Here is a 57,327-nt window from a genome sequence, read left to right on the forward strand (position 1 = left end):
TCCCGACAAGGAAGCCGCACAGGCATGGATTGCAGCCAACCCTGATACGGTCAACTCCTGGCTCCACGGCTGAATTGTCGTGTAACGGCAGAGGAGACGGGGTCATCCCGTCTCATTCGCCGGATTGAATCAGAATTTTTTCTTCCGGTCCATGCAGGCGTTGAGGATCATCTCAACCCCATTGAGCATCCCCTCAATGCCTGCAAGGGGCGGGCTTCCAAGGATCACCCTCCCCCTCTGTGGAGGGGTGATACCAACGAATGCCGCACAGGGCTGCATCTGATGCTCGTAGCTTGATCCGAGGATCAGAGTATACTCATCAGACGAGAGGGCATCTGCGATTGCGGCATAGTCTGTTACAGCAATGCCTGATGAGTCATTTCTTGGAAGGATGAGTGAGGAGCCGGCTCCAAGATACGTTCTCAGGATATCATCAAAGAACGAAGCGTATCCCGCCTGTGCGGCAATGGCGGCAACCGGGGGATCATGCCGCCTCAGGTATTTCTCACATGCGGCGATGGCACGCTCCTCAGCCAGTCTGCATTCATCCAGGAGAGGGGAGGGATCTGCACCCGGTACCCTCTCTGCGACCTGCATGATCGTATCGCTGCATGCTGATATACCGAGGAGTGACCCGGAGTCCTCGCCGATGATCGCGGGATAATCGGGATTGACCGTTACCGTCAGCGGGGCTGCATGGGAGATCGCCTCGATATGATCAGCTGCGACAACGGTGCCGACGGGAATACCTGCACGTGCAAGCATTCTCCCTGCCTCATGCAGATTACCCCGCCAGAAGGGATCAAGAAGGCAGACACCCCCGATATTCACCCCATCTGCAGTTATCGCCGCCTCGCTCATCAGTGCCTCTCCGGCGATACGATAGCCGGACTCGACCCCGCCAAGAAATCCTGGTGCGTCAACGAAGAGGGCAGAGTAGCCGTCAAGATACGGGGCGAGATCCTCACCCATCAGGGCCGGAACACAGGAGTTGACGACCGCGACCCGCCCGCCCCTTTTTGATACATCCGAAACGACTGAGCGCAGCCGCTCCCCGGTTCCAAAGACGACCTCGTCATGAAGGATGAACGATCCATAGAGGGGGGTTCTGATGAGGGATTTCGGATAATAATAACAGCCACTCGACCCATGGATCACAACAGATATCCCGGTATAGCCGGCGAGGAATGCGACAGCCCCTGTCAGGGCACATGGCCAGATGGGATTAATACATTCAGGCACGCGAGATGCACCTCCGCCAGCTTTGAAGCATCCGCCGGATACCGGTGGTTCCAACGGGTGGATCAAACGGGAGCGGGATGGGGATCCCCGGTTCTTCCTCCACCATCCCGATTGAGTTCATGACAGTGCGGGCAGCCCCCAGCACACCGGGATCTGCCAGAGAAGTATTAATCGAGACCGGGATCCCTCTGAGATCAGAAAATGACGCCACAAGATCCTCCTGCATCCCTTCTTCATCCCGGATGGCGGCATATGAATCGATCCCGGTGACCTCACCTGCCTGCCGAAGGAACCGGAGACTCCCTTCCAGCCCGATGGGAAAACCAGAGATGATGCCCGTTCCAAAGCGGGAAGATAGTGCAGATCCTATCGGATACAGTGAGGGATCACGCAGGATAGCATAACGGGCTGAACTGATCCGGGAACAGTCATTCGCAGGCATCCTCCTGACGAACCTGAGGCCGGAGTCGATCTCGAGGAGAGAGAGGAGGCGGGAAACCTCAGCATAGTTCTCTTCCGCCTCATATTCAAGATTCTTCTCACCGACGATCATCATACTGTCATCCGGGGAGGAGATATCAGGAGAGGAGAGATCCATCAGACGCATAAGGGCGTTGTGTATGCCATCAGAGAAGCCGCCACCAAGAAACCCGGATCCTGGAATATGAACAACCGGAATCCCCCGTCTCTCCCTGCAGACAGCAGCCGTATCATCACCGATTGTATCTGCAATGCAGGTGGAGATGACACAGATGAGGGAGGGATTGTAGGATTCGGCTGAACGGATCGCCTGCATCAATGCCCCTTCACCACCGAAGATCACCTCCTCTTCGCTGACATTGCTTGATACAAGGAGGGGTATATCAGAGCAGTCGTTCTCGGCCAGTGACGCATGGAGAAGGGAGGCGTTATGATGGGTGCAGCCGGCCGGGCCATGTATCACCGTGACGGCATCCTGCAGAAAACAGGTGACGGAGAGGGCACCGGTTAGTGTGCACCCTTCATTCCTTGAGATATCGGTATGCGAGTGATTCAAGATCATCCATCGAGAGTGGTGTTGGAATAGTGAATGTCGTATTTTGAAGAATGATATCAGCAGAGCGCCGGTACACCTCTGCCTGAGAGGATTCCGGGGCATATTCGACGACAGTCTTCTTGTTCAGCTCGGCCTGCTGGACCGTCGGGGATCGCGGGATGAACGTAATCATCCGGGATCCGATACGTTGAGCAAATTCACTGACGAGATCCTCCTCATCGGGAATATTTTTGCCATTACCGATCACGCCGCCAAGACGGACACTGCTCCGCTTATTGGCGCTGAGGCGGGCGATTGCCTTTGCGATATTATTTGCCGCATAGAGGGACATCAGCTCGCCTGATGTGACAAGATATATCTCCTCTGCATAGCCCTCTCTCATCGGCATTGCAAATCCACCGCAGACAACATCACCAAGGACATCATAGACGATGAGATCCCCTTTCAGTGCTCCGAGCTTCTCAAGGAGCTGGAAGGTTGCAATAATCCCCCTGCCAGCACAGCCGATTCCCGGCTCAGGCCCTCCGGCCTCGACGCATCGGACACCCCTGTATCCGGGAAAGATGATATCCTGGACAGTGACGTCCTTCTGCTTTTCGCGTATCACATCAAGGACCGTTGGGATGATACGCCCGTTCATCAGCATCCGGGTGCTGTCATGTTTTGGATCACACCCAATCTGCAGGAGATCCAGCCCTTTATCCGCCCATGCAGCCGAGAGATTCGCCGAGGTCGTCGATTTCCCGATACCGCCCTTCCCATAGAGGGCAATCTGTCTCATTACAGAAGAGGTTGGGTCTAAAAGAGTATAGAACTTGTGATAACTCCACCATGATTGTCAAGGTCACGCCCGGTCAAAGCCTTTCAGAAGGCCCATCACGAGGACGATGACCGGGATCACCTCAAGCCGCCCGATCCACATCAGGAGAATGAAGAAGATCTTTGAGATTGCCGACATATCAGCCGAAACATGGCCGGTACTGATCCCGTTATTGCAGGCAGCGGTGATGACATCGAAGATGACATGGCTTGTATCGTATCCCGGACCTTCGAAGAGGAGGATACAGATTGTGCTGAAGAATATGATGATGAAGTAGAGGACGATGATCAGCATATTCTTTGAGACCTCATACTCAGCGACCATCTTCGGTATGCTCCGCCCATCATGCCGGAACGGAATAATCGCACGTCCGGAGATGAAGATGCGGCGGAACCACCAGATGAGCCCCTCATAACAGATCACCACGCGCTCAAGTTTCAGCCCGCCGGCAGTGCTCCCCGCCGCCCCCCCGATGACCATCAGTGCCGAGAGGAAGAGGATGGTTGCACTCGGCCATAACGCCGGGTTGGTATTCTGAAATCCGGTCGTTGTTGCAGCCGATACGGTCATAAAGAGACCATAACGGATGGCATCAGAGGCAGCAAGGCCACTTTGATAGATGAGATCAAGCGTGATGAAGAGAAGACCACAGCCAATGATGGCAAGGAGCAGGGCTGCCTGCCGCTCCCGGAAGAAGGTAAAGATTTTCTTTGAATAGAGGGAGAAATAAATCTTGAACGGAAGGGCGCCTGCAATCATGATCGGGATGAGGAGGAGCTCCATCAGATAGTTATCATACTGTGCGATGCCTGCATCATACATCGTGAATCCGCCTGTCGCGATTGCGACAAGTCCAAGATTCAGCGCATCCCAGGGACCCACACCCGAAATGAGCACCAGCCCGATTCCGGCGAGTGTCAGAACGATATAAATCTTCCACATAAATATGCCGGTATCAACGACACTCGGGAGAAAAGACTCGGATCGTGCCTCAGACCGGTACATACCCCTCTGAACAAGGCCTGAGCGGTTGACCATTGCGATGGTGAAGGCAACGATCCCGATACCCCCCATCCATTGCATAAAGGATCGCCAGAAGAGGAGGGTCTTTGGGAGATCATCAAGTCCGGTGATCATCGTCAGGCCTGTCGTCGTCCACCCTGACATCGCCTCAAAGACGCAATCAAGATAAGGCATTCCTGTTCCGAAATAGAAAGGAAGTGCCCCGATTAATGAAGCAAAAAGCCAGACAACTGCCACAGAGCTGAGAGAGACCGAAAGGCGTGCCTGTTTATTCGAGGGGGGTGCATTCCTGAGGAGACTGCCGGTGAGGAAGAAGATGATGGGGACGACCGCCATCGCCACAAGAACATCCCATTCACGAAAATACCATGTGATCAGGAGCGGGGCCGAAGAGGCAAACCCCATAAACTGGAGGATGCCCCCGAGATCACGGGCGATGACCAGGAAGTGCTCCCATCGATCCATTGTATCAGATAGTACGGGCGAGCGTAAATAGATTGACCGGTCAGAGCGGCTCTCCTATGAGAGAGCATCGCCTGCAGATGATACGCCACGCGATGAGCAGGGCAACCACGTTCGTTGGGGTGATCGTTCTCCCCGGGAAGAAGGGGAGGGCGCAGATTGTCGTCTGCTCCTCGATGCTCTCCTCAAGTGAACGGGCAAAGCCGAATGGGAGATACCCATCAAGGGTCAGGGAGGAGAGCCGGCGATCATCGAGCAGCACCTCACCCGATCCGATGCTGAAAGGACCGTCTGCACACGGGAGAATGCGTGCGAGATCAAGGGTAAACGGAACAGCAGGGACACAACCAACCGGGATGGTCTGAAGGAGAGAGACCCTGTAGAGAGAAGGGTCATCTGGGAAAGCGCAGCTGCTCTCCTCTATCCTGATGATCATATCTGCGTATTTCCGTTGGAAAGCAATGTACTGTTCAAAATCAGGCTTTCTCTCTTCAATTTCTGCAAGGACCTCCTCACGGCGGTACCCCCGATCCCCGACATCACGTCTGACCTTCCATGCAAATTTGACATCATCATCGGGATCAACATAGATCGAGATATCAATCAATGACCGCAGCTCCTCATTGAAGAGGGGATGCAGCCCTTCGATGATAATGATGCTTCGGGGAGCAAAAGGAACCTCCGGGTCGAAAGTTCCTGTCTCATGGTTGTAGACAGGCTTGGATATCGCCCTTCCTGATCGGAGGGTGGCAAGATCAGAGGCGAGACGGTCGAAGCGGTTGGCATCCGGATGGAGCGGGGTGATCCTCTTCTCTGCACGCTCCTGCCGATCATATCTGTGATAGTCATCAAGGGTGATCGTCCCGACAACCGAGGGCCCAAGAATAACCCGGATGAGATCGGTAAATGTCGTCTTTCCGGAACCGCTGTCTCCCGCAACCCCGATGATGAGTGGGGTGGTCGATTTGGCTATCGCGGTATGGTACTCTTCAGGCGTCATAGATGATAGTTGATCCCTTGATTATTGAGCCTTTTCGCATCAGAACCATTGATCAAGGCTCTTCTGCCCGGATGATGAGCGGGAGGGGGCAATCCGATCCATTACTCCTGAGATGCGATCAGCAGAGAAGCCATACTCTTCGATCAACATCTCCCTCACAGCATCCGGATTAGGAGGTCGCCAGTCCGGCCGATAGTCTCTGTTGATCGGGGGGGAGAGGAAGAATTCCCGGACGGGATCGGGATCAAATGCCAGATCCTTCTCCCTGAGCACCTCATCGAACCGTCCTTCACGTACAATCTTCTCGGCTTTCTTCGGGCCTATCCCATAGATGCCATCGTTGAAATCCGTTCCGACGAGGATAGCGATATCAATCAGCATCTCCCGGGTCATCGAAAGGCCGTTGAGGAGTTCCGGGAGATAGATCCGCTCAGGAGAGATCGTCTGCTGCTTCCCCCGTATTCGCCGCTTCCCGGAGACGGTCAGGTTTCTGATAAGAACCGATGCTCCAAAGAGAAGGGAGTCATAGTCCTGTGAGACCGAGTAGGTAGCCACCCCGGATTCGATGAGCGCCGCGGACTGAGCCTCACCTTCAGAGGGTGCCTCCATCCAGGGGATGCCCAGCGCATCAAGAAGCCGCTGACTGCTCCCGATGATCGCATGATCGATCCGGGATGATACCATTGCCGCACGGTACGCAGCCTCGGTGTCACCCCGTCTCAGGGCATCCTCCCAGTTCGCCTGGCCGGCTTCACGCACCTCGCGCCTCCCGGATATGGTCTTCTCCTTGAGATCCGGTGGAGCACCATCGTAGATATAGACAGGCCTGATCTCCCTCTCAAGGAAATGAGCGGTCCGGAAGAGGATGCCCGAGAGATGGGAGGTGACCCTCCCCTCGGTATCCTTCAGCGGTGTTCCATCAGGCTGGCGAATGATCGATATAAACTGATACAGTGCATTGTGCGCATCAATTGCTGCCACTCCTTTCAGTTCTTCCCATCCGACAGGATGGCGGTACCCTTCAAGGAGGGGGCGGATAGGTACTCCCATATCTATTCGTTAGCGGTACCGTCGGTTCATACCATCGACGATGACGCCAAGCTGTTCAATAATTCTTTCATGCTTCCGGTTCAGGCTTGAAGAGATCTCCTCAAGATTTACCCGCATCATCCTTTCACGGGAGATGATACTCTCTTCTAACCTGCGTATCTTTATCCCGAGTGAGAAGAAGAGACCTCCCAGCGAGAGCATCATCAGTGTTGCTGCGACTGCGATGGTAACATCATGCCAGAGCCGGATGACGAGCATCAGTGTCGAAATGACCAGCACGACGATGAGGATACCATCCCAGAGAGAATCACGAGCGTCCATGTTTTACCATAAGAAGAACCAATATAATTAAGCTACCTATCCGGAGCAGACTCTTATGGATCAGCGAAATCTACCCGCCATCATCGGCATGCCGATCATCCTCCTCGCCGTCATCATCGGCGGAGTACTTCTTGCAGCTCCTGTTGAGGGGGCAGGATTAACAGCATTTGAGGATCCCGATTCAATGGCAAACCCCTTCATCTTCCTTGCCATCCTTCTGACATTCACCGCCATTCTCCTTCTCCTCATCCGCGCGGCAAAACAGAATATCATCAGCCTGATCATCGGTGGCGCAATCTTCCTCACCTATATCTATGTCTATTCTGCGATACTCCACCACTTTTTCGGAGATGATATCATCACCATACCCGGTGCCATCCTCTTTGCCGGAGTTTCAATCGGGCTTCTGTACAGGTTCCCCCGATGGTATGTTATCGATGCTCTCGGCATAGTTCTTGCCTCAGGTGTCGCGGCAATCTTTGGTGCCTCACTTGCGATCATGCCGGTTATCATACTGCTTACAGCCCTTGCCATCTATGATGCAATCTCTGTCTACCGGACAAAGCACATGATCACCCTTGCCGAAGGGGTGATGGAGCAGAAGATGCCGATCCTGTTTATTATACCAAAGGATCGACATTTCACCGGCACATATGAGAAGATCTCCTCCACACCTGAAAGAGAAGGGACAAAGAAAGAGAGGAGTACATTTCTTATGGGGATGGGAGATGCGATCATGCCGGCAATTCTTGTCGTATCTGCATTCACCTTTCTTGAAAGCCCGGTTCCGGCGATTGCAGCTGCCGCCGGAACCTTCGTCGGCCTCTTCGTCCTCCTGAGAATGGTCTTTTCTGGAAAACCACAGGCAGGTCTTCCCCCATTAAACGCAGGGGTTATTCTTGGTTTTCTGGCAGGGTGTATGCTGGTGTCGGAGTGGTCGTGGGTGTTCGCTCTTTGAGAGCGGCCTCCAGAACCTCCTCCACCCCCTCTCCTGTCACTGTTGATATTCAGAACCCCTTCATACCGTGCCAGATCCAACCTGTTGGCAACGACGATGCGGAAACCTTGGCCAACCCCCTCATCTCTTCCAGAAGCAGTTCCTGTGTCTCAAGCTCATACCCGCAATAGGCACGTGCATCGACGATAAAGATGATGAGATCTGCGACATAGATCAGGGCGTTTCATGCCTGCCGCTCGATCCGGCCCCTCTTGACCCGCCCGGCGGTATCGAGGATACCGGGTGTGTCAATGAACTGTATCCTCTCACGGCGGGTCACCTGACGGTGGCCGACGACAACCTCTTTTGTGGTAAACGGATATGATGCCACCTCGGGTTTCGCAGTTGAGACGAGTCGTATGAACGAGCTCTTCCCAACATTCGGATATCCGGTGAGACGACCGGAAGTTTCCGGAGGATGTTGCGTGCATCAAAAAAGAGGGGTTATCGTAGGTTTTCTGGCAGGGTGTATTCTGGTATCGGAGTGGTCGAGGGTGTTCGCTCTTTAAGAGCGGCCTCCAGAACCTCCTCCACCCCCTCTCCTGTCACTGTCGACATATTGAGAACCCCTTCAACTTCATAGCGGGCTAAATCCGACTTGTTGGCGACAACAATGATCGGAACCTTTGCCAGCTCCCTGACCTCTTCAAGGAGCAGTTCCTGTGTCTCAAGATCATACCCGCAATGGGCACTTGCATCAATGATAAAGACGATGAGATCTGCGACATAGATCAGGGCGTTTAATGCCTGCCGCTCGATCCGGTTCCTCTCGACCCGTCCGCCGGTATCCAGGATGCCGGGTGTGTCAATGAACTGAATCCTCTCCCGCCGGGTCACCTGGCGGTGGCCGACGACGACGCCTTTTGTGGTGAACGGATATGATGCCACCTCCGGGGTCGCAGTTGAGACGAGCCTGATGAAAGAACTCTTCCCAACATTCGGATACCCTGCGATGACGACGGTAAACTCATCAGGGGAGACGACCGGAAGTTTTCGGAGGATGTTGCGTGCATCATTCAAAAATCTCAGATCCTTATCGATCTGGTGAACCATCGAGGCGATCCGTGCCACAGCCTGTTTCCGTGCAGCAAGGCTGTCGGGGGAGTGCCGCATCGTCTTTGCGATCTCCTTACCCTTATCACGGGTATGCCATGCCGCCCAGCCGACAGCACCAAACGCCTTCCTCATCTCCTCGATATCAAAGAGGATATCGACAAGATCCCGGTAGAACGGGGGGAGAGTATGAAATTCAGGGAATGACTGGATGATTGCCACCAGTTTATCATGAACAGCCTGGGTGATTGCTCGGACAAACTCTTCATTTGCTCGATCCTTATTGTTCTTTTTGCGCATCTTCTTTGCCGCACGGCGGAAACTCCTGTCGAGTAATTCATCTGCCGTCGGAACGGTTGGTATTGTATCAAACATCAGCGACGTATCCCCAAGCTATTTATTTGTATATAAATGAACAATCATTATGGATCTCTCACTCATCCAGAAAGATATTCTTATAACATTAATCTCCCTCTATCATCAACATTCTCATCCCGTGAAAGGAGATGATATTGCAGATATCATCAAAAGAAATCCGGGAACTGTCCGGAACCAGATGCAGGCATTGAAAGCGCTCGGTCTTGTTGACGGAGTCCCCGGACCAAAAGGAGGGTATCACCCGACCGCAGAGGCATATCGGGAGCTGAATATTAAGCCGACCGACGATGAGGCTGAGGTGACGATAACCCGGGACGGGGAGATAATACAAGGAATTAAAGTGACAGAGATCGACTTCACCACCCTCTGCCACCCGGATCTCTGCCATTCCCTCATCAGAATAATTGGAAATGTCAGAAACTTCAACATCGGGGAAGAGATCACCATCGGCCCGACTCCTGTCAACAAACTGATGATCCGCGGCGAGGTCTTTGGCAGGGACGAAATTCAGGGCGCGCTCCTCATATCAATCTCAGAGATGACCTCACTCCCAAAGAAGTCGATCCGCCATTATATGAGTACGCCCCTTATCAGTATGGCACCTGAAACCCCGATACATGAGGCAATATCCATCTCTATCCGCCACAGGATTCATGGTGCCCCGGTCATCGTCGGAGAGGAGCTTCATGGGATCATCACCCTGACTGATATCGTCAAGGCAATTGATCGCAATCTTCCCCTTGACACCCCGATCAGCACCATCATGACCCACGATGTCATTGAAGCTGATGGTGACACAAGACTGTATGAGGTGATACGCAGGTTTAAAGAGCGTGAGATCGGGAGGCTGATCGTCGTTGATGACGGAAAGCCCGTCGGCATCCTCACCCAGTCTGATATTATCCGTGTCTTTCCCACCCTGTAACTTCTTCTTTTTGGAAAAATGAGAATAATTTATATACTTATCAACCAACCATCTTTCTATGACGTTGGCTTTTGCTCGTACGCTTCGGCGAAAGAAGATCATGAGTAGTGACGGCAAGGTGATCGGGCAACTGAAAAATATTATCATTGATGTTGACAGTGGCCAGGTGATCAACCTGGTTGTCCTCCCCGAATCCGGGTTTGATGCCTCAAGCTATAAGCTGGATAACAACTGCATGCTCGTTCCGTTTGAAGCGGTAAAAGATATTAAGGATTATATCGTCGTTGACCGGTATATGCTCAGATGATCGGATCAAAAAAAGCGTTCAAGGGCAGATAATACTCCATCCGAGAAACCATCACCATACGAGCGCTCAGTAACAGAGTTCGCAATTTTTTTCAATCCGGAACTCCCATTTTTCATTGTAATTCCATACCCCGCAGTTTCAAGCATCTCAATATCATTATCCGAGTCCCCGACAGCGAGGAAGTCCTCCGGGGAGAGGGAGAGGAGGGGGGCAAGTTTCAGAAGCGCGTTTCCCTTTGAGAGGCCGGGTGGTTGCAGATGAATGGCAAAGCCGGTGTCGATCACCCTCACCGGGATATCGGCCAGGACGTCCCTCACCTCCCCGACCGGGACGGTCTTTGCAAATGCAACATCCACATATCGGAGATCCATGCTGAACGGGATGAGATCCACCCCCTGATCACCATAATAGGATGTAAGACGGTCATATGCACGAAGGGAGACCGACCGGTCACCCGTCACAACAAGCTCACCATCAAACCCTGTCTGAAATACCCCTCCGTTCTCACCAATAACAGCACCATCTGTTCCAATCATCCGGGCAACCGCATCAAGGAAGCAGATGGTATTCCCGGAAGCAAGAACGACCGGGATATCCCGATCCAGGAGGAGGCGGATCGTCTCGATGGCACCGGTATTGATCCTCCTCTTCTCATCGGTCAGTGTACCGTCAATGTCACAGACAAGGGCTTTTAACACGGTTTTATTCCTGCCTTCTCGACCATGAAGGTCGCTTCGCCTTCAGGGAGGTTCGGACTGTCCACAAGCCGTGCAATCCTCTTGCCGGCCTTGCTCTTCCTTAGATATAGCCGGAATGTTGCCGAGTGGCCGACGATATTTCCACCTATCGGCTTTGTCGGATCGCCAAAGAAGACACCGGGGTTCGACATGACCTGGTTGGTGACAAGAGCGACGGCATTATGCTCATCGACGAGCTTGAAGAGCTCATGCATATGACGGTTCAGTTTCTGCTGCCGTGGTGCAAGTGTCCCCCGCCCCGCATACTCTGCGCGGAAGTGGCCGGTGAGTGAATCAATGATGATGAGCCGGATTGGTTTATCCGTATCCCTCTTCTCGTTTGCAAGATCCCGGGCACTATCGATGAGGAGCATCTGATGATCCGAGGTGTGCGCCCGTGCAATATGGATATGCTCAAGGAACTCTTCGGGTGTTCCAACCTCGCAGTCGACCGCAAGCCCCTCCACCATCTGGGTGATACGCTCCGGCCTGAATGTATTTTCTGTATCGATATAGAGACAACTCCCTCCAAGACCGCCACATTCTACCGGGAGCTGGCAGTTGACCGCCATCTGGTGGACGATCTGACTCTTTCCGGATCCAAATTCCCCATAGAGCTCGGTGATCGCCTGGGTTTCGATCCCGCCACCGAGGAGCTCATCGAACTCAGGAACAAATGACCTGAGTTTCCGAACATCCTGCCTCTTGAGGAGGACATCAGTTCCGGTCTTGAAGCCACCGATATCGGCGATCTCGCGTGCGCCCTTGATGATCTTTTTGGCAGTCGCCTCACCAAGCTCCGCAGCCTCGGCCAGATCGGCCGTTGTTGCGGTTGCGATACTCTCTACGGAACAATATCCTGCTTCACGAAGCCTCTCTGCACTTGCGGGGCCGATACCAGGGACATCTTCCAGTTCTATTAATGCCATATCTTCTTACTCCTTGTTGAGATATGATCTGATATTCTCAGGGAGAGGTTATCAATACCTGACAGCAGGGGGTGAAAGTGAAGCAGACGCATCCAGGCGATCCCCGAGAGCCCCGGGGTCAGTGACGATCTGCATTGCCTCATCAACAATGAGCCGCTTCCCGCATAATCTCCCATTCAGGCGGTAGCGTCCGGCAAGCTGGAGATCGTCTGATTCAAGGATATACAGGTTGTCTCTGGTGGCAAGGGCAGTCCCTTCCGGTGAGAGGACAACGACCCCTTCAATCTCCAGATCACAGGAGACCTCCGGCAGAACCCTGATAGCACTCCCAAAACCGACAGACACTTCCACATCACCATACCGGTTCAGCCGTGCCGCTGCATTGTAGACCTCTATCATCTCATCTGGAAAGAATGGATCCCTCGCTCGTTCGCCCCAGATGACAACCCTCAGCGGACCTTCGATAAAGAGATTCCGGACCCATGAAGCTTCACCCTTCCGCGTGGTAAAGGGGCGGGCCGGATGGACGGTAGTAATCCTGCCACGGACAGAGTAGACGCCTTTATCCATCACCTCGTGAGGTGGTGTCAGGAGGACGCCGATCTCGTGATCGAGCGGAATGATTCCTGATCCCTCTTCAAGGAGGTACTCGACACCGGTATCTGTCGAGCGGCGCTTTGCCCCGGTTATCCGGACGGATGCCCCCTCACTGAGGGTATCGAAGAGGGGGGAATCCCATCCAAGAAGCCGGGCTGAACCTGTCGGGTCCCCGATGATCGCCTCATAGATGGTTCCTTCACCCCCGTCTCTCCGGGAGAAGTGCCGTGGAGGCTGGATTGCGAGGATCCGTGCATCAATATCAGCCTCCGAGGGGAGGGATGACTCTTTCTGCACCGGAATCTGGATCTCAACACCGGTCACACGGACGGCAAGGCCATGAATTTCGGTTCTTCTCCCCTCCTTCGGGCGACCTATCACCTCAAGGACAGTACCGGTCTCAACTTCATGAATACCCGCTGCTTTCTCATCCCAGAGGATGAGGATGATACTTCCGGTCTCGTCAGCCAGCTCCACCCGTGCAACACAGCCCACTGATCCGTCATCACGCGTGAACTCTCTTGGTTCGGTGAGGCGCATCACCCTGCCATAAAGGGAGACAAGAGAGGGGGAGGGGGTGATCGCCCCTATCTTCTGGTGAGCCCTGCCGATATCCTCAACCACGAGGAGTGCGGCAGCAGTCTCATCAATGGCACCACCAAATGAAGCGGCCTTCTCCTCAACCCGGCGATCGAACTCCTCCCTGGTGAGGATATCATCAACAAGGGCGTAGTGAAACCTCACAGGGAACCTCTCACTCCTGCTGCCATGATGGCGTCAGCATCGTCGAGCAGAGATCATCGATCGTCTCGCCCCGTCGGACAAGCTCGGCGTTATCCCCTTTCACCAGCACCTCGGGAGATCGCGGCCGTCCGTTATACTGGGATGCCATCGCATACCCGTATGCCCCGGTATCAAGGATAGCGATGAGATCACCAGCAACCGGTTTTGGAAGGAGCCGATCCTCCGCAATGATATCTCCGGTCTCACAGATGGGGCCTGCGACCGTCACCTTCTCTTCACCAGGCTGATCCGCCTTGTTTGCCATGATCACCTCATGCCATGAGTCATACATGGCAGGCCGGAGGAGGAGGTTGAATCCTGCATCGACGTTCGCAAACGTCTTAAAGGCACGTTTCACCGAGTTGACCCTGGTGAGCAGAACCGTCGACTCGGCAAGGAGCCAGCGGCCAGGCTCGACCCAGAGCTGTGGTGAGATCCCGTGTTTCTTCATCCCTTCGACAAAGACGGGCATGACAGCTGCGGCATACTCTTCCGGTGTCGGAGCAACGTCGGTCTCCCGGTGATACGGCACACCAAGGCCGCCGCCGAGATCGATGAACTCAAGCGTGACACCCAGTGCCGTTATTTCACCTGCAAGATCCGCCATGACAGCCGCGGCCCTGGCAAATGGTTCGACATCAAGGATCTGTGATCCGATATGGCAGTGCATCCCGACAGGGATGACATAGGGTGCATCACGTGCTGCGGTGTATGCGGCGATGATCTCACCGGCAGGTATCCCGAACTTCGTCGTTGCAAGACCTGTTGCGATCTTTGGGTGTGTCGGCACCTCAAGTGCAGGGTTCACCCGAAATGCGATAGGAACCGTCTTCTTCGCTTCAGATGCGATTTTTGAGAGCTGGTTGAGCTCATCAATAGAGTCGATAGAAACACGGACACCGGTCTCGACCGCAAGCCTGAGATCATCCGTTGACTTTGAGGTTCCATTGAAAAGCAGGCGCTCAGGCTTCATCCCTGCACGGAGGGCGAGGGTCAGTTCACCTGCGGAGAAGACATCGGCACCCGCACCCTTCCGGGCAAGTGCACGGAGAACAGCAAGATTGCCGTTTGCTTTTGCGGCATAGAGGATCTGAACTCCGGGATAGTATGCTGACAGCGCGGACTGGAACCGTTCGAAGTTTGAGACGATATGATCTTCATTAATGACATACAGGGGTGTTCCGTACCGTGCTGCGAGATCGACGAGATCATGCGTCCCGGTCGCCAGATGGCCATTTCTGATGGAAAGATGGGCGGGGAGCCGGAGGGTCATCGCCTCATCCCCTCCATACGTGAAACCGCCTCGGTGATCCGCTCCACGGACCGGGTGATGGCAAACCTGACATAGCCCTCACCACTTGCCCCGAACCCGACACCGGGTGTTGCGACGATCCCGGCCTCATTCAGGAGGCGGGCGGCAAACGCCATCGAGTCATCCACCTTCAGCCAGACATAGAAGGTCGCCTTTGGAGCCAAAACCTCATACCCGAGACTGCGAAGTCCCTTCACAAGGACGTCACGCCGCTCCTGGTAGATGCTGCATGCCTCAGCAATACAGGTCTGGGGTCCGGTGAGGGCAGTGACACCGGCAAGCTGGACCGCATCGAAGGCACCCGAGTCGATATTTGTCTTGACCCTGCCAAGGCCCGCGATGATCTCCTTGTTTCCAACCGCCATTCCAAGGCGCCATCCTGTCATATTATAGGTCTTTGAGAGCGAATGCATCTCGATACCCACTTCAAATGCACCATCCGCCTCAAGGAACGAGGGGGCGGTATATCCATCAAAGGTGATCTCAGAGTAGGCATTGTCATGAACGGCAACGATGTTATGCTCCCGGGCAAACTCGACCACCTCGTTGAAGAACGAGAGGGGGGCGATGGCTGATGTCGGGTTGTTTGGATAGCCGAAGAAGAAGAGTTTCGTCTTCTTAAGAATATCCTTTGGAATTGATGCAAGATCCGGGAGGAAGTTGTTCTCTTCACGGAGGGGGAGGGGATGGCAGATGCCTTCCGCAAAGAGGGTCGAGGTCTTATAGACCGGATATCCTGGATCGGTCGCAAGGACGACGTCGCCCGGATTGACGAAGGCCTCAGGCACATGGGCGATACCTTCTTTTGAACCGATGAGGGTGATCACTTCACTCTTCGGATCGGCGGTGACACCAAATCGCCCTTTATACCATGAAGCCACTGCTTCCCGGTACGTCGGAAGACCAAGGTATGACGGGTAATGGTGGTTCGCGGGGTCACGGGCAGCTGTGCAGAGGGTCTCGACGATATGCGGCGGTGTCGGGAGATCGGGATCACCAACACCGAGATCGATGACATCTACACCGGCACGCCTCTTTTCATCTTTCATCTCATCAATGCGTGCGAACAGATAGGGTGGAAGGTTGTCAAGGCGTTTTGCGTACATACGAGGTACTGTTCTTTTTTGGTGTACTTAAGAATCACGGATGTGGAAGGTATATTCCTCTTGACAAAAGGTTATTGCATCAACAGAAGATACTATGATACGAGGGCTGAGATGGAAAATAAAGATGTAATTTACCTGGATAACGCAGCTACGACCAGAACACACCCTGATGTGGTTTCTGCAATGCTCCCGTACTTCTCTTTGCATTTCGGGAACCCCTCATCGATCTATCGGATTGCCCAAACCTCGCGCACCGCGATCGATGAGGCACGCCGCAAGGTCGCGGCAGCTCTTGGAGCAGATGAACGGGAGATATTCTTCACATCCGGAGGGACGGAATCTGATAACTGGGCGATACGGGGGATAGCGTCAGCGCATAAGAAGAAGGGGCGCCATATAATAACAACCGCAATTGAACACCATGCCGTCCTGCATACCGTCGAGGCACTCGGAAAGGAGGGTTTTGAGATTACGTACCTTCCTGTGGATGAGTATGGGATGGTATCCCCGGAGAGTGTCGGGGAGGCAATCAGGCCGGATACCATTCTCATCTCGGTGATGCTTGCAAACAATGAGATCGGAACCATCCAGCCAATACAGAAGATCGGGGAGATTGCACAAGCGCATAAGGTATTCTTCCATACCGATGCGGTCCAGGCAATCGGGCAGATCCCTGTCGATGTCAGGGAGCTGGGCGTCGATCTCCTCTCCATCTCAGCACACAAATTCGGGGGTCCAAAAGGGGTGGGTGCACTCTTTATCAGGCGTGGTCTCCGGATCGATCCCCTTCTGTATGGAGGTGCGCAGGAGCAGAGGCGGCGGGCGGGTACCGAAAATGTTCCCGGAATTGTCGGCCTCGGTGCTGCCATCGAGCGTGCAACAGCCCTGATGCCTGAGAAGGCAGAGAGGATGAAGAGACTTCGGCAGAGACTGACTGACGGGCTTCTGAGCATCCCAAAGAGCAGGCAAAACGGCCATCCCACCGAGAGGCTCCCAAACAATGTCAATATCATCTTCGATTATATCGAGGGAGAATCGATCCTCCTCCTCCTTGATGCCAACGGGATCGCGGCATCAACAGGGAGCGCCTGCACCTCGGCCTCCCTTGACCCCTCCCATGTGCTCCTCGCCTGCGGCCTCCCTCATGAACAGGCCCATGGCTCACTTCGGCTGACCCTTGGCGAGGAGACGACCGAAGAAGATATTACCTATGTCCTTGAGATCGTGCCAAAGGTCGTCCAGCGACTCAGGGATATGTCACCATTAACTCCAAAAGAACTGCGAACAAGGTGAAGCATATGTACTCAGAAACATTGATGGATCATTTCAACAATCCCCGGAACCAGCGGGAGATCCCCGATGCCGACGGCATCGGTGAGGTAGGCAACCAGAAGTGTGGCGATATCATGCGGATATTCCTCAAAATCCGTGATAATGTCATTGAGGATGCATCGTTTCAGACCTTCGGGTGCGGGGCAGCTGTTGCATCCTCATCGATGGCAACCGAGATGATCAAGGGAAAGACCCTCGAGGAGGCATGGGAGATCTCAAATAAAGCGGTTGCTGAGGCACTTGAAGGGCTTCCCCCGCAGAAACTCCACTGCTCGGTTCTTGCTGAAGAGGCGATACATGCCGCAATCAACAATTATCTCGAGAAGATGGGGCTTGAGCCCTGGGACGAGGGTGAGGGGAGCTGCGCCGGGTGCAGCGGCTGCGGGACTGACTGATTCCGAATCTTTTTTAACCCCGCCGGCATCTTTTGGTATGATGCACGTGAATGGAGATGATATCGAACTGGTACTCTGCACTGCTCCTGCCGGGAAGGCTGATCATATAGCACGGATACTCGTTGATGAACGGTATGTTGCATGTGTCAACATCCAGGAGGTCCGCTCAGTCTTCAGATGGGAGGGTGAAGTACAGGTTGAAGATGAGATGCTGCTCATCTGCAAGACGGCGGCGGGCAGGAGAGAGGAGCTATTCAGGCGGCTCAGGGAGATACACCCCTATGATGTACCGGAGATACTTGCCATTCCGGTGCAGGACGGAGATCCGGAGTATTGTTCCTGGGTCAGAACGGAGGTTTCAGGATGAGACTCATCAACCATACCGGCATTCTCTACAGGAACGATGTATTCACCACAATTGAGGATCAGGTCGTCTGTGAAGACAGCTTTACACTTTATCTGAACAATGAGCAGCTCCTGACGATGGTTGCATCCGATGATCACCTCAGGGAACTTGGGGCCGGATTCATCATCTGCTCAGGAATTGCGGATCGTATCAAAGAGGTGACCGTCTGTGATGACAGGATCTATGTCGAGGCCCCGGTGACCGGCGAGTACGAAGCAACCCTCGAGTCCTCAGGCGGATACTCAAACAGGCTCACCCCACGCAGGGTCGAATCCGGCCAGCAGATCACCCCGCAGAAGATCCTTGATGTCAGGGCTGCAATCGACTCGGATGTCTGGTTGAAGACAGGGGCACTCCATGCCTCGGTTCTCTTTTATGAGGGCGAGATGGCGATCCGCTGTGAGGATATCGGGAGGCATAACTCTGTTGACAAGGTCGTTGGACACGCGATCTTAAACAAGCTCCCGCTATCCCGCTGTGTCATCGGCTGTACAGGGAGGCAGCCATCGGGTATGGTTGGCAAAGTGGCAAATGCCGGGATACCAATCATTGTATCAAGGGCGGCATCCACGGATCAGGGGATTGCGACTGCGGAGGCGGCTGGTATTACGCTTGTCTGCTTCACCAGGGAAGGACGGTTTACGGTCTATACGCATCCTGAACGGGTCAGCGGTCTTGAAGAGAGGAGGAAATAATGTCAGAATTTTCCGTATGTATCGGTGGCCAGGCAGGGGAGGGGATCAACAAAGGTGGTCTTCTCATCGCAAGGATCGCCGGCCTGCTTGGATACCGGGTGTATATGTACTATGATTACCCGTCGCTCATCCGCGGAGGGCATAATTTTGCGACGATACGTGCAGCTGAGAAGGATTGCGGAGGCATTACTCATCGGCCAGACTTCCTCTGTGCCATGGATCAGGAGACGATCCAACGCCATACGGGTATAGAAGTCATCGTGTATGACGCGGATGTTGCCAAAGCCGACGGAATAGGAGTGCCTGCATCCAGCATTGTCAAAGAGGAGAACGCACCGGCAATAGCTCGAAATACGGTTATCGTCGGTGCATTCTGTCGTGCGGCCGGGGTCCCACGGGAGATCATGGAAGAGGCGATCCGGCGTGAGTTTGGATCGCGGGCGGACGCAAACATCTGCCTCGCCCTTCGTGGCTACCATGAGAGCAAAGAGGAGAGATCCATAGAGATAAAAACACCTCAGGAGTCACCGATCATGACCGGAAACGATGCGATTGCCCTCGGTCTGATCCGCGGCGGACTGGACGCATACGTATCCTATCCGATGACCCCCTCCTCCTCGATCCTCCATACCATGGCCGATCTCGCCCGGGAGAGTCCGCTCATCGTCATCCATCCGGAGAATGAGATCGCCGTCATCACGATGGCGCTTGGCCTGTCATATGCCGGGAAGCGGGTTGCTGTTGGAACCTCGGGTGGAGGGTTCTGCCTGATGAATGAAGGGGTATCGCTTGCAGGAATGGCCGAAGTCCCGGTTGTCATCGTGATGGCGATGCGGCCGGGACCCTCGACCGGGATGCCGACCTATTCGTCACAGGGGGATCTCAGCTTTGTCCTTCATGCCGGCCATGGCGAGTTCCCCCGGATCGTCATCGCTCCGGGGACGACGAACGAGGCATATGAGTGGTCTGCACGTGCCGTCCACCTCGCATGGCAGTTCCAGTGCCCGACATTCATCCTCTCGGACAAAAACCTCGGGGAGCACCCGGCATCAACCGATATCGACCCGGAATTTCCGATACCGTCACCATCAACACACTACCGGGAGGGGATATACCGGCGGTACTGTATCACGGATAATGGCATCTCACCATTCCGTCCCCCGCCGGTTCCGGGAAATGTCGTCAAGGTGAACTCCTATACACATGATGAGGATGGAATCACAACAGAGGAGCCGAGGAAAGCCTCAGCTGCGATGGTCAAGCTGATACGAAAAGGGGCAACCCTGGATAACGAGATGGGGCTGTATGGCTGTGTCAGGGTCGATGGTATCCCGGATGCACCGGTTGCCATCGTCTGCTTCGGATCAACAGGGGAGGCCTGCCGGGAGGTGGGTGAACGCCTCTCCCTCCGGGTTGTCCGGCCAATCGTCCTTGAACCATTCCCGATCATGCAGTTTGCAGAATCACTCTATAAGGCTGAAATGATCATCGTCGTGGAGGAGAATGCAACCGGCCAGCTTGCATCGCTTATCCAGCGATTTGGTTATCCAGCGGATCGGAACATCCGATCGGTCAATGGACGGCCGTTTACGATTGATGAGCTTGAGGCTGCCATCAGGGAGGTGATAGAATGAAGGGAGCAGAATATATCAGCCAGGCACAGAACACCTGGTGCCCAGGATGCGGGAACTTCACCATACAGCATTCAATTAAGAGTGTCCTCTCCGATCTGGGGGTTCCTCGCGAAGAGGCGGTCATCGTCTCCGGTATCGGATGCCATGCAAAGATCGCTGATTATATGCAGACAAACAGCTTCTATGGGATCCATGGAAGGGGTATTCCGGTCGCAACCGGAATATCGCTGGGCAACCCGGCCCTCACCATCATCTGTTCCGCAGGGGATGGCGATGCGTATGCAGAAGGGCTGGACCACCTGATATTCGCTGCGAAGAGGAATGTTGACATCACCGTCATCATCCATGACAACAGGGTGTACGGCCTGACAACCGGCCAGTACACCCCGACATCTCCACCGGGTTTTGCCGGGAAGTCAACACCTGAAGGGGTGAAGGAAGATCCCTTTAATCCCCTTGATCTGATGCTCTCCGCAGGAGCCACGTTCATCGCCCGCTCATATTCACGGGATAAGAAGGGGATGGAAGAGGTTCTGAAAGCCGCAATTCAGCACAAGGGCTTCTCATTTGTCGAGGTGCTGCAGGTCTGCGCCAGCTTCTATGATGTTCATGCCTGTTATGACGAACATGTCTACCAGGCAGAAGGGCATGACCCAAAAGACCAGGATGCAGCCCGGATGCGCATCAGGGAGTGGAATTATTCCGGAGAGGGAAGAATACCCCTGGGCATTCTCTATTCACGAGATGCACCGACATTTGAAGAGAGGGTCCTTGCGGGGAAAGAGGGCGTATTCGATAGAACCGGACTCATCCAGCGAGCAATTGAAAAGAGATAGCAGGATGGCATCCCCTCATCTGAGGGTGTAAAAAGAAAGCCTATCCATAATCACTTTTTTGGATCAGACAGACTTTTGTGGCAGAATAGCCAACTAATGATCACGGGAAGAGGCAGCCATGGGATTATTCGACATTTTTCGCCCTAATATTGAAAAACTCAAAGAACGCGGAGATGTTGACGGGCTGATCAGGGCATGTGAATCGCAGGATACGCAGATACGGGAAGATGCCGTCTCTGCCCTGAGGACCCTGATGCCCGGAGCGCTGCCTGACGTCATAGCTGCGGCTGTGGATCGGGATGAGAAGAAGCGTGCCTGTGCTGCCCTTGTCCTCAATCGGATCGGAGCCCCCGCCATTCCACACCTGATGAAGATCCTGGTAAAGCAGGACGGGCGGGAGAGAGAATATGCCGCCGCAGCACTCGCCTCGATCGGGACGCCTGCTGCTGCACCTCTTATTACCTGCCTCAGGCATATTGAGGAGGAGAAGAGCGATCTCATCATCGCGACCCTCGCCCATATCGGATCAGAGGGTGTACCATTCCTCAGGGAGGGTCTCTTCAGCCCGTCATGCCGATCCCGGCGGGGTGCTGCACAGGCACTTGATGCGATACGATCCCCTCCGGAGAATGAGCAGGAAGCGGCTGCACGGCTTATCGCACTTGGGCGCTGGAAGGATCTCCAGCGATTCCGTCGGTCAGCAGTACCAATCCTGATCAGGCTCCTTGAGGATGAATACTATGTATCAAGAGTCAATGCCGCACGGACACTGGGTACTCTTGGTGACAGCGAGGCTATCTCCCCGCTCCTTGAAACACTCCGGGATAAGGATGGCAATGTCAGGACAGCGGCTGCCGAGGCGCTCGGTGCAATCGGGGACGTGCGTGCAACTCCACACCTCCTCACCGCATTGGAGGATGAGTACTATAACGTCAGGATGGAGGCAGCATCAAGCCTCGACCGGCTCGGATGGCATCCTGCCAACGATACCGAACGTGCGAGATACTTTATCGCAACCGAGCAGTGGGAGAAGGTCGTTGCCCTCGGAAGACCTGCAATCCCCCCGTTAATCGATACGCTCAGGGATGATTATTACAGCGTCAGAAAAGGTATCTCAGAATCGCTCAGGAGTCTCGCCAGGTATTCAGTCGGACCCCTTGAGGAGGCACTCGGCAACCCGGATATCAGGATACGAAATGGTGCAGGAGATATCCTCACCTCGCTTGGAAAGAGCGACCGGGTCTTCCGTCCGCTCAGGCCCGGAAACCCTGATGAAAGAGCGGATGCAAAACAGGAAAAAAGCCAGGGAGCCGGGTCAATCGATCTCTCAAAGAAGAGAAGAGATAATGAAAAGGTTCAGCTGAAGAGGCTGAATGACGAGAAGGGAGAGAGAGGCGAGGCAGCGAGCGAGGAGAAGGAAGAGAAGAAGCCTGATGAGAATGCCGATCATGACGATGCGGGGAGGACGGCACTCTTCCCGGAGAAGAAGTTTGAAAAAATTCAGAGAGTGATCCAAAGGGTCGATCCGGCAGTCCATGAGAAGCTCGCGGGCATCCGGTCAGCCACCCCAAAAGAGATCGATGAGCAGGCAGAGCCGCTTATCACTGCCCTGCTCCGTGCACTCAGCGATGGAGATGAGGAGAGCCGTCTCATCGCCCTTGATGCCCTCCTCACCATCGGTCCAAAAGCCCTCCCGGTTCTGATCGAGGCACTCAGAGACAGCTCCCCACCTGTCCGTGCTGCAGCGGCAGAGATGATCGGTGAGATTGGAGAAGCATCTGCCGCCGGGTATCTGCTCCCTCTCCTTACAGATGGTGACGGAACAGTGCGTGCCATGGCGGCACGGTCACTTGGAAAGCTACGAAGTACCGATGCACTACCCTCCCTGATCACCTGCCTCCTTGATCTGAAGGCCGACGTCAGGAGGGAGGCCGTTACCGCTCTTGGACGGATAGGAAGCCCTGCAGTTGATGATCTGATCGCCACCCTCACCGGACCCTCAGACGAGATCCGGCGGGGAGCGGCAGAAGCACTCGGAGAGATACGGGATCCAAGGGCGGTTCCACATCTGGTCCGGCTCCTTGGGAGTGATAATGCAGGGATCAGAGCCGCAGCAATCGATGCACTCAGGCGGTTCGATGTCGCCGCCATCCGCCCTCTTGAGGAGATCCTTGCCACCGGCAGCCGTGAAGAGAAGCTCGCGGCTCTTGCCATCCTTGCGGACCTCGGGGAGAATGCGAGATATCTCATCGAGCGGGCCGCTCAGGACCCGGATCACGTCATCGCTGAAAAGGCCGGGATACTGCTTGGAGGAGAAGAGAGTGATACTGCTGATGAGTTATCCCAAACCCAGACACCCACACAGCCGGATACCAGGATATCAGAGGATATCACACCTCTTATACGGGATCTCCTCAGTGGGAATAAGGAGGCACAGATCCGATCCGCACAGGAGCTCGTCCTGAAGGGATCAGCCGCCGTCCCACCGCTGATCGAGATCCTCCTGAAAGGAAACCGTGAGCAGCGTGCAACAGCCGCCGAGATCCTCGCAGAGATCAGAGGCCCGGCAGTCGAGGAACTGCTTTCTTTATTACAAAATGGCACCAGGGATACCAGAATCACCGTCGCACTCCTTCTTGGAAAGATCGGAGATCCCCAGACAATAGATCCCCTCATCCGGATGCTCACCGATCAGGACTACCGTATCCGGAAGGCCGCGGCTGAGTCGCTTGGGATCTCAATGGATCCAAAGGCAGTCCCGGCACTTGCCGGGCTTCTCACAGATGATGATCCCGATGTCGTGGTTGCGGCTATCCGGGCGATAGGGTATATCGGCGATCCGGATGCGGTGGAGCCACTCATTCAGAAACTCGGTGATGAAGATTTCAGTGTCCGTTCCGCATCAGCAGAGGCTCTCGCAGGAATGGAGGATGCAGCAATCGGACCGCTCGTCTCCGCACTCTCAAATCCCGTGAAGGATCTCCGGTCAGGGGCTGCCGATGCATTGAAGGAGATCGGGTGGAATCCGGGGGATGGAGAGGTGCGGGCACGATTCCTCTTTGCCCAGGGGCGATGGAACGAGCTGGCGGCAGAGGGATCGGTTGCGGTGCCGGTTCTCATCAACGCACTTGCTGATCCGGATGAGGATATCAGAATGGGTGCGGCCCGGGCACTCGGCAGAACCGGAGATCCCGCTGCGATCACCCCGCTCATCAGGGGCCTTTCCGATGAATATACCCTGATCAGAAAGGTCTGTGCAGATGCACTCTTTGAGATGGGGGAGGAGGCGCTTCCCCCCCTGAAGGATGAGGCCGCAGCAGCAGATCCGATGAGCAGGAAGATGATCCAGGGGGTCTGCGATCGGATCCTGCGCAAAGGAAACCATCTGTGAACGGAATCACCCTCTTCCTCATCGCCATCGCCCTTGCGATGGACTCCTGTGCCGTCTCGATAGCAGCCGGTTCCACACTGAAAGAGCATTTCTGGTATTATGGGATCAGGGCGGCCTTCTTCTTTGGACTGTTCCAGGGAGGGATGCCGATTATCGGGTACCTTATCGGAGAGGCGGGATCTGAGATCATCGCCCCCTTTGATCACTGGGTTGCAGCTCTTCTTCTGGGTGGTATCGGGGGGAAGATGATCTATGAGGGGGTATATGGAAATGAAGAGGAGAAGAAGGGGGTAGCCTCCCTCTCCATGCTCCTCGTCCTTGCCGTTGCAACGAGCATAGATGCCCTTGCTGTCGGTGTCACCTTCTCTCTGCTTGAGATCCCCATCCTCGTTGCCGCCCTCGTCATCGGTATCGTCACCTTCGGGGCCTGCATCGCCGGTATCATGGCCGGCAGGCATGTCGGGAGGTTCCTTGGCAGACGTGTTGAGCTCCTCGGCGGTATCATCCTCATTGGTATCGGTGCGAGAATTCTCATCGAAGGGATCTTCTTCTGATTCCTCTGATTACGGCACATCCGAATGATTCAGATACCAATACAAGGGAAACCTTTTTCCTTGAATGGAGAGGAGATATCAGTATGGCGTTTAATAAGCAGTCTGCACGCGATGCGGCGCTCCTCATCGGATGTATCCTCATTCCCCTCTCGGCGGGGTTCATCGGCAGTATCGCAACAGCAGCCAATGTCAGTGGCTGGTATCAGACCATCAACAAACCATGGTTCACCCCACCCGACTGGCTCTTTGGCCCGGCATGGACAACACTCTATATCCTGATGGGGATATCGCTCTTTCTCATTCTCAGATTCGGGTGGGAGAGGCGTGATGTCAGGGTTGCTACGGGTATATTTGCGGCCCAGATCTTTTTAAACGGACTCTGGTCCTTCCTCTTCTTCGGGGTTCCGTCCCCGCTCCTTGGACTGATCGGTATCATCCCTCTCTGGGCCATGATCCTCTGGATGATCATCGCTTTCAACAGAATATCGCGGACGGCGGCCCTCCTCAACATCCCGTATCTTGGATGGGTCACCTTTGCAACGATATTAAATGCATCAATCTATGTTCTCAACCTCTGATCTTCACTTTTTTTGAGAGAAAGGTATATCCGGGCTGAATGGAAAGGAGCCGATGATGAGGATACAACGGGTTGCATGCCGAAACTTCAAGAGCTTCTCTGAGCTTGTCGTTGATCTTGATAATTATAATATCCTGATCGGAACAAATGCCGCGGGAAAGACGAATTTCATCAGGATACTCCGTTTCTTCCGCGATATTGCACGACATGGCATTGGAAACGCAATATCACTCCAGGGGGGAGCTGAGTTCATCAGAAATGCCAGCTTCCCGGAGGATACCCCGACCGAGCTTGGGGTTATTTTTGAAAATAATCTCGGGGTCCTATCCGGGGTCCGTGATACAGAGGGAGGGATGCATACCCTCACCTTTCATCAGATAGAATACCGTTTTGGCCTGCTCATCAGGGATGGTTCGTATGAGATCGTCTCTGATACGCTCCGGCTCGGATGTTCCTGCACCTCTGAGGCAGATGCAGACACCCGGGGAGAAGGGGAACTCCTGATAACCCGGAGGGATGACGGTGTCGCCTACGATCTCAGGACACCGGAAGGGATTACCATCGATATCTCTGATATTATCCCTCCATACCTTCAGAACAACACACCACGGCCCGGAACGCTCCTCATCGAAAACCCTCTCCTTGTTCCGATGCCCGGTTTTCAGCGATTCTTCTCTGATATTGCCATCTATGACTTTGATCCCCGGTCGCCGAGAAAGGCGATACCACTCACCGGCAGGAGCGATCTCGAGGAGGATGGATCGAACCTCGCACTGGTCCTCCGGACGATCCTTGCTGATCCCACTAAAAAGAGGAGGCTTGCCAACCTGATGCATGATCTCCTCCCCTTCATCCATGATATCGATGTCAGGAGGTTCATGGACAGCTCGGTATACTTCACCATCACCGAGAGATATGGAAATGATCTGACCCTCCCCTCCTCGGTGATATCGGATGGGACGATCAATGTCATCAACCTCATCGCAGCCCTCTACTTTGAGGAGAAGCCCTTCATCGTCATCGAAGAACCTGAGAAGAATATCCATCCTTACCTCATCGCCAGGGTCGTCTCGATGGTGGCAGATGCCGCCGCAGGCAAGCAGATCCTCATCACCACCCATAACCCGGGGATCGTCCGGTATGCGGATGTCGAGGATATCCTCCTTATATCCAGGGACAAGGATGGGTTCTCTCAGATTGTGCGGCCTGCCCTCCGCGAAGAGGTGAGGACCTTCCTCAAAAATGAGGTTGGCATCGAAGAGCTCTACATCCAGAACCTCCTTGGGCTATGAACCGCCTGTATGTCTTCTGTGAGGGGCCCGATGACATCAGGTTCTTTGAAGGTGTTCTCAGGGAGCATCTCCAGGAAGGATATGATGACATCAGGATGATCGGCTATGCCGGTATGAAGCATATCCGGGTGGACGGATTTATACGGGGAATCGGGGCGATGGGGGATGACTACCTCATGGTCGCCGATATCGATCAGAAGCGGTCGGTCAAGGCGAAGAAGAGGATGCTGATGGACTGGTATCGCGAACTTGATGAGCAGAAGATCATCATCGTCATTAAGGAGATCGAGGGATGGTATCTTGCCGGGCTTGATAAAAAAGCCTCATCACTCCTTGGGATCAGGTACAGCCCGTCAACAGATCGGATCACCAAAGAGCGGTTTAACCAGATGATCCCGGAGAAGTATCATTCCCGGATCGATCTGATGATCGAGATCATCAGGCTCTATACGATAGCAGTTGCCGTCCGGAAGAATCGTTCGTTTAGGTTCTTTCATACGCATTTTCTTGAATAGGAGATGTACGATCACAACCATTATCCTTTTTTTCTGCATAAGGTGATACCAAAGGAGAATGATGATGGATTCATGGAAATGTACAATCTGTGGACATGTATATGACGCAGAGAAGGAAGGAACGCCATTTGAAGAGCTCCCCGAGACATGGGTCTGTCCGGTCTGTGCAGCACGCAAAGCCCTCTTTGTCAAGAAGGAGTGACCCGCATTGGTCGTCCGAAAGGTAACAGATGGAATCTCCTGGATTGGAGCAATCGACTGGGATCGCCGTCTTTTTGATGCCCTTGTTCCGACACCAAAGGGCACCAGCTACAACGCCTATCTGGTACGTGGGGCTGAAAAGACCGCTCTCATCGATACCGTTGATGAAGAGATGGAGATGGAGATGGTCACCAACCTGATGACTGAAAAGGTCAATACTCTCGACTACGTCATCATCAACCATGCCGAACAGGATCACTCCGGCTGCCTCCCGCTCATCCTTGATCTCTATCCGGGTTCGATGGTGGTGACGAATGCAAAGTGCAGAGAGCTTCTCATCGAGTTCTTCGGGATCGAAGACTGCAGAATCATGGTTATTGAGGATCAGCAGACTCTCGATCTCGGCGGGAAGACACTTCGCTTCCACCTCACCCCCTGGGTTCACTGGCCGGATACGATGTTGACGCAGGTCATTGAGGATAAGGTCCTCTTCACCGGGGACTTCCTTGGATCACACCTGGCTACCTCAGATCTCTTCATCCATGATCCCGAACGGCTTTATGAATCGGCAAAGAGGTATTATGCCGAGATTATGATGCCCTTTGCCGGGAGTATCGGCGGGTACCTTGATCTCATCGAAGGACTTGGCATCTCGATCATCGCACCAAGCCATGGCCCCCTCTATGATGACCCGTCACTGATCCTCGGGTATTACCGGGAGTGGGCGACAGGTGCACCGAAGAATACCGCTGTCATCGCCTATGTCACGATGCATGGCAGCACCAAAAAGATGGTTGATATCCTCTCAAACGCCCTTGTTGCAGAAGAAGTCCATGTTGAGCGGTTCGATCTCACCCAGAGCGATACCGGTCTTCTCGCAATGGCTCTTGTTGAAGCCCAGACGATCATCATTGCAACACCAACCGTCCTCTTCGGTGCCCATCCGCTGGCAGTACATGCGGCATACCTTACAGCCGCCATCAAGCCGAAGGCGAAGTATGCAACCGTCATCGGCTCGTTTGGCTGGGGAGGAAAGACGGTGAAGCAGATCAGCGATATGATCGCCCCACTCAAATGCGAGATCCTCGACCCGGTCTATGTGAAGGGGCAGGCCGTCGAGAAGGATATCACCGCCCTGAAACAGCTCGCACGGACGATCAGGGAGAAGCATGCAGAGTCCTCATAGAAGGGCTCTCTGATAGAATGATGATACCATGACAAATATCCATGAAATATACAAATGCGGCGTCTGTGGAAACATCACCGGCGTGATGCACAGTGGTAACGGAAAGCTCGTCTGCTGCGGCAAAGAGATGGAACTCCTCTCCGAGCAGACCGCAGACAAAACGAATGAGAAGCATGTGCCGATCATCGAGCGATCCGGAAAAGGATACCTGGTGACCGTCGGATCGACACCGCATCCGATGGAGGAGAATCACTATGTCGAGTGGATCGAGCTCCAGACAAAAGAGGGTATCCACAGGGCATATCTGACCCCGGGCATGGCCCCGGCCGCCTACTTCGAGACGGATGAAGAGCCGGTCAAGGCACGGGAATACTGCAATATCCATCTCCTCTGGGCAGATCGGTAATCCCTTTTTTTCTTTCAGAATTACTTAATAGCGCAGACAACCATCTGATTGTATGCCACAGCAATCATCGTATCGTATCGGAGAGGTATTCTCTCCAATTGATAATCTTAAAAAGTATTACTATCTCATTTACACAATAGTCGCCATCCCGATCATCTTCTTCTGTATCGGAGCAATAGCCCTCTTTGAAGGAGTGGGTGGGATCGTCATATCAATCCCGATCATCGGTACTCTCATATTCGTCCTTTACTGGATACCGCTCTTTTATGAGACCATCAGGTACGAGCTGACCCGGACGGAGATGACCTGGAGGCGGGGGGTATGGTTCCGCCAGACCGGGATCGTCCCCTATTCACGGATAACGAATATCGATATCATCCAGGGGCCGGTGATGCGGATCTTTGGGATCTCGTCGCTGAAGATCCAGACTGCCGGGTATTCGGCACAGCCACATGCCGAACTCCAGCTCACCGGGATTGCTGAGCCGGAGGAGCTTCGGGAGCTGATTATGGGCTTTGTCCGGTCAGGGCCGGGAATTGCAACCGAGTCGGGCGGAGATGGAACGGCAGGAGTGTCATCGGATCCTGTGGTCGATGAGCTCCGGCAGATCCGTGCGATACTCGGGCGGATCGAAGAGAAGCAGTAACCTCAAACCTTCACCGAAGGGGGGGGATCTCCCCTCTGCCGGCTCATCCCTTTTCTATACAGTCCTTATCCTGACTGCTCCAGAAACCAGAGAGAATGATCTTTATCTTCCATGATAGCGGATCATCTGTATGGTTCAGCGTACGTACCCCGGCCACTGCCTCATCGGAAAGAGGGCGACATTGAAGAGGGTTGATGAATGTGAGGAGGAGATGTCCCTGCCGGTGGTCAACTCCCCGCGATCAGGGCAGTGTGGATACGAAGGATGAAGACGGACAAGCCGGAGGCCGGGAAGAGCAGTACGAGGATGTACGCACAGTCGGAGCTCCTGAAACGGGGGTGGACAGCAAAACTGATCCAGCTCTTCGCACCTGAGCCGGATGCGATCAGGAAGAACCCATTCTTTGCAAAGGCCGCCCCGATGAAACTCTATGCCCCTGATCGGATTCATGAGATCGAGGGATCGGATCTCTTTATCGAGGCTTTTGAGAAGGCACGACGGCGGAAGGCCGGAGCTGCAAAGGCGGCTGCAACAAAGCGATCAGCACTCCTCGATCTCGTCAGCAGGATCGAGATCCAGATCGATGATGACAGGAATATCCTTGACAACGCCATAGAGTCCTATAATGGCTTTCATTTCATGCGTAGGCATGCAGATTATGAGCCGGCCTCAACCTTCTCAGATCCCCGTTTTCTTCAGAGGATCATGGTAAATTATGCCCGCCACAATCTCACCAGGTACGATGACCATATCGATGAGCTGTACCGGAAGGTTGGAAAAGCGGAGGCATACCGCCTGCTGAAGAAGAAGACGCTCATCGGGGTCGGGAAGAGATATCCGTCACTTCGGGAGGAGTGCAGGCGGCAGATAGAAGAGATCGGGAAAAAATGAAAGAGGATTTGCCTTAACGCCTCTTCTTCTCCTCATCATCGGTCTTACATTCGAGATCCGCAAGGATCAACAGGGGATCCTCAACCTTCCGGACGAGCTTTCTAATCCGCATCAGCCGCTCGATGCCGATGAAATGCTCAGCCATCACCCGTCCAAACGGCGACAGCTCGATCACCCCGCCACGGCGATGGACGATGCCATGTTTCTCCATCTCCGGAAGGGCATCCTCAAGGGTACCGACCATCTTCTGGTTCATCGACTCGAGATCACCCTCAATACCACGGGCGACGACGGCATTGGCGGCATATTCCTCGCTGCTCTCTTCCATCCCATAGAAGGGGGCGACCTCCTCCATAATCCCTTTGAGGAGCCGGAGTGCGATCTCCTCTTCCGTCGCCTTCGATTCACGGGAGTATGATCCCCCCGGCTCAGCAAGGATGACAACCCTGCCGGCATCATGGAAGTCCGGCCGTCCGGCCCGGCCCATCATCTGCTGAAACTCCTGGACGGTGAGCCATTCGATCCCCATCGCCAGGGCATCAAAGATCACCTGGGACGCAGGGAAGTCGACACCGGCGGCGAGGGCAGCCGTTGTGACGACCGCTGCGATCTTCCCCTTTGCAAACTTCGACTCGATATCCCGCCGCTCCTGTGCGGTGAGGCCGGCATGGTAGGGAGCGGCACGGGGGCCTATCGCCTCGGCGACCTGATGGCATCGTGCACGTGCATTGGTAAAGATGATCGTCTGCCCTTTGTAGCCTTTTGATGACTTCTTCCCAAACTCCTCAAAGACGAGCCGTTTGATCGTTGGTATCTTCGCGTCCCGTTCAACGAAGAGAAGGTGGCGGTCGAGTGGCACAGGACGTTCAGCATAGGTGACAAGGTGTGCATTCAGCTTCTTTGCAAGGAGATGGGGGGCTCCGATCGTCGCTGAGAGATAGATGAACTGTGCCTTGGGGGCGACATGCTTCAGCCGGGCGATCATCCCGTCAAGGCGATGGCCCCGCTCGGGATCTTCAAGCATCTGCACCTCATCGATGACGATGGTTCCTATCGACCGGAGCCGCCGGCCTCTCCTGAGGATATTATCCACCCCCTCATAGGTCCCGACGATGATATCAGAGCCGGCGTCCCTCCGGGCAACCGATCGCGTCTCAGGGAGGTTGAGCCTGGATACCCCCGTCGAGAGGGAGACACTGGCGATATCCTTATACCGATCATTAAACCGTTCGTACTTCTGGTTCGCCAGCGCAACAAGGGGAACAAGGAAGAGAACCCGCCCCCTCCCTTCAAGGAGATTCTTAAATCCCGCCATCTCACCGATGAAGGTCTTGCCACTTGCAGTCGCTGCAACAACAAGCTGGTGTTTTCCAAAGAGGAGACCTCCTTCAACGGCAAGCTGCTGGGCGGGCATCAGGGTCTCCACTCCGGCAACATCAAGGAAGGACCGTGGTACAGGGAGTTCGTCGAGGCGATCTGTCTTCCCGACCGGATGTGCCTCGACCCTGTCATAGAGGCTCTTCTTCATATCGGGGCTCTCCGGCTGGATGATCGCAAGCACCGCCTCGAGATCACGATGCTCCATCAGGAGATCCTCAATGTAGTTCCGTGTCTTCTTCCCGAGTTTCCGGAGATGGGAAAGTTCCCGGGAGAGCTCTTTCCGGGCACACTCAGGACAGATCTGCTCGCGGCCACACCGGATGGAGGTCTCCCTGTCAAGCGGGGTGACACGGTCCTCAAGCATGCAGATCCGGCAGAGACTGGTAAACTCAAATGATATCTGAAGACTTGCGAGGAACTCCTCCATCTGGGGATCTCGCATGGTCAGATGGACACTCCCCTGACGCAGAGCAATGAGAAGATCTTTTGTTGGTGTCTTCTGAAGATGGGATGCCCCCGGACGCCGGATCATAAACTCATCCGGGCGAATCCCCTTCGTCGTCCTGGCAAGGGAGACGGTTCCGATATGCCGGATTCTCCTATCATCATAAAAGATGATCCGGTATGCCTTCTTCCACGGGAGGATTATGGCGCTCATGATAGACTATGGAGCCGCCAGATCATGGATCGCATACGAAAGGCCGGCAGTCTCCAGCCGTTTGATGAAATCGGTAAATTCTGAATCGACGATGAGAATAGCACAGGTCAGCCCGTGGAATGCCGCCTCGATCACCCCTTCCCGGGCTCCATAGAACATATCGGATCTGATACCGGCCTTCTTCAGCGTCATGTATGCCTCAAGTCCGACAGCACCGACGATCTCTGCTTTCTGGACTATCCGGAAGAGCTTCTCCTGCTCGATCACAGAAGAGCCCCCACGCTCGATACGGGGGACTTTACAGACACAGATCGATCCCTCGGTATGATCGATGATCCCATTTAACCGGGCGACACCGACATCGCTCCCTTTCCGGGCATCCGAGATGACAACACCCATCGCAGCCTGTGGCTCCTTACCGGCGTACAATAGTCCCTTTTTCATGAAGACGCCGACCTCATCCCCTTTCCTGAGGTCTTCTGCTGCAAGTGCCGCCCAGACAGCGACCTGCTGAATGATATCACGCCGTATATGCCGGGCGTAGCTCTCGAGCTGTTCCGCACTCTGTAAAACCCACTCGATACCCTTCCGGGTAACAGCATACCGCCCCCGGCCTTCAGCACTGATGAGACCATCATCGGAGAGATCACGGATATACTCAGAGATTGCCTGCGGGGTTACCCCGAGCTTTTCAGCAATCTCCTGCTGGCGGACTGATGGCTGATGCTCGGCCACCTCGACCAGCACCTGGAACCGGGTCGTCTCCCGCTTGCTCCGAAGCAGGGTACTGAGAGGATCGTTATCGGTCCCCTTCAAGAAGAATCAACCCCTGCCCCCGCACATCAAATACAGGGAGGCGCTTTGCAATTCCCTTGACATAGATGGGTTTGACCCCCACCTTGCGCGCAATCTCTCCAATCGAGGTGTTTCCGGATGTCACCTCACCCATTATTTTATCCGATAGATCCCTGAGTGATTCGTCGTTTGATGTTGATATATAGAGCATTGAGACGAGATCTTCCATTGAACACTGGAAGTTCGCCCTGAATTTGAGATAGTTTACCCTGTACTCCTTCTCGGGCTTTTTTCCGGGAACAGTCCGCCATTGTTCCTCGATGAGATTTCCTTTCTTCAGCATGCGGAGGCAGCTGTTGATACATGCCTTATCATGATGTTCACATAGCTCCGCTTCTGTCACCCATGACTTTGAGAGCATTTCATACACAACTTTATATCCAGAGTTGTTAAAAGTAACAAGGAGAGGTACGAGCTCTACCGGGTCACTCACAATTTTTGTCTTCGGATGATCAGTCACTGCAAAAACCCTGTGTACTATATTGCCCTGTAATTCTATAACCTTATTGATAATCCATGCGGAGATCGGGCACCATAATTATCCGCGGGATCGTTCAGGGAGTCGGATTCCGCCCTTTCGTGTATGCTGCTGCACAATCGCTTGGCATACATGGAACAGTGACGAACCTCGGCAGCGAAGTCATCATTCATGCCGGGGGAGAGAGGTTCGATGAGTTTCTCCAGAAGATTCAGATCGGACCGAGGCTCTCGGTTATCGACGATTTTCTTGTGTATCCACTCGAAGGGGTGATACCTGATGGTTTTCATATTCTTGAGAGCGGACCTGGCAACCTGACAGGCCTCATCCCCCCTGATGTTGCCATATGCGACCATTGTATCGAAGATATATACGAGAGAGGGGGGCACTATTTTGGGTACTGGGCGACATCCTGCGTCGATTGCGGCCCCCGGTACAGCATCATCCGCGCGCTCCCGTATGATCGAATACGGACGACAATGGACCATTTTCCCCCCTGCACAATCTGCGAAGGCGATTACACGAATCCACTCTCAAGGCGCCACCATGCCCAGACAATCGCCTGTGCAGAATGTGGGCCGACGCTTGCGCTCATGGATCGGGATGGGAACACCCCCCCTGATACCGATACCATACAGCGAGCGGCAGAGCTCCTTGATGCCGGGAAGATCCTTGCGATCCGGGGTATTGGCGGTTTTCATATCGCATGTATCGAGTCTGCTGCGGAACGGCTCAAATCACTCCTTGGCAGAACAGAGCAGCCGCTTGCCATCATGGCTGAGTATGATGTCGCCGATGAGATGACCATCATCCATCCCGAAGATGCAGAGAGCCTCAGGAGCCCTGCCCGGCCGATCGTCGTCCTCGAAAAGAGGGATCACTCAGCCCATGAGACGATCTCAAACCTCCATACCATCGGGGTGATGCTCCCCTACACCGGCCTGCACCATCTCCTCTTCTCCCACCTCAGATCCCCTCTCCTCGTGATGACGAGCGCCAATACGCCAGGCGACCCGATGATCACCGAGATAGATCAGGCGATGTCCCGTCTTCGCGGCACAGTTGATTATTTCCTCACGCATAACCGGGAGATTATGAACCGGTGTGACGATTCGGTCGTTCGTGACGGACTCATCATCCGCCTCTCACGCGGCATGGCCCCGAAGAGGAGCAGAATTGATCTTGGAGAGAAGGCGATCCTTGCTGTCGGCCCTGAACTGAATGCCAATGCGACAATCTACAAAGACGGTATCTGTATCACCTCGCCGCATATCGGGAATATCAGAAATCCACCAACTCTCCGATACCTTGAGGAGACCGTCGACCGACTCCGTACTCTCACCGGGATCACCCCTGAGATCATCGCCTGTGATGCCCATCCCCAGTTCCTCTCAACACGGTATGCAAAGAACCTTGCAGAAGAGCTTGGAGCAGATCTCATCCCCGTCCAGCACCACCGGGCACATATCGCGGCAGCGACGTCGGAGGAGTGCATAGGTATCGCCATCGACGGGGTCGGATACGGGGATGACGGGACGGTCTGGGGCGGAGAGATCTTTGCAGGGAAGGCCCCGGAGTATGCACGGGTCGGACATCTTGAGGAGGTCCTGATGCCCGGAGGCGATGCAGCGACACGCCATCCGGAACGGATGCTCTATGGCATCATCCAGAGGGATGAGATCCTTGATCTCCTCAGCGACCGTGGCTGGAATGATGTTGCCCTCTCAGCCCTCGCCCACCAGGTCAGCAGGCGGTTTAACACCACCACGACAACAAGCACCGGAAGGGTTCTCGATGCCGCCTCTGCCCTTCTCGGCCTCTGCCGTGAACGAACCTATGATGGCGAACCTGCGATGCGGCTCGAGGCGGCAGCCGCCCATGGATCCCCAACAGACTGGGAGATCACCATCCATGATTCCGGAGGTACAGCAACACTCCTGACAACCCATCTCATGGAGAGGGCATTAGCAGAATATCTGCCATATACCAGTGAGCCGCCAATGGTACGCAGACGTGCTGTTGCAGATATCGCAGCGTCGTTTCAGTATAACCTGGCACGCGGGATCGCCCGTCTCGCCATTCTGGCAGCAGAAGAGACCGGGATCATGACGGCTGCCCTCTCCGGAGGCGTCTGCTATAACGGGATGATACGGAGTACCATCTGCTCTGAACTGAGCGACCATGGCGTCCGACCAATCATCAATAGCGACTATCCTCTTGGGGATGGTTGTATCTCGTATGGCCAGACAATAATGGCCGGGAGACGTTGAGATGTATGGACCCACGCGAGTATGAGCCGGAGATCAGAGAGTTTGGAGATCCTCCGGATAATCCCGATGAGGTAGTACTCGTCGAGCTGAAGCTCACCAAAGTGATGCAGCTCTACAATACCCTTGATCCGGCTCCATTTTATGAAAAAGAACTCGACCCGGATGCAGAAGAGTACATCTACTCATGGTTTGAGGAGATCCCCTTCGACCAGAAAGTCCGGATCATCATCTATCTTCCTGTCGAACTCATCTCCCATGAGGTGACGGAGAATATGAGGAAGGCGGTGAAGAACCATTTCCTCTATCTCAGAGGGCTTGCTGAACACTCCCTCTCGGTCCAGATGAAGCGGGAACGGAAGAATATGGTGATCGGTATCCTCTTCCTCTTCCTCTGCCTGACGATCAGCCAGCATGCCAATGAGATCTTCGAGCAGGGATCACTTGCCGAGCTGATCGCCGAGTCGCTGATCATCATCGGGTGGGTCGCACTCTGGAGACCGGTTCAGTTCTTCCTGTACGACTGGTGGCCGGTTAGAAAGCGAAGAAAACTCTGCAGGAAGATTGCCGAGACGGAACTGATTGTCACATCCCAGAAGGCAGGTATCTGATCTCCTGTAATACAGATACAAGAACGAGACGATATCGTCTGTGGATAGAAAATCAAAAAAAATTTAGCCGAAGAGGGCACCAAGGCCGGCCATTCCGGACTCTTCTTCCTCTTCCTTCTTCTCTTCTTCTTCTTCCTCTTCAGCAGGTGCAGCGGCGGCTGCAGCTGCAGGTGCAGCGGCGGCAGCGGCTACTGGTGCAGCAGCTGCCTTGCTGATGGCTTCCTCAACATCAACGCCATCAAGGGCGGCGACGAGTGCCTTCACACGGGATTCGTTAACAGCGATACCTGCGGCAGAGAGAACTGCCTGGACGGATTCTTCATCGATTGATTTTTCTGCAGAGTGCAATAAGAGAGCAGCGTAGATATACTCCATAATTCGTCACCTATTCTACTAATGCTTTGATTGTGTTCATCTGTCTGTATGCCTTTGAGATGATCTCGTCAATGACGGCCTTCTCATAGATAGCAGCCTCTATACCGAGACCGCGTGCATCACGGACAGCCTTTCCAATGATCGCCTCGATGGTAAACGCAGTCGGATAGGCTGCATTAACCGAGAGATTGAATGCCTGCTGGACAGCAAGAACGAGCTTGTTATAATATTCAGTCTCGTCGATGCCAAGTACGTCGGGGAAGTACAGCTGATCCTGATACAGAGCGACGTGAAGGGAGAGACCAACATCCATCGGTGCAACACCGAGTTTTGCAAGAATTCCGACCTGTTTACGGTCGACAGGCTCTCCAGCCTTTACAATCGTCTTTGTCTCTCGAATCTTGACCTTTCCGCCTTCGATGGTCGCAGGGATGCCTGCCTGCTGGAGCTCACTGACAATCGGACCTGGCTTAAAGCTGGTTGGTCCTTTTGCAACAACGATATCCTCAGGAGCGATCTCGCCGGCTTTGGCGGTACGCTTCGTCTTCGTCTGCTCAAGGGCTTTGAAGAGCTTGAAAGGATTATCATTTGTGAAGATCAGTGCAGAGTGGCCGGTGATATGTTCTTTCAGATCCTCAAAGCTGCCACCAAGTTCTGTGAACGCATGCTCAATGAGCGTGTTTCGCATCACTTTGATCTCTGTGGTAGCCCGAAGATTCCGACGAATCTGCTGGAACTGTGTAGCGGGAATGCCGTATGTGTCAATGAGACCCACAAGGCCATACTCCCCTACGTTCTTCTTCACTTCTTCAATCTCGTCCCGCTTCCACTGAGGAAGGTGGCGTGTGTACACTGCCATCTAGATCACCCTCACTGCAGGGCCCATCGTCGTCTTGACGAAGACCGAGCGGATATTCTGTGGCCCCTGATCAAGGCTTGACTCAACTCTCTTCAGGATAGTGTTGATATTTTCGGTTATCTGTTCAGGCGACATCTCAGTCGTCCCGACCTTGGCCGAGAAACTCATCTTATCCTTTGTCCGGACCCTGATGGAACCACGCAGACGCTCAACAATGGGTCTGATATCCTGTCCCGGTGGGATCGGCATCGGCATCTTGCCGCGTGGACCAAGTCGTGGACCTAACCATCGGCCAACAAGTGGCATAACGGCAGTCTCTGCAAGGAAGAAGTTGTACTCACATGCAACCTGTCTGGCTTCACGTGGAGCACCTCCCAGGCGTTCGATCTCCTCGGGGCCGATGATGATATCAACACCCGCTTCTTTCGCCTGTGAAGTTATTTCTCCCTTGCCCAAGACCGCGATCTTTTTGGTGCCTGCACTCTCAGGCAGAAGAATCGTCTCATCAATACGGTTTTTCGGCTGGGCCATGTCGATGTTCTTGAGGTTGACCGTCAGGTCGACACTCTCACGGAACTTCCGCTCTGGCGCCAGTTCGATAGCCTCGGATACGGCCTTGAGAATTTGGGTTTTATCAACCATTTGATGATGCCTCCATAGTCTTCGACCGCGTATGCGATCTCCTATGGTTGTCTCTATGTCTATGCGTTCAGCTGATCATCGAATTGGCCCGCATCGATCGCGGCAATTGCGTCTTTCGACTTCATGCCTTCGACCGTCACTCCAACGGAGCGACAGGTACCGATCACTTCCTTGACCGCATTTCTGAGGTCGTAGGAGAGCATCGACTCCTGTTTCATGCGAGCGATCCGGATGATCGCTTCGAGCGGCAGATTACCAACCGGCTGGGTGTTGGGGCTTGATGACCCCTTCTCGGAACCAACTTCTTTCAGAATCAGTGCTGTCGTCGGCGGGATACCCACCGAGATGGTGAAGTTCTTCTTATCGTCGACCTCCACCGTAACAGGCACAGTCATTCCGTTGAATTCCTTCGTCTTCAAGTTGATCTCGTCGACGACGGCCTTCACGTTGATGCCGAGAGGACCCAGCGCAGGGCCCAGTGGCGGGCCTGCGGTCGCTCTACCGCCGGGTACCAGTACCTCGACAGTTTCTGCCATAGTATCACCATGCCGACAGCCCATACAAGGGCTCTCAGCTGTGGTCTGTATATGTCAACGGCAGATAAGATAAAGATGATGGGATATCATCGGCTGAGATGAGAAGAGAGAGGAGAAGAGGAACTCCCCGGCGCAGAGAATTAGTCTTCACCCTTCCGCTCGATGACCCTGACATGGTCTCCGCGGACGGTGATCGGGATTGGAACGATACTCTCATACAGTTCGACGGTAATCTCCTCTTTGCCGATATCAATCCGTTTGACAACCGCTTTTTCACCCTTAAACGGTCCGGCGATGAGTTCGACGATAGTACCCTCTTCGATACCTGATACAACCGGTTTTGGTACGAGATAATGCTGAACCTCTTCAAGGCTCGTCTCGCCAGGAACGACAGAACGGGCACTTGGAATACTCTCCACCAGCTCCTGTATCCTGCTATGCTTCTCGGGAGACTCGACGATGACGTAGCCTTTCAGTTCTTCGGGGACGATGACCGCACTGACTTTGATATCAAGAAGCCTCCGCTCAATGGTGCGAAATATCGAGTCCGCAACCGCACGCTCCTGTTTGGAGGTCGTCTTGATGGCGTAGTAATGATTATCTGCCTCGGTCATGGTGATCAGGAGGGGAGGATGAGCATGAATTCATAGAGGATAAATCCGATCAGCCCGATGATCAGAATACCAATTCCTGCAACGAGGGCGATCTTTGAAAACTCTTCCTTGGTCGGGGTCCGTGCCAGTTTCAGGACACGGATATACTTACGAAATAACTCCTCATTCAGGTTAAGACCTTTGAGGCTCGGTTTCTTGAATTCAGGCATATCCATGGTACATCACTTGAGAAAATCGATATCATACTGTTTGTGGAGGCGCGATGAGCCTGCGGCATAATCGGCCTTTCCATATATCTGCGGGGACTGGACACCGGTGACGATGAGCATCGTCCTCATCCGGTTCTGCATCGCCGGGTCTATCTGGGCACCCCAGATGATCCTGGCATTTGGATCAATCCTCTCGTAAATCTCCTGAACCACACCTTCTGCCTCGGACATCGTCATATCCGGTCCACCCACGACATTGACGAGTGCGGCCGTGGCTCCGGATATATCAACATCGAGGAGGGGAGAGCGGAGGGCCTTCTTGACCGAGTCGATCGCCTTATCTTCAGAATCGGATTCGCCCATCCCGATCATCGCAATGCCACCCTGCTCCATGACCGAGCGGACATCTGCAAAGTCGAGATTGACAAGTCCGGGGAGGGTGATCAGCTCGGTGATCCCCTTCACAGCCTTCATCAGGACTTCATCTGCAACCTTAAAGGCGGTAGAGAGTGGAAGGCGGGGAACAACCTCGAGGAGCCGGTCGTTTGGAACAACGATGACGGTATCTGCAACCTCCCTCAGGTGTTCAAGACCAAGCTCCGCATTATCCATACGGTTTGCACCCTCTGCAGTGAACGGGAGTGTCACGACGGCGATCGTCAGGGCACCCTCTTCCCGTGCTGCTTTTGCAACGATCGGCGCAGAGCCGGTGCCGGTACCCCCGCCAAGGCCGGCGGTGACGAAGACCATGTGGCTTCCGGTGATGTTCTTATGAATATCATCCTCACTTTCGATGGCGGCCTCCTCACCACGTCGGGGAACAGCGCCTGCACCAAGCCCCTTCGTCGTCTGCCTGCCGATCAGAATTCTCTTGTCAGCACGGGTCATCGCAAGATGCTGTGCATCGGTGTTGACTGCGATCATCCGTGCACCATGGATATTCTCCTCAAACATCCTGGTGATGGTATTTGACCCGCCGCCGCCACATCCGACGACGGTGATGATGGTACGGAGACTCTGAAGGATATCATCAAAGTCGTCATCATCCATCTCTCCGACATGCTCTGAGCGCTCGGGAGCGTCTACTACAGGGGTGCCTTCATATGATGATGGGTGGGAAGCTGCCTCTTCAGCCTCCTCAATCTTCTTCCGTGATAATGCCTCTTCCACGATTGATCTCATGTATAACTCTCCAATCCCGGGATTTGTATCTCCTGTACCTCACAGGAACAGACCATAGCCGGCCTGATGACCCGATCTCCGACAGTGACAGTCTGCCCGTTGGCAAGCCTGCCGAAGAGCGGGCCAGGTGGTACCCCGAGCTTACGCGCGTACTCAGGGTTGAAACGATCTCTTCTGATGATAAGGCGATCACCCTCCATGACAGAATTATGATGTTTCGTAATCTGTTGTACACACAGGGTTATTAAATCACTTGCTAATTGTGATCCGCTCTCACGATACCCGATAAAGTCAGGGAGGGCAGGAGCCCCCCCTTTCTCAAGCCTGATGCATGGAGTGATGGTATTAAGGGAGGATATGAACTCTTCAGGGTGATACCTGAGCGCCTCGCTGAGGAGGGTATCCGGAAGAGAGATGATGGTGAGTTCCTCATGTTGATCGATCCCATGATTGCTCATCTTTGAGCCGGGGGCCGCCTTTTCTGCAAGATCTGAGGCGCTACACCAGATATTCCATGGAATATCACCCATAGCCCGAAGCGTACCTTCTGAGAGGATGCGGAGATCTGCTTCCCTGAGGAGGGCAGTGATATGATGTGCATCAGATGTGGAGACCGACTTCCTGTCGATATATCCGGCGACAGCCCCGCTCCTCTCCGCCATCCGACGGACAGTATCAATGGTGAGGCTTCCGGCCTCCCGGGAGTGGGCGATATGGCCAAATGCCCCGCGTGTCTCCGTGGCGATGGTCGACTGCCGCACCGCATAATGCGTCCCGCCAAACCCGATCATCGGGATTGCATCGGCTCCGGGTACTGCAGAAAGGACGCTCTTTGCGACGGCCCGTGCAGCCCTGGTATCATGCCACTCCACCTCGGTGCTACCAACCTCAACGAAGAGGGACGGGGTTGTCAGATCAGACGGGCCATGGTGTGTCACCTCATACCCGGCACGGTAGCCGGGAGGTGCAAATTGGAGAAGGTTCTTCAGTACAGCCTGCATCATCCCGGGATCAGCAGCGGCAAGTTCGTCGGGTTCTCCCCCATACGCAGCCTCACCGAAGTTCCCGGTCACATGAACCGTCAGGACAGGCTCAGGGCGGGTGCTGGTATGGCGGGAGAGGAAGATGATCCGATCGGCATCCACCTTCTGATCAAGTCCGCGCTCGTAGATGAGCCGCCCCTCAATCTCATGAATGATGATGCCATCGGAGAGGAGAGGCCATGCCGCCTCTCCCTCCTCATCGATGAGATCATGAATTGCAGCATGTATCAATACACCTGCCGGATCGATCCGTGAGTAAAGAAGCGCTGTAACCATACCGGGAAACGTACGCTCTGCACGGTAATGAGTCCTGCTCTTCCTGTCCGATCTGTAAATGCTATATCATAGGAACACAACGATACTTGTATGTCAGCAGATGCAGTAGCAGAGGCATTCAAAGCCGAAGGAATCGAGAAAGAGATCCAGTGTGAGATGGCATTTGCCATCTCCGAGAAGTACGGCATAGAGAAGTTCGATATCTCCCGGTACTGCAACAAAAACGGGATCAAAATTCGTGGTTGCCAGCTGGGTTGCTTCAAATGAGCAGGTTTCTCCGGGTCATTCCGGTTGCAGAGGCGATCACGTCGCTCCTTGCCATCGCACCGGATCCCGGTGTCGAGATGGTTGGACTGGAAGAGGCCCCGTTTCGCATTCTCGGTTCGGATATCACCGCACCAGATGATATGCCGGGTTTTGCCCGGTCAATCGTCGATGGATATGCCGTCACCGCTTCAGACACCGCCGGAGCAGGTGAGGCACTCCCCTCAATGCTCCTCAGCACCGGGAGGGTCGAGATGGGATCATCAGATCCGGGGGAGATCGGGCCTGGTTCATGCAGATATGTCCCGACGGGCGGAATGGTGCCAAAGGGCGCCGATGCCGTCGTCATGATAGAATACACCGAGGAGATGGGAGATCAGGTTCTGGTGAACAGACCAGCGGCCTCAGGTGAGAATATCGTCGCACCTGACGAGGACTTTACCAGGGGCGAGGTGATCCTTCAGGCCGGAAGAAGGATTCTCCCCCAGGATGCCGGTGTCCTTGCCGCCGCAGGTATCCTCTCCCTCCCGGTCAGGCAGGTACCGCGGATCGCGGTCATTGCAACAGGAGACGAACTTATTCCTCCGACCGCAGATCCATTGCCTGGCCAGGTGCGGGATGTCAACAGCATCGTCTGCGAGACCTTCATCAGGCAGTGCGGCTGTATCCCGGTCTCATGCGGCATCATCAGGGACAATCCTGCAGACCTCACATCCGCACTTCAGGAGGCGGTACAACGTGCTGATGCCGTCTTCATCTCCGGCGGGAGCTCAAAAGATGAGCGGGATGCATCAGCACAAGTGATTGCGGCGCTTGGAAAGGTACTCGTTCACGGAATCGCCATCTCACCCGGAAAACCAACAATCATCGGCGATGTCGCCGGCCGCCCCGTCATCGGACTCCCCGGGCATCCGTCATCGGCATTCATCGTCCTCCTTGCGGTTGCCGCACCCCTCCTTGCGGCGATGAGCGGCCGGCAGATGCCACTACGATCAATCCCTGCCACCCTCACGGCAGGCATTCCGTCTGCGAGGGGGAGAGAGGATTATGTCCGGGTCCGGTTGTATGACGGGGAGGCACACCCCCTCTTCTCAAAGTCCGGGCTGCTCCATACCCTTGTCCAGAGTGACGGGTATGTGATTGTGCCGGCTTCCTCAGAGGGATATGAGCAGGGGGCAGCTGTGGAGGTGATCCTGTGGTGAACAGGTACCTCTCCCTCGTCTCCCTCGAAGAGGCGGTAGAGACCATCATGACCCGATGCCCTCCACAGAAGCGGATCACCAGGATCCCGCTCCTTGAGAGTGTCGGGAAGGTTACGGCAGAACCGGTCTTTGCATACTATTCGGTGCCGGAGGCCCACCTCTCGGCAATGGACGGGATTGCGGTCCGATCACAGGATACGACGGGAGCAACAGATAAAAAGCCGGTTGTCCCTGACAATGCCGTCCGGGTCAATACAGGAAATGTCCTCCCTCCGGGATCTGACGCGGTGATCATGATCGAGGATGTCGAAGAGCTGGAAGGGAAGTATGCCATCCGAAGGCCGGCCGCCCCCTGGCAGCATGTCCGGCCGGTCGGAGAAGATATCGCCGAATCTGAGATGGCCATCCCGCGGGGCCATCGGATCCTGTATCATGATGTCGGGGCACTCGCCGCGTACGGGGTCACCGACCTCGCCGTCTCCACCATCCGGGCAGGGCTGATCCCGACCGGGAGCGAGCTTGTCCCCCATGGAAAGCGCCCCCTACCCGGCCAGGTCGTTGAGAGCAACTGCCTGATGGCGGCAGCCCACCTCAGGTCCCTGGGTATCGACGCGGTCCTCTATCCCCCGGTGGCAGATGAGCCGGATGCCATCAGGTCTGCGATCAGCGAGGCCGCGGAGAATTGTGACCTTGTGATAGTATCCGCGGGATCGTCAAAGGGGACGAAGGACTATACCGCCCGGATCATCGAAGAGATTGGGGAGGTCCTCATCCATGGTGTCGCGATCAAACCCGGAAAACCGGTGATCATCGGAAGGGTCAATGCAACGCCGATCATCGGTCTTCCCGGCTATCCACTCTCCGCCCTGACGATCATCCGTGAGATCATCACCCCCGTCATCAGGATGGCAGGAGGCAGTGCTCCGGACTATGGGACCATACAAGCCGAACTTACCAGAACACTCGCTTCAGATATCGGTACAGACGAGTTTGTCCTGATGACGGCAGGCGAGGTTGCCGGCAGGTTGATCGCCACACCCCTCTCCCGGGGTGCCGGTGTCCAGATGAGCGCTGTCCGATCAAACGGAGTACTACGGATTCCCCGGGATAGCGAAGGGGCAGAGACGGGCCAGGAGGTTGATATAGCGCTCTCTGTCCCTGAAGAGGCGATCCGATCCGGCCTCATTTTTGCAGGAAGCCATGATCCCGCCCTTGACCGGATGGCTGATCTCCTTGCACCGCTCCCTCTCCACTCGGCACATGTCGGAAGCATGGGCGGGGTGCTGGCATTGAAGCGGCGGCATTGCCATGCGGCACCCATGCATCTTCTTGCACCAGATGGAACCTACAACCTCCGGTACCTGGAGCGGTATCTCCCTGGTGAGGAGGTGACACTCATCTGTGTCGCCGAGCGGGAGCAGGGGATCGCATCGCGGGATGGCCTCTCGTTTGAGGATATCACCACCTCCTCGTTCGTCAACCGGCAGAAGGGATCCGGAACCAGGATGCTCCTTGATCACCTTCTGAAGGAGAGAGGAATCGATCCCGGATCAATCACGGGATACGACCGTGAGATGACGACACACCTCGCTGTCGCCCTCGCTGTGAAGAGCGGGGAGGCAGATACCGGGCTCTGTGTCGCATCTGCAGCAGAGACAGCAGGCCTCTCCTTTGTTCCGATAGGCACCGAACGGTATGAGCTGGCGATCATGACCGAGGATCTTCTGGACCCCCGGATCTCTGCGCTCATAGAAACCATCGGATCCGACGCCTTCAGATCGATCCTCTCCGGGATGGGAGGGTACAGGACCGGCGAGACCGGTACTCTGCAGACCCTCCACCTCTAATTCATCTCTTTTAATTCAAGCACAGTCAGGATATCGGTCCGGGTGACGATACCTATCAGCTGGCCGTCCTCGACGACAGGGATCCGGCCGATATTCTGCATCGCCATAATCTTCAGCGCCTCGGTGACGGATGCCGTCGGCGGAAGCGTCGTAACCGGCTGGCGGCTCATGACGTCGCGGACCTGCATCGCCTCACGGTCGATCTCCCCGGTCCGGTGAATGTCTGCAAGTGCGATGATCCCGATCAGCTCTCCCCTGTCAACAACAGGAAAACCGAGGTGTTTTGTCGAGTACATCAGCCTGATCACCTCATGCAGGGGCATCGTTGGTTCAACAACGCGGAGATCAGTGGACATGATCTCACCGACACTCACATCCTGGAGGAGGAAGTTGGTCGTCACCATCGAGGACTCCTGGCCTGCACCGACATAGATGAAGAAGGCGATGATGATCAGGAGGAAATTAAAGGAGAGAAGTCCGACGATACCAAAAAGGATGGCAAATCCGCGTCCGATATCTGAGGCGATCCGGGTCGCCTGATGAAGGGGCATCCGTTTTGCGAGCCATGCACGGAGGACGCGCCCTCCATCCATCGGGAATGCGGGGAGGAGATTGAACCCGAAGAGGAGGACATTGAGGAGCGCAAGATAGCCAAAACCATAGACGAGGACCCCGGCGACCGGCGCAGATATGACGACAGCATCGACGACATAGACGAGGATAAAACTGAGAATCCCAAGGCCAAGGCTCGTCAGGGGGCCGGCAAGTGCCATCGGGAGCTCAACCTTCGGATCAGGGAGGGTCTCCTCCATCGAGGCGACACCGCCGAAGATGATCAGGGTGATCGAGTTGATTTTGATGCCTTTGGCTCGTGCGATAAGGGAATGGGCGAGTTCGTGGACAAATACACAGAAGAAGAGTGAGAGCGCAACCAGTGCACCCAGGATATACGGGATATATTCCTGTGTGATAATCGTCCGATCAATCGGTATTCCGAATAAACCTTCGATCAGGTCAACGGTCAGGCCGATCTGGCTGCCGATGATCCATGCAAAGAGAGGGATGACGAGTAAAAATGTGAAATGTAGACGAACAGGTATGCCAAAAACCCTTCCTATCTCCAGCGATCCATCCATGAAAAGGATTATCTTTTTTAAGTATTTAGTATATATCTTGAACAGATAGCTATGAAGTGGCAGATTACCGATCTCTTTGGCATGAGCGTCTACACCGACAGAGCAGTCTTCATCGGCAATGTCGAGGATGTCATTATTGATGTCGATAACAAGAAGATGGCATCACTTGCAATCACAAAGATTAATCCCGATATTATCGATCTGAAGGCGTTTAAGGGTGTCAAGATACCATATCGCCTCATAAAGGAAGTATCCGATATTGTTCTGATCCGTCATATTCCTGGGGCATTCAAGACGTCTGCCGCTCGGGACCAGTCTGAATGAAGGACCGGGAGATCTTCTCTGCACTTCGGACGACTGCCCCCTGCTTCATCAGGCTGGACGGGCGATCATTTCGCAGTACAGCCCGGGCTTTGGCGCTCACCAAACCGTTTGATCTGAGGCTTGCAGAGGCAATGGAGGCGGTTGCATCGCTCCTTCTTGGAAGGAGCGGCCTCTCATTCCAGTTCGCCTATACCTTCTCCGATGAGATCAATCTCTTTCTCAGAACGCTTCCATTCGAGGGGCGTATCGAGAAGCTCGATTCGGTTGCCGCATCATATGCTGCAAGCGCGCTGACCCTGAGCCTCGGATTAGAAGAGCCGGTCGCATTTGATGCACGCATCATACCGGTATCTGATGATATTGCCGTTGAGTATCTCATCTGGAGACAGAAGGAGGCGTGGAGAAACCACAATAATGCATACTGCCAGTGGGCACTCGGAGAAGAAGGGTACTCACCGGCAGAAGCCCAGGAGAGACTCCACAGGATGAACACACCGGCGATGCATGAGATGATGTATTCGCGGGGGATAAACCTTGCAGAGACACCCGCATGGCAGAGGCGGGGGATCATCGTCTGCAGAAGAGAAGAAGAGTATCAGGGGTATAATCCGGTAACCGGAGAAGAGACGGTGACAATACGATCACGGATCGTCCCGGACAGAAACCCCCCGGTCTTTCATACGGAAGAGGGGAGGGAGCTCCTCTCTTCACTCCTTATCTGAGGGAATAAGGGCTATCCGAACGGGTATCCCTTCAATATCCCATTCTGTTGCGAGACCGCCGGATCCATGATCATCACCCTTCTCCCGGGTAAAGAGGAGAGATGATGCCCGGATCTCTCCGGCGATCCAGTCCCCGGACCCTTCAAGGAGCCCGAGAATACGCGGTTCTCCGATGAAGATCGTCGCCCTGATCGTCTCTTCAACGGCAAGATCCATCTGTTTGCGCATCTCCTGAACACGCCGGATCACCTCGCGTGCATATCCTTCCGCCTCGAGATCATCGGTGAGGGTGACATCGATGTAGATCGTCGCATCGGGCATCTGCGCTGAGAATACATTTTCCGGTAGCTTTTCACTGAAGGCAACGTGATCCGGTGTTATTGCAACCTCACGATCCCCGATTGGGATCATTGCCGAACCACTTTTTTGTATCTGCGCACGAAGGGCGGTCCCGTCAGCCTCCTCAATGGCACGTTTCAGGAGCGGGCCCTCTTTCCCAAACTCCGGACCAATCTTCTTCATCTGCGGCTCAGCGGTCCAGAGGATCCGATCCCATGTTCCGGAGACGACGGTGATATCCCTGCAGTTGGCGCGTGCCTTGCAGAGGGTGAGGAGAGAGTCGATGGCCTCTTTCACCTGATCACTCTCTGTAACGATGATAACCTCCCCGACCGGCCAGCGGAGTTTCCTCTTTCCGGCCTGCCTCGCATTGGCAATCGCATCATCAAAGGACTGGACGACACGCATCGCCCCTTCGATGTCAGGATTGATGAGAGACGCATCAGGTGCCACCCAGTCGAGCATATGCACACTCTCCGGATCCCCGGCAAGCTTCAGGTTTCTGTACATCTTCTCGGCGAGGTGCGGGATGATGGGGGCGGCAACCCGGACAAGCGACCGCATCACATAGTACATCGTCTCATAGGCCTGCTGCTTGCTCTCAGACTCCTCTTCAAGCCACATCCTCTGCCGGACCAGCTGAACATACCAGCGGGAGAGATCATCGACGATGAAGGTCTGGAGACGGCGTGTTGCCCGGTGAATCTGGTACTCATCCATCGCCTCGCTGAATTCGGAGATGAGTGAGTTCATCCTGGAGATCAGCCAGCGATCCTCAACCGCACCCGAGGACGCAATCACAGCAATGGCAGAGGGATCATAGACCCCGTCTGCATCAGCCGCCGGTGAAAAGCCGTCGAGGCGCATATACGGAATCGGGAACCGGTAGACATTCCAGAGGATGTTCAATGCCCGGTGAACCGTCCGGACACCCTCCCAGTTGAACTTCAGATCATCCCATGGAGCACTTGCAGAGAGGATATAGAACCGCAGAACATCGACACCGAATTTCCCGATGACCTCTTCGGGAGTGACGACGTTTCCGAAGCTCTTTGACATCTTCTTCCCCTGTGCATCGAGGGCAAATCCGTGCATCAGGACCTTTTTGTATGCCGGCTGCCCAAACGCGATCTGAGAGAGGCAGAGTTGCGAATAGAACCATCCCCTGGTCTGATCCTGCCCTTCCGTGATGAAGTCGGCAGGCCATAGTTTCTCAAATGCCTCTTTCTCACCCGGATAGCTGAGTGTTGCCCATGATGCCACTCCTGAATCGAACCAGACATCGAAGATATCCTCGACCCGCCGCATCGTTCCCCCGCAGGTACAGGGTATGGTGATCGCATCGACCATCGGGCGATGGGGGTCGGTGATGGCCATCCCTGAACGCTCCTCAAGTTCAGAGAATCTCCCGATGACCGTGTATTCATCACAGGAGGGGCAGACCCAGACCGGGATCGGAATCCCCCAGTATCTCTGGCGGGAGATACACCAGTCACGCACCCCGTCAATCCAGTCATGGAACCGGGCACTCCCCGCCCAGTCAGGATACCAGGTCACATCATCCCTGATAGAGGTGAGCATCTTCTCCTTCGCCTCGCTTGCCCTGATGAACCACTGTGAGGTGGCACGGAAGATGTTTGGAGCCTTGCACCGCCAGCAGTGGCCGTACCGGTGGGTCAGCTTCTTCTCGGCGATGAGGGCCGGGCCAAGGGCCCTGACAATATCCTTATTCGTCTGGGGCTCCTTGACCGGGCGGCCGGCAAATGCCCCCGCCTCTTCGGTAAATGACCCTGTCCCATCGACCGGGCAGACGATCGGAAGATTCTCCTTCATTCCGAGGACATAGTCATCCCATCCATGGCCGGGAGCGATATGGACCATCCCGGAATGCTCCATCGCAACAAAATCGGCTGCGACAACGCGGTGGGGGATCGAGGCCTGCATCGGGACGGCATCAAGGAGCGGAGAGTCATAGGCGGTTCCGACCAGGTCAGACCCCGTCTTTGTCCCGAGTATCTCGTAATCCTGGTATCTGCCTGCCTTCAGGATACCTTCGACAAGCTCCTCGGCAATCCAGAGAATATCGGATGCCCCGTCCCGTATGGCGCGGACCCGTGCATATACTGCCTCGGCAGAGACGGCGACGGCGACATTGGCCGGGAGTGTCCATGGTGTCGTCGTCCAGATGACGAGATACTCATCGGTGAGACCCTGTATCGGGAACTTCACATAGATCGACGGATCGGTCTCGTCCCAGTACTCAACCTCCGCATCGGCGATGGCAGTCTCGCATCGTGGGCACCAGTTGACGACACGGTACCCACGCTCAAGCATCCCTTCTTCACTGACACGCTTGAGCGTAAACCAGGCAGCCTCAATATAGTCATCCGAGATGGTCTGATACGGGTTCTCAAAGTCAAGCCAGACCCCGAGATCTGAGAACTGCCGGCTCATGATCTCTTTATGCGTGACGGCGAAGTCCCTGCATTTTTCAACGAATTTCCCGATCCCGAAGGTCTCAATATCTTTTTTGGATTCAAAACCAAGCTCGTTCTCGACACGCACCTCAATCGGGAGGCCATGCATATCATACCCTGCGCGGTCGATGACATCGAGGCCATGCATCCGGTGGTACCGCAGGATGGCATCCTTGAGGATCTTGTTCCAAGCGGTTCCGAGATGAATGTACCCTGTGGTATAGGGAGGACCATCAACAAAGAAGAATGGGCGTCCGTTTTTCCTCAGTTCCTTTACTTTTTTGTAGGTATCCTCAGCACTCCAGAATGCCCGTGCCTCCTCCTCAACCCCATGCGGGGTATAGCTGCCTGTGACGTCTTCCACCTGGATCCCTCGATCTGCTCTGTTCTCGTATACGTTGGGTGGAGGCAGACAAAGGGTTTTCCACAGTCATCAGGAGGGGGCAAGGTGATCACCCTCCGCCGTCCCCCTCCTGTTTATGATGAATTTGTAGATCTCCATTACCAGCAGAACGCTGGAGGAGAGGAGGATCACCATCACCCATTCCCAGGCAGAGACGGGGGCGATGCCGAGGACATCCTGGAAGAAGGGGGTGTACATGGCGGCGATATGGATCACCTGGGCGGCGACGATCCCACCGAAGAGATAGAGGTTCGTCCATATCGGGATCCGGAAGAATGACCGGTACTCCGATCTGCAGTTCAGGACATGGAAGTTCTCAAGCATCACCATCAGGAGGACGATGAGGTTGCGCGCCTCGCTCTCGGAGTACCCGGCACCCAGGAGCCAGTACCAGCTCGCAAGGGCAACACCCCCCATCGTGAGGCCTGCAACGACGATCTGGCGCATCATCACATCATTGAAGACCGGTTCGTCGGGACTGCGCGGAGGCCGCTGCATCGCACCAGCTTCACCGGGCTCAAACGCAAGAGTCACTCCTTTGATCCCGTTTGTCACAAGGTTCAGCCAGAGGAGCTGGACAGCGAGGAGGGGGAGGGGGAGGCCGATTGCAAGGGCCGCGATGAAGAGGGCAACCTCGGCAAATCCGGTTGAGACGAGGAGGTAGGTCACTTTCCTGACATTGTCATAGGCATACCGCCCCTCCTCGATTCCGGCGACGATCGAAGAGAAGGAGTCGTCTGTGATGATCATCGAGGCGGTATCCTTGGCAACATCGGTACCCGATCCCATTGCAACCCCGATATTCGCGGACCGCAGGGCAGGTGCATCATTGACGCCATCACCGGTGACAGCAACAAAATCTCCACCTGCCTTCAGGGCATTGACGATATGGAGCTTCTGTTCAGGGCTCACCCGTGCAAAGACATGCCGGTTCTGCACCATTGAGAGGAAAGCAGGGCTGTCAGGAGAGCCGACCGCTGCAAGATCGCTGCCGGTGATGAGATCCCCTTCATCATCAGCAATGGCAAGCTGCCGTGCAATCGCAAGGGCGGTCTTTGGATGATCACCGGTGATCATCACAACATCGACACCAGCCTCCCTGCACTCACGGACGGATGCATAGACATCATGTCTGATGGGATCGATGAAACCGACGAGACCGTAGAGTTCAAGGAGCGGGGGCGGGCCTCCCTTCACCTCTTCGGGATCAGAGAGCCCCCCGGCTACCGCAAGAACACGGTATCCCCTCCCGGTCAGAGAGTCCATCTGTGCCTCTATCGCCTCTGTATCGATGGGCAGACTCCCTTCAGCGGTGAGCATCGTCCTGCAGCCAGGGAGGATGACCTCAAGTGCCCCTTTGACGGCAACCCTCCGTTCATCACCTTCCTGATACCAGACAGAGGTGAACCTGTTCTCTGATGAGAACGGGATCTCTGCAAGTACTGCGATATCATCACGGATTCCGGCCGGATCAAGGCCTGCCTTGAACCCAAGGGCCAGGAGGGCGATATCCATCGCATCTCCATGTGAGAGCCATCCCTCACCATCACGCTCCCTGAGATCTCCTTCATTTGCGATGATGGAAGCCTTGGCGAGCGTGAGGAGGGGGTTGGCAGAGGATGCACCGACATCCCCCGGATACGTGATCTCTCCTTCTCCGGTGTATCCCTCACCTGATACCGTACATTCGGTGCCGTCAGGAAGGATGACGACCTGGGCGGTCTGCTGATTGACCGTCAGTGTTCCGGTCTTGTCACTGGCGATGACTGTGCAGCTTCCAAGGCTCTCAACCGCCGATAACTGCCGGACGATCACATGCCGCTCAGCCATTCGTCCTGTTGCGATGGCAAGGGCGACGGTCAGGGCAACAGGCAGGCCTTCCGGTATCGCGGCAACTGCAAGGGCGATTGCCAGGAAGAAGACCTCACGGGGAGGTTCGCCCTGCGAGAGGACAATAACCGCGATGATGGCCGATGCAAAGAGGACGGCGATGCTGATCTTCTGTGCAAACGCCTCCATCCGGATGAGGAGGGGGGGTTTCCCCATCGCCGAGCTGCTGACGGAGGCCGCAATCTTTCCGATCTCGGTCCGTATACCGGTTCCCGTAACGATACCGGTGCCCCGCCCGGATACGACGGTTGTTCCGGCATACGCCATATTGTGACGGTCGGCGACTGCTGTATCCTCAGGTAACGTTACCGTCCTCTTCTTCGTCGGCTCGGACTCTCCTGTCAGGAGGGATTCATCGATGGCAAGGGAAGAGGCGGAGATGATCCGAAGATCAGCAGGAACCCTGCTCCCGGACTCGAGGATGACGAGATCACCGGGAACCAGATCCTCGGCAGAGATCTTCTCTTCATCCCCATCACGCCTGACCCGGGCATAAATCCTGAGCATCTGCACAAGGGCGGCGGCACTCTTCTCTGCCTTCCACTCCTGGATGGACCCGATACCTGCATTCAAAAAGATGACGGCGAAGATGAAGATCGCATCAGTCCAGTCTTCAAATGCTATCGAGAGGACACCAGCGGCGATGAGAACATAAATGAGAGGGCTTGCAAACTGCCTGAAGAAGATACGAATTTTTGAGGTTGGTTTCCTCTCAGGGAGGCTGTTTTTGCCATACTCTTCCGATCGTCGCGCCGCTTCCAGTGCGGTGAGGCCGTCATCATCCGTCTCAAGCCGATCCCGGACCTCCCGGATCCCAAGCGTATGCCATACACCATCAGGTTGATCCTCAGGAACCGGCTTTGAGGGCATACTACACAATATGCCTTCTTCGGATATTCGTTTTATCCTCAATCAAAGGCGATCAGATCATCGATCAGAGTACCCCCGGTCACCTTCATCCAGGCGGCGATATCCTGGAACGGGCGCCGCACCAGGATCGATGCCACGGTCTTCTTCCCGATGCCGGGGAGTGCCTTCAATGCAGATGCCGGGAGCGTGTTGATCATAATTGGGACGGGCAGGGCGGTGAGTGATCGGCTTCCATATCCGACAATAGCGGCATCAAGGTGGTCGCCCTCCTGAAGCGGCAGTGGAATCCCGGCAAGGATCGGGTAGGTCCCCATCTGGCGTCCAAACGAGACCTGGCCGGCAACCTCGATTCCCACCCCCCGCAGTATCGTCCCGATGGGAAATACCCGTTCGAGCATAACGGGATCGAAGCTTCTCCGGGTCCAGTCCTTGAAGGAGCGGAAGAGTGAATGGTGTTGATCAAGCGTGTTCTCCTCATATGCACGTGTCCCTTCAAACGGCATCAGCTGCCGGATATTTACACGCCGGACGAGGAGTCCGGAGGAGAGGAGACCTTCAAGGAAGGCACGGTTGCGCTCGTAGGTCTCTTCGGTCTCGCCAGCAAGCCCGCAGACGAAGTTCAGTCCGGGAAGGAGATGCGGGACCCCGTCTGCATCGCGGCTGCCCCCCACCTCGTTGACGATCCGGATCGCATCCATCACCTCATCCGGCATTGCCTTGAGATTATTTGCAGAGATGACGGCTGGATCAGCAGTCTCCATCCCGAATGCGGCGATATCCCCCGGGGTATGGCCTTCGACGATAGCGGCAAGCGCCGCACGCGACGCATCCTCATGATGAACGATTGTTCCCGGATTGACATTATCGATATGAAGGGTTCGGAGATCCGGCGCAGCCCTGCGGATGGCAGTGAAGAGCGATCGGATCTTCTCCGGATCCGGGACCGGGAATTCTCCTCCCCCTGTTCCATAGGCGAGGAGATCCGGCTGGCGGCCAAGGCGGAAATGGCGGGCACCGGCGGCATACAGCGCAGAGACCTCCTCTTCAATCATCGGTACCGGACGGTACCTGGGTTGCCCATAGAACGGCTCTGTGCAGAAGGAGCAGCCCCCGGTCCCTGAGCGGGAGCATCCTTTTGCGGTCTCAAGCTCGATGACGATATTCGGATAGAGCGGGTGATCCCTGATGATCTCCGCACCGAGGATGCTCCAGATCCTGCTCTCATCGTACACCTCGTCACCAGCGGGATCCGAGCCTTCGAGGAACCGCTGAAGTGCGGTAGCTGGATCACCGATAAGGAGCGCCCGGTACCCGGCCATCAGCTCCTTCACCGCCCGTGTACCCCCGCCTGAGGAGATCCCATGGACAACCGGGCCACCCAGCAACGCATCACTCCCCTCAAAGAGCGATCCGATCTGGTGAAGCTCATTTGCGGTTGCAGGAGTTCCTGCAAGATACTTCCCAGGCACCGTCTGGCCGGCGATCACAACGACAAGCGGGATACTTCGAAGGCTCTGCACCTCCTGCGGTGCGGAACGGATCTCATCGATCGTTCTGTACTGCACCCGGTACCCTGCCTGATACAGAACACCGGCGACCGTCCGGATGTAGGGGGAGATGTACGGGGGCACCCCGAGACACGCGGGCTCATCGACATACCCGTCGATGATCAGTGCTTCAGAGGTCATAGCCGATCATCCCAAGCAGCTTCCGTGCCCAGAGAAGTTTTCCCCGCTTCATCGGATCGACAGAGGTGTCCGAGAGATCGAAGCCGAGGATTGTGATCGTCGCTGCTCCCAGTTCATCTGCGGCAAATACGGCACGGTCACCATCGGTGAAGCCGCCAAAGTTATGGATTCCCGGAAGCGGCCGGCTCTGCGTGGTACCGACAAGAGGCCCCGTCAGGCGTGGGACCCAGCGGGAGAGGAGTTTTGTATTGTCGCCATGGGCATGGACAACGATAAGGGTCCCCTCCTCATTCATCGTGATGAAGGGATCATCGGCACCATCGAGATCGGTGAAGATGATGTCAGGGATAATCCCCGCATCATAGAGGACGAGGGCTGCAGCATCTGCGGCGATGACAACACCATCAATCTCACGAAGCTGCTCCCTGAGGATCTCTGCGTTTCCACAGACTGTCACGGCATTGCCTGAGATCCGATCCCTGAGAAGCGCAAGATCATCACGATCAAGCAGATCGTTGAGGAGGAGGGCTGCCTCTTCATCATCGGCCCGGTCGAAGCCGAAGTAATCGAGGATCTCACGATAATGAGGTTCGAACTCCTCAAATCTCATTTTTATCCCCATTATCATCGATACCAACAATATCAGTGAACCTGTGAAGGATCGGATCGATGATCATCTGAAGGAGGTCTTCCTTGTCACGGACCATTGAGAAGTAGTTTAATGGGATCTGTGCAGCTGCCATTGTTCCGTGGCCGCCGGCATCACCGAAGTCCCCGAAGGCTTCCTTCAGAACATTGCCAATATGAACCCGGATATCCTTATTACGGGCAGATATGATGATATGGGCATCGGAGATACCATAGACGAGCGCCGTCGTCACACCCTCAAGATTCACCAGCATATCAGCCGCCTGCGGAATCGCATCCCGGTTCCTGATATAGCCGACATTTGAGAAGAGATACCCGTTCTTAATGGAACGGGTGGAGATGGCATTCCCCATCACCTCAAGCGTCTCCTGTGAAAACGATGGGGACATGATCTTGTCCAGGAGATCGGTATCAGATAAGGGAAGGAGATATGCTGCATTATACAGATCATTCGGGGTGACATTGCGTCTGAACTCACGGGTATCTGCGCGAATGCC

At 54.9% G+C, this 57,327-nt stretch carries 60 protein-coding genes (2 of these 60 running past the window's edge); 28 read left to right on the plus strand and 32 right to left on the minus strand.

Annotated elements, in window-relative coordinates:
* A protein-coding gene (locus J2T58_RS03505) for a glycine betaine ABC transporter substrate-binding protein (protein WP_253487467.1) crosses the window boundary here: on the plus strand, positions 1-73 show its 3' portion. The gene continues 803 nt to the left of window position 1, outside the view; only the last 73 of its 876 coding nucleotides appear in the window; the start codon falls outside the window, past its left edge; the stop codon is at positions 71-73.
* A 56-nt stretch (positions 74-129) separates the two neighbouring features.
* Here J2T58_RS03505 and J2T58_RS03510 read toward each other — a convergent pair whose 3' ends face one another.
* From J2T58_RS03510 to J2T58_RS03540, 7 genes are all read right to left on the minus strand, one after another.
* On the minus strand, positions 130-1,242 hold the full coding sequence (locus J2T58_RS03510) for a nitrogenase component 1 (RefSeq protein ID WP_253487469.1): 1,113 nt from the start codon (positions 1,240-1,242) through the stop codon (positions 130-132).
* Positions 1,235-2,284 (minus strand): nitrogenase component 1, encoded by a 1,050-nt coding sequence (locus J2T58_RS03515; RefSeq protein WP_253487470.1) that lies wholly within the window; start codon positions 2,282-2,284, stop codon positions 1,235-1,237. Before J2T58_RS03515 ends, J2T58_RS03510 begins: the two co-directional genes overlap by 8 nt.
* Positions 2,244-3,059 (minus strand): Ni-sirohydrochlorin a,c-diamide reductive cyclase ATP-dependent reductase subunit, encoded by an 816-nt coding sequence (gene cfbC / locus J2T58_RS03520; protein ID WP_253487471.1) that lies wholly within the window; start codon positions 3,057-3,059, stop codon positions 2,244-2,246. The genes J2T58_RS03515 and cfbC overlap by 41 nt, the downstream gene beginning before the upstream one ends.
* A 63-nt stretch (positions 3,060-3,122) precedes the next feature.
* On the minus strand, positions 3,123-4,586 hold the full coding sequence (locus J2T58_RS03525) for a TrkH family potassium uptake protein (RefSeq protein ID WP_253487472.1): 1,464 nt from the start codon (positions 4,584-4,586) through the stop codon (positions 3,123-3,125).
* 40 nt (positions 4,587-4,626) lie between these two features.
* Entirely contained in the window at positions 4,627-5,583 is a 957-nt protein-coding gene (locus J2T58_RS03530; protein WP_253487473.1) for a phosphoribulokinase, read from the minus strand.
* 39 nt (positions 5,584-5,622) lie between these two features.
* The gene (fen, locus tag J2T58_RS03535) at positions 5,623-6,633 is read right to left on the minus strand and encodes a flap endonuclease-1 (RefSeq protein ID WP_253487475.1); all 1,011 of its coding nucleotides are present in this window, start codon (positions 6,631-6,633) and stop codon (positions 5,623-5,625) included.
* A 9-nt stretch (positions 6,634-6,642) separates the two neighbouring features.
* Positions 6,643-6,954 (minus strand): hypothetical protein, encoded by a 312-nt coding sequence (locus tag J2T58_RS03540; protein WP_253487477.1) that lies wholly within the window; start codon positions 6,952-6,954, stop codon positions 6,643-6,645.
* 55 nt (positions 6,955-7,009) lie between these two features.
* On the opposite strand from J2T58_RS03540, the gene J2T58_RS03545 reads away from it, so the two are divergent.
* On the plus strand, positions 7,010-7,912 hold the full coding sequence (locus J2T58_RS03545) for a presenilin family intramembrane aspartyl protease PSH (protein ID WP_253487479.1): 903 nt from the start codon (positions 7,010-7,012) through the stop codon (positions 7,910-7,912).
* Between the two features lie 49 nt (positions 7,913-7,961).
* Here the strand turns inward: J2T58_RS03545 and J2T58_RS03550 are convergent, their stop codons facing one another.
* The 3 genes from J2T58_RS03550 to J2T58_RS03560 all read right to left on the minus strand — a co-directional run bounded on the left by J2T58_RS03550 (position 7,962) and on the right by J2T58_RS03560 (position 9,382).
* Positions 7,962-8,129 carry a hypothetical protein gene (locus J2T58_RS03550; RefSeq protein ID WP_301287463.1) on the minus strand — a complete coding sequence of 56 codons (168 nt, stop codon included), beginning with the start codon at positions 8,127-8,129 and terminating at the stop codon, positions 7,962-7,964.
* Positions 8,130-8,135: 6 nt separating this feature from the next.
* A complete protein-coding gene (locus J2T58_RS03555) occupies positions 8,136-8,312 on the minus strand; it encodes a GTPase (protein WP_253487584.1) in 177 nt (58 codons plus the stop codon).
* A gap of 83 nt (positions 8,313-8,395) precedes the next feature.
* The gene (locus J2T58_RS03560; protein WP_253487586.1) at positions 8,396-9,382 is read right to left on the minus strand and encodes an NOG1 family protein; all 987 of its coding nucleotides are present in this window, start codon (positions 9,380-9,382) and stop codon (positions 8,396-8,398) included.
* A 46-nt stretch (positions 9,383-9,428) separates the two neighbouring features.
* Between J2T58_RS03560 and J2T58_RS03565 the strand changes: the two genes are divergently transcribed.
* On the plus strand, positions 9,429-10,307 hold the full coding sequence (locus J2T58_RS03565) for a CBS domain-containing protein (RefSeq protein ID WP_253487480.1): 879 nt from the start codon (positions 9,429-9,431) through the stop codon (positions 10,305-10,307).
* Positions 10,308-10,365: 58 nt separating this feature from the next.
* Positions 10,366-10,614: a PRC-barrel domain-containing protein gene (locus J2T58_RS03570; RefSeq protein ID WP_253487481.1), complete on the plus strand. Its 249-nt coding sequence runs from the start codon at positions 10,366-10,368 to the stop codon at positions 10,612-10,614.
* Between the two features lie 5 nt (positions 10,615-10,619).
* Here J2T58_RS03570 and J2T58_RS03575 read toward each other — a convergent pair whose 3' ends face one another.
* From J2T58_RS03575 to J2T58_RS03595, 5 genes are read right to left on the minus strand one after another with little or no spacing between them, the layout of a single operon-like run.
* Positions 10,620-11,312 (minus strand): phosphoglycolate phosphatase, encoded by a 693-nt coding sequence (locus J2T58_RS03575; protein WP_253487482.1) that lies wholly within the window; start codon positions 11,310-11,312, stop codon positions 10,620-10,622.
* Positions 11,306-12,280 carry a DNA repair and recombination protein RadA gene (radA, locus tag J2T58_RS03580; RefSeq protein ID WP_253487483.1) on the minus strand — a complete coding sequence of 325 codons (975 nt, stop codon included), beginning with the start codon at positions 12,278-12,280 and terminating at the stop codon, positions 11,306-11,308. The genes J2T58_RS03575 and radA overlap by 7 nt, the downstream gene beginning before the upstream one ends.
* Positions 12,281-12,331: 51 nt before the next feature.
* The gene (locus tag J2T58_RS03585; RefSeq protein ID WP_253487485.1) at positions 12,332-13,621 is read right to left on the minus strand and encodes an OB-fold nucleic acid binding domain-containing protein; all 1,290 of its coding nucleotides are present in this window, start codon (positions 13,619-13,621) and stop codon (positions 12,332-12,334) included.
* A gap of 10 nt (positions 13,622-13,631) precedes the next feature.
* Complete coding sequence (gene lysA, locus J2T58_RS03590; RefSeq protein ID WP_253487487.1) at positions 13,632-14,933, minus strand: diaminopimelate decarboxylase; 1,302 nt, start codon at positions 14,931-14,933, stop codon at positions 13,632-13,634.
* A complete protein-coding gene (locus tag J2T58_RS03595; RefSeq protein WP_253487489.1) occupies positions 14,930-16,078 on the minus strand; it encodes an LL-diaminopimelate aminotransferase in 1,149 nt (382 codons plus the stop codon). Before J2T58_RS03595 ends, lysA begins: the two co-directional genes overlap by 4 nt.
* Before the next feature lie 111 nt (positions 16,079-16,189).
* On the opposite strand from J2T58_RS03595, the gene nifS reads away from it, so the two are divergent.
* The 17 genes from nifS (at position 16,190) to J2T58_RS03680 (ending at position 31,035) form a co-directional block, all read left to right on the plus strand.
* Positions 16,190-17,371 carry a cysteine desulfurase NifS gene (gene nifS, locus J2T58_RS03600; protein ID WP_253487490.1) on the plus strand — a complete coding sequence of 394 codons (1,182 nt, stop codon included), beginning with the start codon at positions 16,190-16,192 and terminating at the stop codon, positions 17,369-17,371.
* Positions 17,372-17,376: 5 nt separating this feature from the next.
* Positions 17,377-17,805 (plus strand): Fe-S cluster assembly scaffold protein NifU, encoded by a 429-nt coding sequence (gene nifU / locus J2T58_RS03605; protein WP_253487491.1) that lies wholly within the window; start codon positions 17,377-17,379, stop codon positions 17,803-17,805.
* A 37-nt stretch (positions 17,806-17,842) separates the two neighbouring features.
* Positions 17,843-18,172, plus strand: coding sequence for a divalent-cation tolerance protein CutA (gene cutA, locus J2T58_RS03610; RefSeq protein ID WP_253487492.1), 330 nt, complete (start codon positions 17,843-17,845; stop codon positions 18,170-18,172).
* A complete protein-coding gene (gene fdhD / locus J2T58_RS03615; RefSeq protein WP_253487493.1) occupies positions 18,169-18,906 on the plus strand; it encodes a formate dehydrogenase accessory sulfurtransferase FdhD in 738 nt (245 codons plus the stop codon). The genes cutA and fdhD overlap by 4 nt, the downstream gene beginning before the upstream one ends.
* Positions 18,906-20,540, plus strand: a complete 1,635-nt coding sequence (locus tag J2T58_RS03620; RefSeq protein WP_253487494.1) for a 2-oxoacid:acceptor oxidoreductase subunit alpha — start codon at positions 18,906-18,908, stop codon at positions 20,538-20,540. The genes fdhD and J2T58_RS03620 overlap by 1 nt, the downstream gene beginning before the upstream one ends.
* The gene (locus J2T58_RS03625; RefSeq protein WP_253487496.1) at positions 20,537-21,376 is read left to right on the plus strand and encodes a thiamine pyrophosphate-dependent enzyme; all 840 of its coding nucleotides are present in this window, start codon (positions 20,537-20,539) and stop codon (positions 21,374-21,376) included. The genes J2T58_RS03620 and J2T58_RS03625 overlap by 4 nt, the downstream gene beginning before the upstream one ends.
* 118 nt (positions 21,377-21,494) lie before the next feature.
* A complete protein-coding gene (locus J2T58_RS03630; RefSeq protein ID WP_253487498.1) occupies positions 21,495-24,767 on the plus strand; it encodes a HEAT repeat domain-containing protein in 3,273 nt (1,090 codons plus the stop codon).
* Positions 24,764-25,321: a manganese efflux pump MntP gene (locus tag J2T58_RS03635; RefSeq protein WP_253487500.1), complete on the plus strand. Its 558-nt coding sequence runs from the start codon at positions 24,764-24,766 to the stop codon at positions 25,319-25,321. The genes J2T58_RS03630 and J2T58_RS03635 overlap by 4 nt, the downstream gene beginning before the upstream one ends.
* An 83-nt stretch (positions 25,322-25,404) precedes the next feature.
* On the plus strand, positions 25,405-25,899 hold the full coding sequence (locus J2T58_RS03640; protein WP_253487502.1) for a TspO/MBR family protein: 495 nt from the start codon (positions 25,405-25,407) through the stop codon (positions 25,897-25,899).
* A gap of 52 nt (positions 25,900-25,951) precedes the next feature.
* Positions 25,952-27,190, plus strand: a complete 1,239-nt coding sequence (locus J2T58_RS03645; RefSeq protein WP_253487504.1) for an AAA family ATPase — start codon at positions 25,952-25,954, stop codon at positions 27,188-27,190.
* The gene (locus J2T58_RS03650) at positions 27,187-27,705 is read left to right on the plus strand and encodes a hypothetical protein (RefSeq protein ID WP_253487506.1); all 519 of its coding nucleotides are present in this window, start codon (positions 27,187-27,189) and stop codon (positions 27,703-27,705) included. The genes J2T58_RS03645 and J2T58_RS03650 overlap by 4 nt, the downstream gene beginning before the upstream one ends.
* Positions 27,706-27,763: 58 nt before the next feature.
* Positions 27,764-27,907, plus strand: coding sequence for a rubredoxin (locus tag J2T58_RS03655; protein WP_366518432.1), 144 nt, complete (start codon positions 27,764-27,766; stop codon positions 27,905-27,907).
* A gap of 6 nt (positions 27,908-27,913) precedes the next feature.
* The gene (locus J2T58_RS03660; protein WP_253487508.1) at positions 27,914-29,092 is read left to right on the plus strand and encodes an FprA family A-type flavoprotein; all 1,179 of its coding nucleotides are present in this window, start codon (positions 27,914-27,916) and stop codon (positions 29,090-29,092) included.
* Between the two features lie 28 nt (positions 29,093-29,120).
* Entirely contained in the window at positions 29,121-29,498 is a 378-nt protein-coding gene (locus J2T58_RS03665; RefSeq protein WP_253487511.1) for a desulfoferrodoxin, read from the plus strand.
* A 52-nt stretch (positions 29,499-29,550) separates the two neighbouring features.
* Positions 29,551-30,144, plus strand: a complete 594-nt coding sequence (locus J2T58_RS03670) for a PH domain-containing protein (RefSeq protein WP_253487513.1) — start codon at positions 29,551-29,553, stop codon at positions 30,142-30,144.
* A 130-nt stretch (positions 30,145-30,274) separates the two neighbouring features.
* Positions 30,275-30,412: a hypothetical protein gene (locus J2T58_RS03675; RefSeq protein WP_253487515.1), complete on the plus strand. Its 138-nt coding sequence runs from the start codon at positions 30,275-30,277 to the stop codon at positions 30,410-30,412.
* Positions 30,409-31,035 (plus strand): hypothetical protein, encoded by a 627-nt coding sequence (locus tag J2T58_RS03680; RefSeq protein ID WP_253487516.1) that lies wholly within the window; start codon positions 30,409-30,411, stop codon positions 31,033-31,035. Before J2T58_RS03675 ends, J2T58_RS03680 begins: the two co-directional genes overlap by 4 nt.
* A 13-nt stretch (positions 31,036-31,048) precedes the next feature.
* Here the strand turns inward: J2T58_RS03680 and J2T58_RS03685 are convergent, their stop codons facing one another.
* From J2T58_RS03685 to J2T58_RS03695, 3 genes are read right to left on the minus strand one after another with little or no spacing between them, the layout of a single operon-like run.
* On the minus strand, positions 31,049-33,073 hold the full coding sequence (locus tag J2T58_RS03685) for a DEAD/DEAH box helicase (RefSeq protein ID WP_253487517.1): 2,025 nt from the start codon (positions 33,071-33,073) through the stop codon (positions 31,049-31,051).
* A gap of 6 nt (positions 33,074-33,079) precedes the next feature.
* Positions 33,080-33,889, minus strand: a complete 810-nt coding sequence (locus tag J2T58_RS03690) for a DUF7839 domain-containing protein (protein ID WP_253487518.1) — start codon at positions 33,887-33,889, stop codon at positions 33,080-33,082.
* Positions 33,873-34,388 (minus strand): ArsR family transcriptional regulator, encoded by a 516-nt coding sequence (locus J2T58_RS03695; RefSeq protein WP_366518433.1) that lies wholly within the window; start codon positions 34,386-34,388, stop codon positions 33,873-33,875. Before J2T58_RS03695 ends, J2T58_RS03690 begins: the two co-directional genes overlap by 17 nt.
* Positions 34,389-34,444: 56 nt before the next feature.
* On the opposite strand from J2T58_RS03695, the gene hypF reads away from it, so the two are divergent.
* Positions 34,445-36,676, plus strand: a complete 2,232-nt coding sequence (gene hypF, locus J2T58_RS03700) for a carbamoyltransferase HypF (protein ID WP_253487520.1) — start codon at positions 34,445-34,447, stop codon at positions 36,674-36,676.
* 5 nt (positions 36,677-36,681) lie between these two features.
* Positions 36,682-37,284 (plus strand): hypothetical protein, encoded by a 603-nt coding sequence (locus J2T58_RS03705; protein ID WP_253487521.1) that lies wholly within the window; start codon positions 36,682-36,684, stop codon positions 37,282-37,284.
* A gap of 63 nt (positions 37,285-37,347) precedes the next feature.
* On the opposite strand, the gene rpl12p is transcribed toward J2T58_RS03705, so the two are convergent.
* The 8 genes from rpl12p to J2T58_RS03745 form a co-directional block, all read right to left on the minus strand.
* Entirely contained in the window at positions 37,348-37,659 is a 312-nt protein-coding gene (gene rpl12p / locus J2T58_RS03710) for a 50S ribosomal protein P1 (RefSeq protein WP_253487522.1), read from the minus strand.
* Positions 37,660-37,669: 10 nt separating this feature from the next.
* The gene (locus tag J2T58_RS03715; protein WP_253487523.1) at positions 37,670-38,518 is read right to left on the minus strand and encodes a 50S ribosomal protein L10; all 849 of its coding nucleotides are present in this window, start codon (positions 38,516-38,518) and stop codon (positions 37,670-37,672) included.
* Entirely contained in the window at positions 38,519-39,160 is a 642-nt protein-coding gene (locus J2T58_RS03720) for a 50S ribosomal protein L1 (protein WP_253487524.1), read from the minus strand.
* A gap of 59 nt (positions 39,161-39,219) precedes the next feature.
* Positions 39,220-39,696, minus strand: coding sequence for a 50S ribosomal protein L11 (locus J2T58_RS03725; RefSeq protein ID WP_253487525.1), 477 nt, complete (start codon positions 39,694-39,696; stop codon positions 39,220-39,222).
* Between the two features lie 140 nt (positions 39,697-39,836).
* Positions 39,837-40,310, minus strand: coding sequence for a transcription elongation factor Spt5 (locus tag J2T58_RS03730; RefSeq protein WP_253487526.1), 474 nt, complete (start codon positions 40,308-40,310; stop codon positions 39,837-39,839).
* Between the two features lie 5 nt (positions 40,311-40,315).
* Entirely contained in the window at positions 40,316-40,525 is a 210-nt protein-coding gene (locus tag J2T58_RS03735; RefSeq protein ID WP_253487527.1) for a protein translocase SEC61 complex subunit gamma, read from the minus strand.
* 6 nt (positions 40,526-40,531) lie between these two features.
* Positions 40,532-41,701, minus strand: coding sequence for a cell division protein FtsZ (ftsZ, locus tag J2T58_RS03740; RefSeq protein WP_436262629.1), 1,170 nt, complete (start codon positions 41,699-41,701; stop codon positions 40,532-40,534).
* Positions 41,698-43,020 (minus strand): D-aminoacyl-tRNA deacylase, encoded by a 1,323-nt coding sequence (locus J2T58_RS03745; protein WP_253487528.1) that lies wholly within the window; start codon positions 43,018-43,020, stop codon positions 41,698-41,700. The genes ftsZ and J2T58_RS03745 overlap by 4 nt, the downstream gene beginning before the upstream one ends.
* Positions 43,021-43,110: 90 nt before the next feature.
* On the opposite strand from J2T58_RS03745, the gene J2T58_RS03750 reads away from it, so the two are divergent.
* The 3 genes from J2T58_RS03750 to J2T58_RS03760 are packed head-to-tail and all read left to right on the plus strand — an operon-like array spanning position 43,111 to position 46,333.
* Entirely contained in the window at positions 43,111-43,287 is a 177-nt protein-coding gene (locus J2T58_RS03750; RefSeq protein WP_253487529.1) for a hypothetical protein, read from the plus strand.
* On the plus strand, positions 43,284-44,486 hold the full coding sequence (locus J2T58_RS03755; protein ID WP_253487530.1) for a molybdopterin molybdotransferase MoeA: 1,203 nt from the start codon (positions 43,284-43,286) through the stop codon (positions 44,484-44,486). Before J2T58_RS03750 ends, J2T58_RS03755 begins: the two co-directional genes overlap by 4 nt.
* Complete coding sequence (locus J2T58_RS03760; RefSeq protein ID WP_253487531.1) at positions 44,480-46,333, plus strand: molybdopterin biosynthesis protein; 1,854 nt, start codon at positions 44,480-44,482, stop codon at positions 46,331-46,333. Before J2T58_RS03755 ends, J2T58_RS03760 begins: the two co-directional genes overlap by 7 nt.
* Here the strand turns inward: J2T58_RS03760 and J2T58_RS03765 are convergent.
* Positions 46,330-47,469 (minus strand): CBS domain-containing protein, encoded by a 1,140-nt coding sequence (locus J2T58_RS03765; RefSeq protein ID WP_253487532.1) that lies wholly within the window; start codon positions 47,467-47,469, stop codon positions 46,330-46,332. The two genes, J2T58_RS03760 and J2T58_RS03765, sit on opposite strands and share 4 nt — an antisense overlap.
* A gap of 51 nt (positions 47,470-47,520) precedes the next feature.
* Here J2T58_RS03765 and J2T58_RS03770 point away from each other — a divergent pair, with 51 nt between their 5' ends.
* Both J2T58_RS03770 and J2T58_RS03775 read left to right on the plus strand, forming a co-directional pair.
* Positions 47,521-47,793, plus strand: coding sequence for a PRC-barrel domain-containing protein (locus tag J2T58_RS03770; protein WP_253487533.1), 273 nt, complete (start codon positions 47,521-47,523; stop codon positions 47,791-47,793).
* The gene (locus J2T58_RS03775; RefSeq protein ID WP_253487534.1) at positions 47,790-48,515 is read left to right on the plus strand and encodes a tRNA(His) guanylyltransferase Thg1 family protein; all 726 of its coding nucleotides are present in this window, start codon (positions 47,790-47,792) and stop codon (positions 48,513-48,515) included. The genes J2T58_RS03770 and J2T58_RS03775 overlap by 4 nt, the downstream gene beginning before the upstream one ends.
* Here J2T58_RS03775 and ileS read toward each other — a convergent pair.
* The 5 genes from ileS to J2T58_RS03800 form a co-directional block, all read right to left on the minus strand.
* Positions 48,501-51,695 carry an isoleucine--tRNA ligase gene (gene ileS, locus J2T58_RS03780; RefSeq protein WP_253487535.1) on the minus strand — a complete coding sequence of 1,065 codons (3,195 nt, stop codon included), beginning with the start codon at positions 51,693-51,695 and terminating at the stop codon, positions 48,501-48,503. The genes J2T58_RS03775 and ileS overlap by 15 nt on opposite strands.
* A 69-nt stretch (positions 51,696-51,764) precedes the next feature.
* Positions 51,765-54,494 (minus strand): cation-translocating P-type ATPase, encoded by a 2,730-nt coding sequence (locus tag J2T58_RS03785; RefSeq protein WP_253487536.1) that lies wholly within the window; start codon positions 54,492-54,494, stop codon positions 51,765-51,767.
* A gap of 38 nt (positions 54,495-54,532) precedes the next feature.
* The gene (locus J2T58_RS03790; protein ID WP_253487537.1) at positions 54,533-56,182 is read right to left on the minus strand and encodes a radical SAM protein; all 1,650 of its coding nucleotides are present in this window, start codon (positions 56,180-56,182) and stop codon (positions 54,533-54,535) included.
* Positions 56,172-56,792 carry a 6-hydroxymethylpterin diphosphokinase MptE-like protein gene (locus J2T58_RS03795; protein ID WP_253487538.1) on the minus strand — a complete coding sequence of 207 codons (621 nt, stop codon included), beginning with the start codon at positions 56,790-56,792 and terminating at the stop codon, positions 56,172-56,174. The genes J2T58_RS03790 and J2T58_RS03795 overlap by 11 nt, the downstream gene beginning before the upstream one ends.
* Positions 56,782-57,327, minus strand: partial view of a DHH family phosphoesterase gene (locus J2T58_RS03800; protein ID WP_253487539.1) — the 3' end only. The gene runs 927 nt beyond the window's last position; only the last 546 of its 1,473 coding nucleotides appear in the window; its start codon lies beyond the right edge, outside the window; the stop codon is at positions 56,782-56,784. Before J2T58_RS03800 ends, J2T58_RS03795 begins: the two co-directional genes overlap by 11 nt.

This window comes from Methanocalculus alkaliphilus (genome assembly GCF_024170505.1).
GTDB lineage: Archaea > Halobacteriota > Methanomicrobia > Methanomicrobiales > Methanocorpusculaceae > Methanocalculus > Methanocalculus alkaliphilus.

What these genes read in the sequence shown, in the direction of transcription:
- J2T58_RS03515 (WP_253487470.1), bottom strand. Translation starts at nt 2,284, where the DNA reads ATGATCTTGAATCACTCGCATACCGATATCTCAAGGAATGAAGGGTGC.
- cfbC (WP_253487471.1), bottom strand. Translation starts at nt 3,059, where the DNA reads ATGAGACAGATTGCCCTCTATGGGAAGGGCGGTATCGGGAAATCGACG.
- J2T58_RS03525 (WP_253487472.1), bottom strand. Translation starts at nt 4,586, where the DNA reads ATGGATCGATGGGAGCACTTCCTGGTCATCGCCCGTGATCTCGGGGGC.
- J2T58_RS03530 (WP_253487473.1), bottom strand. Translation starts at nt 5,583, where the DNA reads ATGACGCCTGAAGAGTACCATACCGCGATAGCCAAATCGACCACCCCA.
- fen (WP_253487475.1), bottom strand. Translation starts at nt 6,633, where the DNA reads ATGGGAGTACCTATCCGCCCCCTCCTTGAAGGGTACCGCCATCCTGTC.
- J2T58_RS03540 (WP_253487477.1), bottom strand. Translation starts at nt 6,954, where the DNA reads ATGGACGCTCGTGATTCTCTCTGGGATGGTATCCTCATCGTCGTGCTG.
- J2T58_RS03545 (WP_253487479.1), top strand. Translation starts at nt 7,010, where the DNA reads ATGGATCAGCGAAATCTACCCGCCATCATCGGCATGCCGATCATCCTC.
- J2T58_RS03565 (WP_253487480.1), top strand. Translation starts at nt 9,429, where the DNA reads ATGGATCTCTCACTCATCCAGAAAGATATTCTTATAACATTAATCTCC.
- J2T58_RS03570 (WP_253487481.1), top strand. Translation starts at nt 10,366, where the DNA reads ATGACGTTGGCTTTTGCTCGTACGCTTCGGCGAAAGAAGATCATGAGT.
- radA (WP_253487483.1), bottom strand. Translation starts at nt 12,280, where the DNA reads ATGGCATTAATAGAACTGGAAGATGTCCCTGGTATCGGCCCCGCAAGT.
- lysA (WP_253487487.1), bottom strand. Translation starts at nt 14,933, where the DNA reads ATGACCCTCCGGCTCCCCGCCCATCTTTCCATCAGAAATGGCCATCTG.
- J2T58_RS03595 (WP_253487489.1), bottom strand. Translation starts at nt 16,078, where the DNA reads ATGTACGCAAAACGCCTTGACAACCTTCCACCCTATCTGTTCGCACGC.
- nifS (WP_253487490.1), top strand. Translation starts at nt 16,190, where the DNA reads ATGGAAAATAAAGATGTAATTTACCTGGATAACGCAGCTACGACCAGA.
- nifU (WP_253487491.1), top strand. Translation starts at nt 17,377, where the DNA reads ATGTACTCAGAAACATTGATGGATCATTTCAACAATCCCCGGAACCAG.
- cutA (WP_253487492.1), top strand. Translation starts at nt 17,843, where the DNA reads ATGATGCACGTGAATGGAGATGATATCGAACTGGTACTCTGCACTGCT.
- fdhD (WP_253487493.1), top strand. Translation starts at nt 18,169, where the DNA reads ATGAGACTCATCAACCATACCGGCATTCTCTACAGGAACGATGTATTC.
- J2T58_RS03620 (WP_253487494.1), top strand. Translation starts at nt 18,906, where the DNA reads ATGTCAGAATTTTCCGTATGTATCGGTGGCCAGGCAGGGGAGGGGATC.
- J2T58_RS03625 (WP_253487496.1), top strand. Translation starts at nt 20,537, where the DNA reads ATGAAGGGAGCAGAATATATCAGCCAGGCACAGAACACCTGGTGCCCA.
- J2T58_RS03630 (WP_253487498.1), top strand. Translation starts at nt 21,495, where the DNA reads ATGGGATTATTCGACATTTTTCGCCCTAATATTGAAAAACTCAAAGAA.
- J2T58_RS03640 (WP_253487502.1), top strand. Translation starts at nt 25,405, where the DNA reads ATGGCGTTTAATAAGCAGTCTGCACGCGATGCGGCGCTCCTCATCGGA.
- J2T58_RS03645 (WP_253487504.1), top strand. Translation starts at nt 25,952, where the DNA reads ATGATGAGGATACAACGGGTTGCATGCCGAAACTTCAAGAGCTTCTCT.
- J2T58_RS03650 (WP_253487506.1), top strand. Translation starts at nt 27,187, where the DNA reads ATGAACCGCCTGTATGTCTTCTGTGAGGGGCCCGATGACATCAGGTTC.
- J2T58_RS03655 (WP_366518432.1), top strand. Translation starts at nt 27,764, where the DNA reads ATGATGATGGATTCATGGAAATGTACAATCTGTGGACATGTATATGAC.
- J2T58_RS03665 (WP_253487511.1), top strand. Translation starts at nt 29,121, where the DNA reads ATGACAAATATCCATGAAATATACAAATGCGGCGTCTGTGGAAACATC.
- J2T58_RS03670 (WP_253487513.1), top strand. Translation starts at nt 29,551, where the DNA reads ATGCCACAGCAATCATCGTATCGTATCGGAGAGGTATTCTCTCCAATT.
- J2T58_RS03675 (WP_253487515.1), top strand. Translation starts at nt 30,275, where the DNA reads ATGGTTCAGCGTACGTACCCCGGCCACTGCCTCATCGGAAAGAGGGCG.
- J2T58_RS03680 (WP_253487516.1), top strand. Translation starts at nt 30,409, where the DNA reads ATGAAGACGGACAAGCCGGAGGCCGGGAAGAGCAGTACGAGGATGTAC.
- J2T58_RS03685 (WP_253487517.1), bottom strand. Translation starts at nt 33,073, where the DNA reads ATGAGCGCCATAATCCTCCCGTGGAAGAAGGCATACCGGATCATCTTT.
- hypF (WP_253487520.1), top strand. Translation starts at nt 34,445, where the DNA reads ATGCGGAGATCGGGCACCATAATTATCCGCGGGATCGTTCAGGGAGTC.
- J2T58_RS03705 (WP_253487521.1), top strand. Translation starts at nt 36,682, where the DNA reads ATGGACCCACGCGAGTATGAGCCGGAGATCAGAGAGTTTGGAGATCCT.
- rpl12p (WP_253487522.1), bottom strand. Translation starts at nt 37,659, where the DNA reads ATGGAGTATATCTACGCTGCTCTCTTATTGCACTCTGCAGAAAAATCA.
- J2T58_RS03715 (WP_253487523.1), bottom strand. Translation starts at nt 38,518, where the DNA reads ATGGCAGTGTACACACGCCACCTTCCTCAGTGGAAGCGGGACGAGATT.
- J2T58_RS03720 (WP_253487524.1), bottom strand. Translation starts at nt 39,160, where the DNA reads ATGGTTGATAAAACCCAAATTCTCAAGGCCGTATCCGAGGCTATCGAA.
- J2T58_RS03725 (WP_253487525.1), bottom strand. Translation starts at nt 39,696, where the DNA reads ATGGCAGAAACTGTCGAGGTACTGGTACCCGGCGGTAGAGCGACCGCA.
- J2T58_RS03730 (WP_253487526.1), bottom strand. Translation starts at nt 40,310, where the DNA reads ATGACCGAGGCAGATAATCATTACTACGCCATCAAGACGACCTCCAAA.
- J2T58_RS03735 (WP_253487527.1), bottom strand. Translation starts at nt 40,525, where the DNA reads ATGGATATGCCTGAATTCAAGAAACCGAGCCTCAAAGGTCTTAACCTG.
- ftsZ (WP_436262629.1), bottom strand. Translation starts at nt 41,701, where the DNA reads ATGAGATCAATCGTGGAAGAGGCATTATCACGGAAGAAGATTGAGGAG.
- J2T58_RS03745 (WP_253487528.1), bottom strand. Translation starts at nt 43,020, where the DNA reads ATGGTTACAGCGCTTCTTTACTCACGGATCGATCCGGCAGGTGTATTG.
- J2T58_RS03750 (WP_253487529.1), top strand. Translation starts at nt 43,111, where the DNA reads ATGTCAGCAGATGCAGTAGCAGAGGCATTCAAAGCCGAAGGAATCGAG.
- J2T58_RS03755 (WP_253487530.1), top strand. Translation starts at nt 43,284, where the DNA reads ATGAGCAGGTTTCTCCGGGTCATTCCGGTTGCAGAGGCGATCACGTCG.
- J2T58_RS03765 (WP_253487532.1), bottom strand. Translation starts at nt 47,469, where the DNA reads ATGGATGGATCGCTGGAGATAGGAAGGGTTTTTGGCATACCTGTTCGT.
- J2T58_RS03770 (WP_253487533.1), top strand. Translation starts at nt 47,521, where the DNA reads ATGAAGTGGCAGATTACCGATCTCTTTGGCATGAGCGTCTACACCGAC.
- J2T58_RS03775 (WP_253487534.1), top strand. Translation starts at nt 47,790, where the DNA reads ATGAAGGACCGGGAGATCTTCTCTGCACTTCGGACGACTGCCCCCTGC.
- J2T58_RS03785 (WP_253487536.1), bottom strand. Translation starts at nt 54,494, where the DNA reads ATGCCCTCAAAGCCGGTTCCTGAGGATCAACCTGATGGTGTATGGCAT.
- J2T58_RS03790 (WP_253487537.1), bottom strand. Translation starts at nt 56,182, where the DNA reads ATGACCTCTGAAGCACTGATCATCGACGGGTATGTCGATGAGCCCGCG.
- J2T58_RS03795 (WP_253487538.1), bottom strand. Translation starts at nt 56,792, where the DNA reads ATGAGATTTGAGGAGTTCGAACCTCATTATCGTGAGATCCTCGATTAC.